This is a genomic window from Vibrio chagasii, assembly GCF_024347355.1.
Lineage (GTDB): Bacteria > Pseudomonadota > Gammaproteobacteria > Enterobacterales > Vibrionaceae > Vibrio > Vibrio chagasii.
In genome coordinates, this window is sequence record NZ_AP025465.1 from 1,960,834 (window position 1) to 2,018,504 (window position 57,671).

Annotated in this window: 39 protein-coding genes and 4 pseudogenes (2 of these 43 only partly in view); 21 read left to right on the forward strand and 22 right to left on the reverse strand. The window is 44.4% G+C overall.

What is annotated here, in order from left to right; translation table 11 throughout:
* The 8 genes and pseudogenes from OCV52_RS09060 to OCV52_RS09095 form a co-directional block, all read right to left on the reverse strand.
* Positions 1-9,399 carry the 5' portion of a retention module-containing protein gene (locus OCV52_RS09060; RefSeq protein WP_137408029.1) on the reverse strand. It extends 8,154 nt beyond the left edge of the window, so only the first 9,399 of its 17,553 coding nucleotides appear in the window; it begins with the start codon at positions 9,397-9,399; the stop codon falls past the left edge of the window.
* A 658-nt stretch (positions 9,400-10,057) separates the two neighbouring features.
* Positions 10,058-10,363, reverse strand: a pseudogene (locus OCV52_RS09065) (arginase family protein); the annotation flags it as partial.
* An 88-nt stretch (positions 10,364-10,451) separates the two neighbouring features.
* On the reverse strand, positions 10,452-12,248 hold the full coding sequence (locus tag OCV52_RS09070; RefSeq protein ID WP_137408030.1) for a HEAT repeat domain-containing protein: 1,797 nt from the start codon (positions 12,246-12,248) through the stop codon (positions 10,452-10,454).
* 19 nt (positions 12,249-12,267) lie between these two features.
* Positions 12,268-14,661 (reverse strand): hypothetical protein, encoded by a 2,394-nt coding sequence (locus OCV52_RS09075; RefSeq protein WP_137408031.1) that lies wholly within the window; start codon positions 14,659-14,661, stop codon positions 12,268-12,270.
* Entirely contained in the window at positions 14,658-15,791 is a 1,134-nt protein-coding gene (locus tag OCV52_RS09080) for a hypothetical protein (RefSeq protein ID WP_137408032.1), read from the reverse strand. Before OCV52_RS09080 ends, OCV52_RS09075 begins: the two co-directional genes overlap by 4 nt.
* A 74-nt stretch (positions 15,792-15,865) precedes the next feature.
* On the reverse strand, positions 15,866-17,437 hold the full coding sequence (locus OCV52_RS09085; RefSeq protein WP_137408033.1) for a hypothetical protein: 1,572 nt from the start codon (positions 17,435-17,437) through the stop codon (positions 15,866-15,868).
* Positions 17,438-17,445: 8 nt separating this feature from the next.
* On the reverse strand, positions 17,446-17,757 hold the full coding sequence (locus OCV52_RS09090; protein WP_137408034.1) for a hypothetical protein: 312 nt from the start codon (positions 17,755-17,757) through the stop codon (positions 17,446-17,448).
* A 9-nt stretch (positions 17,758-17,766) separates the two neighbouring features.
* On the reverse strand, positions 17,767-18,105 hold the full coding sequence (locus tag OCV52_RS09095) for a hypothetical protein (protein WP_137408035.1): 339 nt from the start codon (positions 18,103-18,105) through the stop codon (positions 17,767-17,769).
* A gap of 1,810 nt (positions 18,106-19,915) precedes the next feature.
* Between OCV52_RS09095 and OCV52_RS09100 the strand changes: the two genes are divergently transcribed.
* The 6 genes and pseudogenes from OCV52_RS09100 to OCV52_RS09130 all read left to right on the forward strand — a co-directional run bounded on the left by OCV52_RS09100 (position 19,916) and on the right by OCV52_RS09130 (position 27,166).
* The gene (locus OCV52_RS09100) at positions 19,916-20,122 is read left to right on the forward strand and encodes a DUF3560 domain-containing protein (RefSeq protein ID WP_137408036.1); all 207 of its coding nucleotides are present in this window, start codon (positions 19,916-19,918) and stop codon (positions 20,120-20,122) included.
* A gap of 745 nt (positions 20,123-20,867) precedes the next feature.
* Positions 20,868-21,491 (forward strand): annotated as a pseudogene (locus OCV52_RS09110) (class I SAM-dependent methyltransferase); the annotation flags it as partial.
* A 233-nt stretch (positions 21,492-21,724) separates the two neighbouring features.
* Positions 21,725-23,161, forward strand: coding sequence for a coniferyl aldehyde dehydrogenase (locus tag OCV52_RS09115; protein ID WP_137408037.1), 1,437 nt, complete (start codon positions 21,725-21,727; stop codon positions 23,159-23,161).
* Positions 23,158-23,745: a TetR/AcrR family transcriptional regulator gene (locus OCV52_RS09120; protein ID WP_137408038.1), complete on the forward strand. Its 588-nt coding sequence runs from the start codon at positions 23,158-23,160 to the stop codon at positions 23,743-23,745. Before OCV52_RS09115 ends, OCV52_RS09120 begins: the two co-directional genes overlap by 4 nt.
* Positions 23,746-24,237: 492 nt before the next feature.
* Positions 24,238-25,812: an ATP-binding cassette domain-containing protein gene (locus OCV52_RS09125; RefSeq protein ID WP_137408039.1), complete on the forward strand. Its 1,575-nt coding sequence runs from the start codon at positions 24,238-24,240 to the stop codon at positions 25,810-25,812.
* Between the two features lie 115 nt (positions 25,813-25,927).
* Complete coding sequence (locus OCV52_RS09130) at positions 25,928-27,166, forward strand: leucine-rich repeat-containing protein kinase family protein (RefSeq protein ID WP_137408040.1); 1,239 nt, start codon at positions 25,928-25,930, stop codon at positions 27,164-27,166.
* Between the two features lie 152 nt (positions 27,167-27,318).
* Here OCV52_RS09130 and OCV52_RS09135 read toward each other — a convergent pair.
* From OCV52_RS09135 to OCV52_RS09170, 8 genes and pseudogenes are all read right to left on the reverse strand, one after another.
* Positions 27,319-27,767: pseudogene (locus OCV52_RS09135) on the reverse strand (hypothetical protein).
* A gap of 49 nt (positions 27,768-27,816) precedes the next feature.
* A complete protein-coding gene (gene yqfB / locus OCV52_RS09140) occupies positions 27,817-28,131 on the reverse strand; it encodes a N(4)-acetylcytidine aminohydrolase (RefSeq protein WP_008224694.1) in 315 nt (104 codons plus the stop codon).
* A gap of 209 nt (positions 28,132-28,340) precedes the next feature.
* Positions 28,341-28,694 carry a 50S ribosomal protein L20 gene (gene rplT / locus OCV52_RS09145; RefSeq protein WP_004733517.1) on the reverse strand — a complete coding sequence of 118 codons (354 nt, stop codon included), beginning with the start codon at positions 28,692-28,694 and terminating at the stop codon, positions 28,341-28,343.
* A gap of 42 nt (positions 28,695-28,736) precedes the next feature.
* Positions 28,737-28,931 (reverse strand): 50S ribosomal protein L35, encoded by a 195-nt coding sequence (gene rpmI, locus OCV52_RS09150; RefSeq protein WP_004738430.1) that lies wholly within the window; start codon positions 28,929-28,931, stop codon positions 28,737-28,739.
* Positions 28,932-29,035: 104 nt separating this feature from the next.
* Positions 29,036-29,506 carry a translation initiation factor IF-3 gene (infC, locus tag OCV52_RS09155; protein WP_008224693.1) on the reverse strand — a complete coding sequence of 157 codons (471 nt, stop codon included), beginning with the start codon at positions 29,504-29,506 and terminating at the stop codon, positions 29,036-29,038.
* An 83-nt stretch (positions 29,507-29,589) separates the two neighbouring features.
* Entirely contained in the window at positions 29,590-31,518 is a 1,929-nt protein-coding gene (gene thrS / locus OCV52_RS09160; RefSeq protein ID WP_032549211.1) for a threonine--tRNA ligase, read from the reverse strand.
* A 315-nt stretch (positions 31,519-31,833) separates the two neighbouring features.
* Positions 31,834-32,754, reverse strand: a complete 921-nt coding sequence (locus OCV52_RS09165; protein WP_096995464.1) for an IS5 family transposase — start codon at positions 32,752-32,754, stop codon at positions 31,834-31,836.
* Positions 32,755-33,091: 337 nt separating this feature from the next.
* Entirely contained in the window at positions 33,092-33,535 is a 444-nt protein-coding gene (locus OCV52_RS09170; protein WP_137408578.1) for a hypothetical protein, read from the reverse strand.
* A gap of 154 nt (positions 33,536-33,689) precedes the next feature.
* On the opposite strand from OCV52_RS09170, the pseudogene OCV52_RS09175 reads away from it, so the two are divergent.
* Positions 33,690-33,823, forward strand: a pseudogene (locus OCV52_RS09175) (DUF3187 family protein); the annotation flags it as partial.
* Between the two features lie 109 nt (positions 33,824-33,932).
* On the opposite strand, the gene OCV52_RS09180 reads toward OCV52_RS09175, so the two are convergent.
* Entirely contained in the window at positions 33,933-34,676 is a 744-nt protein-coding gene (locus OCV52_RS09180) for a sporulation protein (protein WP_137408579.1), read from the reverse strand.
* A 181-nt stretch (positions 34,677-34,857) separates the two neighbouring features.
* On the opposite strand from OCV52_RS09180, the gene hutC reads away from it, so the two are divergent.
* From hutC to OCV52_RS09210, 6 genes are all read left to right on the forward strand, one after another.
* Positions 34,858-35,571: a histidine utilization repressor gene (gene hutC / locus OCV52_RS09185; protein WP_137408580.1), complete on the forward strand. Its 714-nt coding sequence runs from the start codon at positions 34,858-34,860 to the stop codon at positions 35,569-35,571.
* A gap of 113 nt (positions 35,572-35,684) precedes the next feature.
* The gene (gene hutI / locus OCV52_RS09190) at positions 35,685-36,929 is read left to right on the forward strand and encodes an imidazolonepropionase (RefSeq protein ID WP_137408581.1); all 1,245 of its coding nucleotides are present in this window, start codon (positions 35,685-35,687) and stop codon (positions 36,927-36,929) included.
* Positions 36,916-37,941, forward strand: a complete 1,026-nt coding sequence (gene hutG / locus OCV52_RS09195) for a formimidoylglutamase (protein WP_137408582.1) — start codon at positions 36,916-36,918, stop codon at positions 37,939-37,941. The genes hutI and hutG overlap by 14 nt, the downstream gene beginning before the upstream one ends.
* Before the next feature lie 60 nt (positions 37,942-38,001).
* Positions 38,002-39,696, forward strand: coding sequence for a urocanate hydratase (hutU, locus tag OCV52_RS09200; protein WP_137408583.1), 1,695 nt, complete (start codon positions 38,002-38,004; stop codon positions 39,694-39,696).
* Between the two features lie 14 nt (positions 39,697-39,710).
* On the forward strand, positions 39,711-41,243 hold the full coding sequence (gene hutH / locus OCV52_RS09205) for a histidine ammonia-lyase (RefSeq protein ID WP_102424010.1): 1,533 nt from the start codon (positions 39,711-39,713) through the stop codon (positions 41,241-41,243).
* Between the two features lie 208 nt (positions 41,244-41,451).
* Positions 41,452-42,177: a DUF3581 domain-containing protein gene (locus OCV52_RS09210; RefSeq protein WP_137408584.1), complete on the forward strand. Its 726-nt coding sequence runs from the start codon at positions 41,452-41,454 to the stop codon at positions 42,175-42,177.
* Between the two features lie 94 nt (positions 42,178-42,271).
* Here the strand turns inward: OCV52_RS09210 and OCV52_RS09215 are convergent, their stop codons facing one another.
* The 3 genes from OCV52_RS09215 to ydiJ all read right to left on the reverse strand — a co-directional run bounded on the left by OCV52_RS09215 (position 42,272) and on the right by ydiJ (position 47,637).
* A complete protein-coding gene (locus tag OCV52_RS09215) occupies positions 42,272-43,927 on the reverse strand; it encodes a trypsin-like serine protease (protein WP_137408585.1) in 1,656 nt (551 codons plus the stop codon).
* A 145-nt stretch (positions 43,928-44,072) separates the two neighbouring features.
* Complete coding sequence (locus OCV52_RS09220) at positions 44,073-44,534, reverse strand: methyltransferase family protein (RefSeq protein WP_063522195.1); 462 nt, start codon at positions 44,532-44,534, stop codon at positions 44,073-44,075.
* 67 nt (positions 44,535-44,601) lie between these two features.
* On the reverse strand, positions 44,602-47,637 hold the full coding sequence (ydiJ, locus tag OCV52_RS09225; RefSeq protein WP_137408586.1) for a D-2-hydroxyglutarate dehydrogenase YdiJ: 3,036 nt from the start codon (positions 47,635-47,637) through the stop codon (positions 44,602-44,604).
* 222 nt (positions 47,638-47,859) lie between these two features.
* On the opposite strand from ydiJ, the gene OCV52_RS09230 reads away from it, so the two are divergent.
* The 7 genes from OCV52_RS09230 to OCV52_RS09260 all read left to right on the forward strand — a co-directional run bounded on the left by OCV52_RS09230 (position 47,860) and on the right by OCV52_RS09260 (position 53,907).
* On the forward strand, positions 47,860-48,543 hold the full coding sequence (locus OCV52_RS09230) for a DUF3334 family protein (RefSeq protein ID WP_008223007.1): 684 nt from the start codon (positions 47,860-47,862) through the stop codon (positions 48,541-48,543).
* Positions 48,544-48,752: 209 nt separating this feature from the next.
* Positions 48,753-49,442 carry a DUF2786 domain-containing protein gene (locus OCV52_RS09235; protein WP_061032746.1) on the forward strand — a complete coding sequence of 230 codons (690 nt, stop codon included), beginning with the start codon at positions 48,753-48,755 and terminating at the stop codon, positions 49,440-49,442.
* Positions 49,443-49,558: 116 nt separating this feature from the next.
* On the forward strand, positions 49,559-50,224 hold the full coding sequence (locus tag OCV52_RS09240; RefSeq protein ID WP_137408587.1) for an OmpA family protein: 666 nt from the start codon (positions 49,559-49,561) through the stop codon (positions 50,222-50,224).
* Positions 50,225-50,378: 154 nt separating this feature from the next.
* A complete protein-coding gene (locus OCV52_RS09245) occupies positions 50,379-51,467 on the forward strand; it encodes a J domain-containing protein (RefSeq protein WP_137408588.1) in 1,089 nt (362 codons plus the stop codon).
* A 165-nt stretch (positions 51,468-51,632) separates the two neighbouring features.
* The gene (locus OCV52_RS09250) at positions 51,633-51,821 is read left to right on the forward strand and encodes a hypothetical protein (RefSeq protein WP_004738475.1); all 189 of its coding nucleotides are present in this window, start codon (positions 51,633-51,635) and stop codon (positions 51,819-51,821) included.
* Between the two features lie 337 nt (positions 51,822-52,158).
* Positions 52,159-52,566 carry a SulA-like leucine-rich domain-containing protein gene (locus OCV52_RS09255; protein WP_061032749.1) on the forward strand — a complete coding sequence of 136 codons (408 nt, stop codon included), beginning with the start codon at positions 52,159-52,161 and terminating at the stop codon, positions 52,564-52,566.
* Between the two features lie 237 nt (positions 52,567-52,803).
* Entirely contained in the window at positions 52,804-53,907 is a 1,104-nt protein-coding gene (locus OCV52_RS09260; RefSeq protein ID WP_137408589.1) for a phosphoribosylaminoimidazolesuccinocarboxamide synthase, read from the forward strand.
* A 110-nt stretch (positions 53,908-54,017) separates the two neighbouring features.
* On the opposite strand, the gene OCV52_RS09265 is transcribed toward OCV52_RS09260, so the two are convergent.
* Both OCV52_RS09265 and OCV52_RS09270 read right to left on the reverse strand, forming a co-directional pair.
* On the reverse strand, positions 54,018-54,395 hold the full coding sequence (locus tag OCV52_RS09265) for a hypothetical protein (RefSeq protein WP_004738481.1): 378 nt from the start codon (positions 54,393-54,395) through the stop codon (positions 54,018-54,020).
* Between the two features lie 203 nt (positions 54,396-54,598).
* A complete protein-coding gene (locus OCV52_RS09270) occupies positions 54,599-56,995 on the reverse strand; it encodes a helicase-related protein (RefSeq protein ID WP_137408590.1) in 2,397 nt (798 codons plus the stop codon).
* Between the two features lie 184 nt (positions 56,996-57,179).
* On the opposite strand from OCV52_RS09270, the gene OCV52_RS09275 reads away from it, so the two are divergent.
* Positions 57,180-57,671: the 5' portion of an NAD-dependent malic enzyme gene (locus tag OCV52_RS09275; protein WP_061032752.1), read on the forward strand. The gene runs 1,197 nt beyond the window's last position; the window shows 492 of its 1,689 coding nt (coding positions 1-492); it begins with the start codon at positions 57,180-57,182; its stop codon lies off the right edge, out of view.

A 57,671-nucleotide genomic window follows, 5' to 3' on the forward strand; every position in this document is an offset into this window, starting at 1 on the left:
TTCAAGAGCAGAGATATTACGCAGTTCGTAAACCTCTACTTGGTCAGCACCTTCTGTGGTAACAAATGCACCTGTTGCTTGAGACACCACAGATCCAAGATCATCTTCATCAACCACAAATGTGCTGGTCACTGTCGTGTCGGTAATGACAGGTACATCATCGGTGATAGTAACGGTCAAAGGTTTCATCACAGAATCGGTATTGTCTTGGTCGACCGCGATCACTGGCAGAGTGAAGACTTGATCGTTGTTGCCTTGTACAGGCAGATGATCGAGCTCTTCCAACAAAGTGAAGGTGTATTCGCCTAGCACCACACTACTAAAAGTGATGGTAAAGATATCGGTTTGAACACCTCCACTTTCAACGAAGCCAATATAGGTTCCGCTGTTGGCAGGTTCTTCTTTAAGCTGAACTACTAAGCCATCCGATTTCAAATCACCAGACGTGTTGAACTGAGTGGTATCAATACGGAAATAACTCACATCATCACTTCCCGCTGTGAAAGTAATGGTTTCAGTTTGGCTCACAGGTAAGCTCGGAGATGAGCCATCCACGAGGTTCGCTTCTTCCAATGCAACCGTTGGTACCGTATCAATTACTGGTGGAGCACCATCTGAAATCGTCAGTGTCACTGTCGAAGTAACAATATCACCGTCTTTATCTTCTGATGTGAAGGTAATCGTCTTAACGATGTCGCCACCAGAATGATTCAGATTTCGATTAGGCTCAAAGCGCACATCGCCTTCAAGCGTGATAAACAACGAACCTTCTGTAAATACGAACTCTTGCTCACCAGTATTGGTTTGCACTAGAGATTCTTCAGGCTGACTACCATAAGTAAATTTGGTTATGGTGGCGCCATCAGCACTTTGTGCAGGCATCACATCAAATGTCGTTGTGGTAGGCGTACCCGTGCTTGGCTCAGTGATGCTAAGAGCACCAGATTGCATCAACTGAACGTCATCACTGATGGTCACAGAAAGCGGTTTAGACGGTGAAATATCGCCATCGGTATCTTGCGCATATACCGGCAAGTCAAAGCTGAGGTCGTTGTTTCCTAATCCGTCGACATGGTCCAAACGCTCTAACAAAGTAAACGTGTATTCACTCGGGTTAGTGTTATCAAATTCTAGGGTGAAGATAACTTTCTCAACACCGGAACCATCCGTTGTGAATGCTATGTAGTCACCGGAACCCGCCGGCTCTTCACGCAAGTTCAACTCAAGGCCATCAGACTTCAATACACCACTGGTATTGAACAGCCCTACTTCGACGACAATCTTCTCGATGTCATCACTGCTCGCGAGTGAAGTAATGGTTTGAGTCACGCTGACTGGGCTGCCACTCGGTGTTGAACCATCAGCCAGTAAGCTTTCAGACAAGCTAACACTCGGCACGACATTTAACGTTGGTCCATCACCATCAACGATAGTGAGTGTGACCGTTGAAGAGGAAATATCCTTATCAAAATCAGATGAAGTAAACTCAATCAGCTTAACAATGTCGTCCGCTGAGTGGTCAAGATTACGATTTGGTTCAAACCTTACATCGCCATCCAAAGTGACAAACAGCGAACCTTCAGTGAAAACAAATTCCTGCTCACCGCTGATGTTTTGATTTAAGGTAATCGCAGACCCACCGTCATAAGTGAACTGTGTAATGGTCGCCCCATCAGCACTTTGCGTAGGTAAAACATCAACCGTCGAGGTAGTTGGTGTGCCAGTATTTGGCTCTGTGATGGTTAACGTGCCACCTTGCATCTGTTGAAGGTCATCTTGAATGGTGACAACAACATCACGCTTAACTGAGTCATCACCATCAGTATCAACCGCATAAACAGGTAAGTTGAAGTTAAGGTTGTTATTAAGTGCACCATCAAGGTGGTCGAGTGCCTCAATCAGCGTGAAGGTGAACTGACCTTTGTTAACACTATCAAAATCAATGGTGAATACATTAGTTACGTTACCAGCCCCGTCATCAGTAAAGCCGATGTAGTCGCCAGGTGAAGCAGGATCTTCTTTTAGCTGAACAACAAGACCGTTTGATTTCAGCACATCACCTGGGTTGAATTCGTTGGTCGCGATTCTGAAGTGGCTTAAGTCATCGCTGCCCACAGTGTAGGTAATGATTTGTGTTGAACTCACCGCAGAACCACTCGGCGTTGAGCCATCTGCTAGGTTCACTTCCGATAAGTTCACGCTAGGAACAACATCGATGACCGGATCAATCCCATCTTGGATCGTCAATGTGACATCCGCGGTATCAGTATCGTTATCAAAGTCGCTGGTCGTTACCACAATCGTTCTAACAATATCACCCGCTGAATGATCCAGATTTCGATTTGGCTCAAAACGAACTTCGCCTTCAATCGTGATGTACAGTAAACCATCGGTTACGGTAAACACCTGCTCTGTCGTTACATTCGGATCCAAGGTGACAGCAGTACCACCATCGTAAATAAATTGGGTGACCTTTGCACCATCAGCACTTTGAGTCGGCATAACATCAATGGTTGGCGTAGTTGGTGTGCCCGCCACGAGATCAGCCAGTGAAGGCTCAACAATATTCAATGACCCGTCTTGTACACCTTGTACATCATCGGTAATAGTCACTGTCATTGGTGACATCGCAGACTCATCACCATCGGTATCCACCGCTATCACAGGTACATCGAAGTTTAAGGTGTTGTTCTGCAAGCCATCCGCATGATCCAACGCTTCAAGCAACGTAAACGTGTATTGCCCTAAATTGGTGGTTGAGAAGCTGATCGTGAAAACGTTGGTTTCTACGTTAGCACCGTCTTTCACAAAGCCAATGTAGTTACCAGAGTTCGCTGGCTGCTCTTTAATCTCAACCTCTAAGCCATTCGACTTCAAAGCCCCCGAAGTATTGAACTGAGCAGGGTCAATTCTGAAATAACTAACATCATCACTGCCTTCGGTATAGGTAATCACTTGAGTCATCGATACTGGATTGCCCGTTGGCGCAGAGCCATCAGCCAGATCGACTTCAGAAAGACTCACGCCAGGGATGACGTTGATGATTGGTAGATCGCCATCGGTAATAGTTAGCGTGACTGTCGAAGTCACCACATCACTATCAGAGTCACTTGAACTGACGACTATCGACTTAACGATGTCCCCGCCCGAGTGATTAAGATCGCGGTTTGGTTCAAAGCGTACATCGCCTTGCAGCGTGATATAAAGTGAGCCTTCAGCAACCACAAACTTTTGCTCACCCGCATCAATCTGGTCAAGCGTAAACACTGTGCCATCGTAATTGATTTGGGTAATAGTTGTGCCATCAGCCCCTTCTTGATCAAGAACATTGACGGTCGTTGTTGTCGGCGTACCCGCGGCTAAGTCAGCCACTGTTGGCTCTTCAATGCTGAGAGCACCATCCACCATGACTTGAATATCATCGGTAATCGTTACAGCCAGAGGCGACATCAGAGAGTCATCGCCATCACTATCGACCGCGTACACAGGCAAGTTGAACGTTAAGTCGTTATTCCCTTGAATCGGTGTATGGTCAATCGCTTCTAAAAGCGTAAAGGTGTATTCACCTAAAGTCGTACTGCTAAATGCAAGTGTGAAGACTGTGGTTTCTACATTTGAAATATCCGTAGTGAAGCCGATGTAGTTACCTGAGCCAGCAGGCTCTTCTCGAATCTCAATCACTAAGCCATCAGACTTCAGAGTACCGCCAGTATTAAACTCACTCGGCTCTAAGCGAAATTTTACAACATCATCACTTTGGTTAGTAAAAGTGATGGTTTCTGTTTGGCTAACCGCACTACCACTTGGTAATGAGCCATCAGCCAGATCCGCTTCTTCAAGAGCAACACTCGGTACCGCATCGATAGTCGGGTTATCGCCATCGGTTATGGTCAAAGTAACGGTTGCAGTGACCAGATCGTTATCAAAGTCATTGGATGTCACGATTATCGACTTAACAATGTCTTCGCTCGCGGAATGGTCTAAGTTACGGTTGGGCTCAAAGCGCATCTCACCTTGAAGGGTGATGTACAACTCACCTTCTGTGAAACTGAATTGCTGTTCGCCTGCGATACTCTGATCCAACGTTTTAACGATGCCACCAAAAGAAAACTCAGTAACCGTCGCACCATCAGCACTTTGGTTTGGCATTACATCAAGGGTATTAGTTGTTACCGTGCCATCAGCCAGATTTGGCTCAACGATATCTAGCGTGCCATCTTGCATGATTTGGATATCATCACCGATGGTTACATTCAGTTGAGACACTAAAGAATCATCGCCATCGCTGTCTACCGCATAAACTGGAAGATCAAAGCTCAGATCATTGTTCGCTAGGCCATCTGCATGGTCTAACGCTTCCAATAAAGTAAAGGTGTATTCACCGAGAGTCGTGGTCGAGAAGCTAACCGTGAATACTGGGATTTCAGTATTTGAGCCATCAGTAATAAAGCCGATATAAGTACCCGGATTCGCTGAATCTTCTTTTATCTCGACCGCAAAACCATTCGATTTCAGTGCACCACCAACATTGAACTCGGTAGGTTCAATACAGAAATGGGTCACATCATCACTTTGATTAGTAAAAGTGATCGTCTCAGTTTGACTTACAGCACCGCCACTTGGTGCTGAGCCATCAGCAAGGTTGGTTTCAGAAAGAGTAACGCTTGGCACCGTATTAATGGTCGGGATATCACCATCGGTAATCGTCAGGATGACTGTCGAGGTCACGGTGTCCTTATCGAAATCGCTTGAGGTGACCTCGATCTGTTTCACGATATCTCCACCAGTATGGTCGAGATTACGGTTCGGCTCGAAGCGAACATCACCTTGGATAGTGATATACAGTGAACCTTCAGCAACTACGAACTTCTGCTCGCCAGTATTATTCTGGTCAAGCGTTAATACAACCCCGCCATCATAAGTAAATTGCGTGATGGTCGCGCCGTCTGCCCCTTCTTGATCAAATACATTAACGGTAGTTGTCGTGGGCGTGCCCGCAGCCAAATCGGCAACTGTTGGCTCGACAATATTTAGAGATCCATCTTGCATGATTTGAACATCATCACCGATGGTCACATTCAACTGTGACACCAATGAATCATCGCCGTCGGTGTCTACCGCATAAACAGGAAGATCAAAGCTAAGATCGTTGTTCGCTAAACCATCCACATGGTCTAACGCTTCTAATAACGTGAAAGTGTATTGGCCGAGGGTAGTACTAGAGAAACTGATCGTGAACACGTTGGTTTCGACGTTCGACCCATCAGTCACAAAACCGATGTAACCACCTGGTGTGCTTGGGTCTGCTTTTAGCTCAACCACCAGCCCATTTGATTTGAGCGCTCCACCTACATTGAATTCTGTCGGTTCAATACGGAAACTCGCGACATCATCACTTTGATTGGTAAAGGTAATCGTCTCTGTTTGACTTACTGCAGAACCGCTTGGCGTAGAACCATCACTCAAATTAGTTTCAGATAAAGTAACACTCGGTACATTGTCGATCGTAGGAATATCACCATCAGTAATAGTCAACGTGATTGTAGAAGTAACAACATCACTATCTGAGTCGGTTGAAGTCACTACTATCGACTTAACGATGTCTCCACTTGTGTGGTCGAGGTTACGATTTGGTTCAAAGCGCACATCACCTTGCAGCGTGACATAAAGCGAACCTTCAGCAACCACAAACTTCTGCTCTCCCGTATTGTTCTGGTCAAGCGTAAACACCGTGCCGTTGTCATAATTGATTTGGGTGATGGTCGTGCCGTCAGCCCCTTCTTGATCAAGAACATTCACAGTCGTAGTTGTCGGCGCACCCGCAGCTAAATCAGCGACAGTCGGCTCTTCAATCGTAAACGCGCCATCTACCATGACTTGGATATCATCGGTAATCGTCACAGCAAGTGGCGACATGAGAGAATCATCGCCATCACTATCGACAGCGTACACAGGCAAGTTGAATGTTAGGTCGTTATTACCTTGAATTGGTGTGTGATCAATCGCTTCTATAAGCGTGAAGGTGTATTCACCTAAAGTCGTGCTGCTGAATGCAAGTGTGAAGACAGTAGTCTCGACATTTGAAGTGTCTGTGGTGAAGCCTATGTAGTTACCCGAACCCGCAGGCTCTTCTCGAATCTCAATCACCAAGCCATCAGACTTAAGAGTACCGCCAATGTTAAACTCACTCGGCTCCAAACGGAACTTTTCAACATCATCACTTTGGTTGGTAAAAGTGATGGTTTCTGTTTGGCTAACCGCACTACCACTTGGTGATGAGCCATCAGCGAGATCTGCTTCTTTCAGTGATACGCTCGGTATCGCATCGATAGTTGGGTTATCACCGTCGGTGATAGTCAGAGTAACCGTTGATGTTACTGGGTCTTTATCGAAATCACTTGAGGTAACCTCTATCAACTTCACGATGTCTTCACTCAAGGAGTGGTCTAGGTTGCGGTTTGGTTCAAATCGCACCTCACCTTGCAGCGTGATAAATAACTCACCCTCTGTGAAGCTGAATTGCTGCTCACCCGTGTCATTTTGGTCAAGCGTTCGAAGTTGACCGTCATAGGTGAACTGAGTAATCGTCGCGCCATCAGCACTTTGGTTTGGCATCACATCAATAGTGTTGGTGGTCACCGTACCGTCAGCAAGATTAGGCTCGACGATATCTAATGTGCCATCTTGCATGATTTGAACATCATCACCGATAGTCACATTCAGTTGAGACACAACAGAATCATCGCCATCGTTGTCTACCGCATATACTGGAAGATCAAAGTTCAGATCATTGTTCGCTAGGCCATCCACATGGTCTAGCGCTTCAAGTAAAGTAAAGGTGTATTCACCTAACGTAGAAGCAGAGAAGCTAATGGTGAACACAGGGATTTCAGAGCCCGAACCGTTAGTAATAAAACCGATATAAGTACCCGGATTAGAAGAATCTTCTTTTATCTCGACTGCAAGCCCTTGGGACGTCAGTGCCCCACCGACATTGAACTCAGTAGGCTCAATGCGGAAATTCGCCACATCATCACTACCAGCAGTAAAGGTGATCGTATCGGTTGCGCTTACTGCACTTCCACTTGGTGCAGAGCCATCAGCTAGATTGGTTTCAGATAAAGTAACAGGTGGAATCAGATTGATTGCCGGGTTTTGACCATCGGTAATACTTAACTCAAGCGTTGATGTATCAGTGTCGCCATCACCGTCTTCGGCTAAAAATGAAAACTGTTTGATGATAGTTTCGCTACTTGAATGATCGATATCACGAGCAACTTCAAAACTGAAATCACCGTTTAACGAGATAGTGACCACACCCTCTGTAAAACTGAAGGTTTGAGGCGCATCAGGTAGTAAGCTTTGATCTAATGAATAATCAACGCCGTCGTAGTTGAATGATTGAATAGTCGAACCATCCGCACCTTCGAAATTAAACAGGTTATATGAGACAACGGTATCGCCCGCCAAAGTCGGCTCAATGACCGACTCAACTTTATCAACAATATCAACGACATCATCTTTAACATTGATGAGAATTTCAGCGGCTTCTGGTGTGTTCGAACCGCCAGATAGTGCTGAACGGTCTCCATCCGCGTCAACGGCATAAATAGGCAGAGCAAAGGTTAACTGTGCATCTTCAGCGCCTTGATGTGACAGTTCTTCATAGAGGTTAAATTCATAGCTACCCAAGGATGGGCTATCAATTTTCACATCAAAGACCGTAATTCTAGAGCCATTGACTTCAACATAGCCTTCGTAAGTTCTTACACCGTTAGTTTCATCAATAAGCTCAAGCAATACGGCTTCGCCATTAGACGTTAAATAACCACCAGTATTAAACTCCGTAGGTTCAAGCTCGTAATGATCGATGATGTCGCTTTCAAAAATATCGGCAGTGATGCTTCCGCTACCCGCTACGGGCGCGGTTCCCTCTTGAGATCCACCAACAATACCAGCTTCATCAACATCAATACTGTCAACATTGGTCACAACCGGGCTATCGCCATCAGTAATCTCAATGTTAATGGTATTAGTTACAACATCTTGGTCAAAGTCCGTAACCGTGATCGGCAGCGAAAAAGAGAGTGAGTCAGTGCCGATCTGTTCGATCGGATTAAACTGCTCAAATTTAAAAGTGCCATCGGTATCAAGTGAGATAGTAAGGACCACCTCGCCACGACCTTGGATTGCCAGAGTGATCGTCGTGCCATCATCAGAAAGTCTGGCCAGCGTGTTCTGATTATCACTGAGTACGCCATCAAACTGTTCTAATGCACTTGCATCGAAGACTGCTGATTGAAGGTTATCACTACCAATATTTGAAAACGTGCCTTCAATTGCAGCACTGCTTGTTTCAACGTTACTGATATTCACACTTTCAGCAGACGGATCTACCCCGTCAAAGACGGTCACTTGCGCATTGATCGGTGTGACAAGCTCATTACCTGCGGTGTCTTGACCTTGTATGTCGAAGGCGATGTTGATTTGGTCGCCCGTAAAGGAAACCTGACCGCCACCAATTGACGGGACATGATCTATCGGTTGGGAAACAGTTGTGGTCAGCGATAATTCAACGTCATTTCCAACACTCACGGCATCAATATCGATGCGCAGTACTTCATCTGTACCTTGAACACCAATAATCGAATTGGAGGCTGAATCAAACGTAAAAGTTACCGGTTGACCACTAGAGGTAATGTCGCTATTAAGTTCACTAAGGAGCGAGGCGAGAGAAAGTGTTTCTGGAGCAAAAGAATCTGGGTCAAGCGCTAAACTACCCGCAACAACGGTATCAGTAACCGTCACAGATTGAGGGTAAGTATTGCCTGAAATGGAACCTTCGGTAAGTGCTTCAGCGATGGATTGACCACCCGATGAGAGCGTGATCGATCTAAGCTCTTCTCTGTCTTCATCAACAGATTGCACTTCTAGACCAGAAGTTTCAAAGAAGGTCGAAGGATGAGTTTCTATGTAGGTGTAATCTATAGTAACAAAGCCTGCGTTTGCAGAACCTAGACCACCACCAGCAGCGGTAGCTTCTAAAATTTGAGTTGGATCGGCACCACCTAAAATGGCTTCTTGGATGGCTGCAAGGTCATCATCAGTAAATGAATCATCAGCAGCTTGCGCCAAATCGATATTCACCTCTCCGGCGATAGGCGCATCTGCCCAAGCCAAGTCTTGATCGACACACCCAACACAATTGCCCTCAACCTCAACAGGGCCGCTAGGCAAACCTATTAGGAGTTCAGCATCATGCGCGGTAATAACAATCTCATTTTCACGGATGATATCGCCAACCGAAACTTTTCTGGCACTGCCTTCAGGCTTAACTACAACCACATCTCCACTGGTAGCTTCAACTACCACAGTCTGACGCGAAACTTCGATATCCATATATCCCCCGATGTCACAAGTCGCTGCTTAAGAGCGGTGAACATTGTTTGTAAAAGCAATCTCAGATTTTCATTAACTTATATCTCACTCTTCGGAACACATTCAAACGGTTCATCGAAGAGGTACAAAAAGAGAATAAAATTCACCTGTTTTTTTTATAATTTACTTACCTTTAAGCCTAGTCTTCCGCATAAAAAATGCCATATCTGCGTGAGTAGACCTCTTCATGCAAATTTGTCTATTTTCCAAGAGTTTCCAGAACATGAGTTAAAAGTTAGTAGGGTGCTGATTTATATGCAAATAAACTCACAGATATACACACCTCTCAATTTCATAAATTTATACCGCAATAAAGTTAACAAATCATTAGCGAAAATAAGGCATTAATTGAAGTGAGCTATGTATCAACAACTAAACTGCAACTATTCCCATCTTTGAGACAACACGCAGGCTATCGCCTCTAGGAAACCACAAAAACACAATAAAATAAGTTGCATAATAGATATTTAGCAGAAGATTACCCAACCTATACCGCAAGCGTTGTCACCTTTGCGATAGCTTAGTCAATCAAGCTGCTGTAAAAACAAAAAAGCCCACCAAGTAAAACCTGGTAGGCTTTTAAATCAGATAGCAACGCTATGTTTATAACAACGACATTTTATGATCTAGCTAGACGATTCGCCGTCCAAACATAAAGCAGCTCAAGCGCAATCGTAGCACCCGCTAACGCTGTGATGTCACTTTGGTCGTACGCTGGAGACACTTCTACAACGTCCATACCAACCATGTTGATACCCTGCAAACCACGGATGATTTTCAGAACTTTATCTGAGTTCAAACCACCACACACTGGCGTGCCAGTACCCGGTGCAAAAGCAGGATCAAGACAGTCGATATCAAACGTCAGATACACTGGCTTATCACCAACAATACCTTTCACTTGATCCACACTCATGTCATTGGCCACAAATCTATAAATATGGCAAAGTCACACTTAAACCATAAAAAAAGAAGCCAAAGGCTTCTGTTTTAAAGGGGAATACAAGTTGATGTTAGATTCGGGATTGTTCCAGCACATTTTCTGCATAGTTTTTAAGGCTTGTGATCCCTATAGTTGGGATATACTCCTCAAGCGCATCAATCGCTTCTGGGTACTGAATCGCCATGCTCCCAAGCAAATCAATCAGCTGCTTAATCACTTGCTGGTTAGTTTCAGCAAATAGACGTTCTCTGTATACCTGAACAAACTCAGATTGCGGCGTGGTGAAACTCAGGCCTGCTGATGCGATTTCTCGAACGCGTTCATCTTCAGCTTCCAATAAGCCAAGCAACACAGATTGAGCTTCTGGTGTATTCACGAATCGGAGTGAATTGACGGCCGCATGGCGCACGGATTTATTCTCATGGCTTAAGAATGGCGTAACCTTATCTATTTGGTTAGGTGAACCAATGTTACCAAGCACACTTAGTGAATCAGCGATATCGCTCGCGTCTGAAGCCTGACTCAATTCAAGCTCAAACTGTTGATAAAGCTTATTGCCCCTGTCTTCATCTCTGTCCAGTAAATTATTCGCCATGCTACCTAACACCAATTTTGCCTGTACTTGATCTTCATGTTTAAAGAGCGTTTGAGACATTGTCTGAACCGTATCAACGCTTGCTTGAGTCGGCTCTTTTAGGAATGCAAGCTTTAACATGATTGCCTGCTGCTTCGATACCGACGAAGTATTGAGTACATCCAATAAAATTTGCTGGGCCCCCGGTGAGCCAACATTAACCAAAAGTGCACTCAGCATTTGAAATGACGGGTGGCTGGCGTTGTACATTCGCATCCACTCTTCTATCTGAGCCAGTTTAGAGGGGTCCAACGTAACCCAGGCACGAAGCTCAAAGAACAACTGAGAGCGCTCTTTATTGCCATAAGACGGCGTTGCGCGCAGACGACCTTTAAAGGTATCAGGGTCAGCATTAGACAAGGTATTTTCATACATTTGAGTCTTCAACAGCGCTTTCTGATACGATCCATCTAAAGTATCTTGTACAACTAACCCAACCAAAGCAGTTCTGGAGTCTGCTATTTTTGACTGAAAAAGATAGTTCAGGCTAAGAGACATACTCTCTCTAGCCATCAAACGGTTAGCGGAAAAGGTACTTCGCTCTCTGTTGGTTTGAATCTGCTCGATACGTTTAAAGAACCTACTGATCACCACATTCGTGAATTGACTTATGCGGACTTGCGGGTTAAGAGCAATGTACTCTTTTAAGATCGTAGTATCCAACGTTGGAGAAGAACCTTCCTGCAAGCGGTAACTCACATCGTAATCTGAGGTAAAGTCGCCTTCTACAGTCTGCCAGCTGGCTTTACCGTCGTTGGTAAGCGAAACCTGAAACTGCCCTATCCACTCCTTTAATACAGGAGAGAACTCTGCGAAGTAACGTTCCTGAAACTCTAAGCCGGATAGATGACCATTTTTATTCAGGATGCCCGTTACAACGATGTCTTTCGGCCATACCCAATTCACTTCTTCGTTGATGCTGGCTTTAAAAGTGTCTGCATCAAACGAAAACTCCAATTGATAGCCTAATGCATTTTCCTCAATAACATGGATATGCATCTTACCTTTGAAGGCATAGTCCACGTCTATTGAAGAGCCAATAAGGTTGGCAGATCCGGTATACCCCGAAGCATAACCAGATGCATCACTGGTGTACTCTAACCCGTAAGTATATGTATTACCGGGCTCGAAACGGATCAAGTACTTTTGCTCCGTTCCTTTGACATACCCAATCAAAATCATAGCAACAACCCCTGCCATTGTAGCCAAGTACAGCGTTACCTTTGTTGTCATTCTTTACCAACCTAATTTTTTAGTGTAGGAACCCGTGCAGGCTTCTTAGCACATTTGCGTTATCAATTTTTTCTTGTTCAATGACCGAAGTCGATGAGGTACCACCAAGCGAACTTACAGGCACGGAATCACCGAAGTTCAGGGCTTCCATATGCCAGTCAGCGGAGTTTCTAACCATCACTCTCTGAGCACGCGATTGAGCCGAATTATGATCAATCGTCGCCGCAAGCCAGGACTCATACTGCTCCAGATTTTGCTTAGCCGATTGGTTGCTCAACTGAAACTCTGCTCGTTTTTGAGGAAGTAGGGTAACGGATGGACTTTCAAGTTCCTCTTTCAACTTCTTAAAGGTATTTTGAATTCGAACCTGAGTTTTAGAACTATACTCAGTCAAAGCAACGTGCCTCTGATACAAATTCACTTTGCCCCTTAACGCATCTGCTTCACGTCGGTCGGTCTGGTCTATCAGAGAACCATTCATCTGAACCCCCTGATAACCATAAACTAGTTGCCAGTTCATGATAGGCTTTGACCACGCATAGCCACCGTAGCTATATAGATTCTTTGATTTACGCTTAGATCTGATGCACGGATATGGAATCTTAATGAATCCAACCTTTTTTTTACATATCTTTATCCAAGGATACTCAACATATGCGCTGATACCACCATTCATTGCCCGAAGTACTGCGTCAGAAGTCAGACCGAGTTTGAGGTATGGTTCACCAGACTGAGCGAAGAACACACCAGCTTTACCACGAAGTGGAACAGACAAATTCAATACGTCAATATTACCTCTTACACCTGCCGAAAGGACTTTTTTGATACCTACAGCCCCTTCACCAAATGCTGCTGCTTTCGCAATTGGTTGAATTTCCGCATACACTTGAGTCATGTATAAACCCCAGTTTAGACGAGCATTTGAGCTCGCGTACGCCCCAACACTGATATAAACTGGTATAGGGCCTATCGCGAATTGCTGAGTGTATTCATAAGAATAGCTGTATCCATCACCCCTCCCCAGAAGCTCTATGCTGTCCTTAATGATACCTTCGTTTTTCAGCCAGTGACGCTTATAAAGCTGATGACCTAGGACTTGAATATCAACATTACCTTCCAGCTTCTGTGGACCAACTTCAGCTTGCGCATAAGCCCCGATGGCATTGTTTTTTTTATTGAAGATGTAAACATCCGCTCGGCCCACTGCGATCGCCCATTGAACCTCTTCTGAGCCACGAATCTCGTAGTATGCAGACGCTGTAGTACCAGCAATGCTTCGCTTGCCAAGATCAAAGCCCGTCCAGTCTTTACGCTTCTTAAGTACCAAATCTGCTCGAGTTGGCGGTTCAAAAGATTCATTAAAGCTGATGCTAGGCACATCAGGGATATCCCAGTTAGTCGGAATGGCAAGCCCCAACTCTTCGATAGTTTGCTTAATGAACTCAGGAGACGGCATGGTTAACTTGATCTTTAGCCCGTCCAGTTCTAAAAATTCCGAACTCCACTCCATTGCTTTAACTAATGGAGACCAAGTCAGAATACTATCGATAGCTGGCAAGTCAAAACCCATTCCGGCCAATGCACTATTGAGATTATCTTCAATGTAAGAGATTACGGCCTGGGCAGTATTGCCTTCACTTCCGCCGCCAACGATTTGGACTAAACGATCAACATCTACCTCAGTTACACCATTTGAGGTTTTCATTGGCAGATTCATGGCTTCGTAAACGCTATAGCCAAGTGCACACAAGATCTTATTGGTGTTGTTTGCTGCTCGAATGTACTGATCGAATTTCGCCAGGTCACCAGATTTAAGTCGATACGGTTCATCAAGGAATTCCTTTAATTGCTCATCAGCATGGCCCGCGATGTGCCCATTGACCTTTTCCACCAGTCTATCGACATTTATTTGCGGGCAGCTTCCTGGATCAATAGCGTCCAAACGGCGCATTAATTCTTCGCGAGCATAAAGCTCTAACGCATCCAACAAACGCTTTTGTAACAATTCCGGATCGTTAAATAGCTCATAGATATCCACTGGCAACTGTTCAAAGGAATCATCACGCATACTATAGCCGTAAGGTGTGATCTGTGATTCCAGTTGGTTAGCTAAACCAATGTACTCGTTGATCTCAATACGCTCTGGCTGAGTTTCCGAAGTTACCCGAAGCAACAAGTAAGTTTTGCCAGATTGAACATCCAGTTCCAGATCGTCATTCGGGTATTTATTTGCCAACTCTCGAATTTCACTGTCTGTAAACGGGACAAACTCTTTTGGTGTTCTGTCTCCAAGTACGAGTTTGATAATTTCTTCCCCTGCTGATGCACCTGCATTTTGTGCAAACACGAAAGGCACATCAAAGAAAGTGAATAGAGAAAATAGACAAAACATTTTCTTCAATGTAGACATCATTGTATCACCTCCGAGAAAGGTGCTTGAGGAACACGAGATAACTGAGCATGCAGATAACGCTGCTGATCAAGCGTCATTTTTTGAATAGCGGTACGATCCAACCCAATCAAACTTTTCAGTAACGCGCAGTTATATTTCTGGTGGTTTGCCGAAATTTTACATTGCGGTGCATACGTTGACAGAGTCCTCCGATAAACATCATAAAGGGTAATGTATGCCCTTCTTTGAGCCACAATAAGAGCATGTTTTGCATCGTTGTACTTTCTGTCCATAAAATTCAGACTCGGCTGCTTCAAAGAGGCTTCTAAAGGGCTGCTAATGATTCGTACTCTGTCTTTTTGATAACTGGCTTCAAAGACTCTGAAATGTGCGTCAGCAAGGAACCAGTCTCGGCGTGCTCGTGACATGACAAACGATGCCGCTTTAGATGCATCATCAACAGGTTTGGACACTAGTGACTCAACCGCAAAAAGTTGCTTTAAGTTCTCTAGCGACTCAGTTAACTCAGGGTATTGAAGCCTTGAAAGGTTGATGATTGACGCCAATACTTCACTGGTTAGCAACAGAGCACTCTCTAAACGAGACATCTGCTCAACTGTGAATGTTTTGCTGATATCGTCAAAAGCACCATAAGTTGTGGTGACATTTGTATTCAAAGCAGGAATTGTTGTGCTGAACTCCTGGATGTAATCCGTCGGATACTGAGGTATGTCATTCAGAACCGCCATGCCTCGGACAGCCTGCTTACGGATTTGAGAAGATTCATCAATTGCTGTGTAGAGTTCATTGAGTAGCAGAGACGTTTCACTTTTAAATGCACCTGCATCCGATTTCGCTAAGGTTTGATGATCACTTAAACGACGCCTTAAATCGTTCATTTTATTCATCCAGACATTATGTTCGTCATACCATTTCGATACTTTGTCTGATACACCATTTTGTCCTAAGTAGTGCTCGTCTCTTGCCAATCTGTACTGACTCAATGATTGTAATATTTGATCAATTCGATAATTGAGTTGATTGAGTGACTTTTGCTGGTTGTCCAACTGTTCAGAGGTCACGTTCGCTGCGATTGCATTTCCCTGAAATAGCGCCAATAGCAAAGCCGCTCCAACTAGCCTAACTTTCATGTTATACCCAGTAGAAATAAATATAAGAGAATAAAAATGCCACTTAAGCGAATTAACTTAAGTGGCTTGATTGATTAAAGTTCAGCTAACTTATCTTGAAGTGCTTCAAGTTTTTCTCGATCGAGACTACGGGCGTTTCTTGCCACCGCTAACGTGTGCTCAATAACATTCTCAAGCGCCAAAATTTTTCGGCTATTTATCGTTTTCATGCTTTCAATGATAGAACGCAGATCTGAACTATTGGTATCAGAATAGGATATATCGCCAGTTAACTGCGCTAGAGAAATTAAGAATTCCCAATGCGCATAATGGACAGTCTCGTATTTCTTATAACCGGACTCATCGTAAAGATAATCAAAGTCAAAATTGAACAAGTTCTCTATACCACCAACACTAGTTTGTTGAGACAACTGGTTTAACTTTTCAAAATTTGGCCTTGAATTTACTGGGTCATGTAAGGACGTTTCCATGACCAGCGTCCATTCCATACTTAGGGCATCAAATTCTAAAGGAATATAACCCGCAGTGAAGAAATCAGGCACAAATACCGTCGTGGCAATCCTGTCCCATATGGTCGCCATTTCTTGCGTAATCTGATGTTTCATGTCGTTGCTTGAACGAAGTAAGTTCTCCAGAGACTGTCTTTCCACAATCAAAGAATTCGCTTCAGCAACAAGAACATCAGCCAGTCTTTCTAGCTCAGTAATGTATTCCGTTCCACCCGTAACATCCAGGTTCACACGCCAGTGCGGTTCGCTCAGGTCTTGACTGTTAACAACAGCAAACTTGACAGGGCTAGTACCACATCGTATCAAAAAGGTTTTCAACGCGTTAGGCTCAAATCCTCCGATACCAGAATCAGATGCGACGCCAATTTTTGATAGGTTGGAACCTTTATAGTAGAGCGGCACGTTAACTGAAGGCACAGTGGTGTTATCCACACAGCTCAATTCATAATATGCAGATGGCAAAACTTCAGATTTGAAGCTCCCAGACCACTTTGAAGTCACGTTTGTTGGCATCGGAGTCAAATTCGTCACTTCTGCTGATATAAAGGTCGTAATGTCACCAACTATGATTGGTACTAAGCCAAGGTTTTTAGAGATTCGGTTCTTCTTAACAATCTCTTTCAGTTCCCCACTGTAGTCTGCTCTCGGTACTTTGTAGGTAAGATCAGCCTGCACAGGCGTCACCATTAAGTTGTTGCTTACACAGGTTTCAATATTCCCGGACACACTACAGTGAGAACCACGGTGATAGTATGTAGATTTATCAAATTGATATGGCCCACTTCCACAACTGATAACATTTGCGAACTTGCCCGTATTAGTGTTGAACGCTTCATATACTGCTGCACAATTTTGGAGTTTTCTACTCACTGAAAACTCAGGATGACTCTGTCTGACACTTAATTCGCCCGCTAAATCTAAGCTTTCCGGATAAAGAACGATTGAAGTTTGGCTCGGCGACAAGGTTTTACGTTTGGTAGGTAAGGTATGCTCACTGACCCAATCGTCCAAACTGCAAGACCACTGAGCATGAGCAGGGTATTCATTGGAGCTAAGCGTACAGGTACTAGCAGCACTGGTGAACGTGACACCAGACAACACTACACCTATGGTTAGGTATAAGTTAGATAGTTTCATAGAGCTAATCATTCCTTAATCATTTGATAACTCTGAACAACAGGACTGCCCTGCTCACACGCTTCAGATATATGGAATTTCACTTTAGTTTTCGTGAACATTGCAGACGCTAGTACCGAAATAGTTTGCTGTTCAGAGGTAGAAACCAGTACTTGATTCCCTGCGCAGTCACTTGTAATGTTGAGTACATTCGGTAACACAATTTCGCAATACTCGCTGTCCATAGCACACTGTATATTACTGATTTCACTGTCATAAGTACCAGCGGCATTCACTCCAACTGAAAACAAAGCAAGACTGAGAAAAGTTTTGAATCTCATACTTCCTCCTTAATTAACGCTTTTGCGCGCAACTACATTGAAAGAGGCCAGTTCAGGCAGTGTGTTGTAACAAGTGTTGGAAAGTTCGAGCTCAACCTGATGGTGTGTCATCATGGCAGATGAAAGAAGCGCTACAGCTAACTTTCCTTGCTCGCTATCAGATTCCCAGGTGATTTTGTTTGCAGTACATTCAGCCGGACCCATCTGCTCTAAATTTAAGGTCAAAAAACAACGGTTTGTTGCCTGATCACACCCTAGGCTTTGAATAGATGCAGTTGGAAGTCTCTGAGCCATCGCGACCGTTCCAAACAAGGACAACCCCAAAGTGATAAATAACTTATGTTTCATTTCTAAACCTATGTACGTTATTAATGAATTTCAATGAACTTCGAATTTGAGCTCGTGCTTAAAACCATCTGCCGAGCTTCTTTCGAAATGTTCATGGATTTTTTAATTGGTAGGTACAGGCTAATTAATTGATATTTAAATTAATATACATATCAACCAAAACATTACTATAACTTATAACTCCTGGTAGATATATGGGCACCGAACAGTGATAAATAGGATCATGATGCATATCACTGTTTTGAATACTCTATTTTCAGCTTATAAATATTCTTTCTGCAATTTAAGTATAAGAAATTGATTAAAGATAAGAAATTGTTAACGGGATGTTGAAAAAATGAAGAAAACCAATGTTACGCTGACTTCTGTGTTCAAACCGTTTTACAACTAACTGGCTCGGTTAAACTCAGCCATATAATGTGGGCACCCGGAGAGTTGACCGACTTCGGCTGAAGCTGCGTTCGCCACAATTCGCGTTTGACGATAAAGGCTTTCGCTCCCATGAGTGTTGAATGATTATTTACCGGTAACAGGTAACCTTATCGTTACCACACAAGTAAGTTCTGTCTCGCCAATAACAAAATCCATTGCCGTATCCCTCACCTAAATTCGCTCGGCCATCAGACCAATCATCTCCAACGTAAATATAATAGTTTTGAGTTGAAGCGTTCGAGCGTACTCAACAATTTCTGCTATATCATCTAAATCTTCGTAGACCTCTGACTATAAACAAATTCCCCAACCTCCAATGCTTACCATGGTCTTTCGGAAAAGTGATGAAAACTCCATAGGAATTCATTTTTGATTAAGTAGTCTTAATAGACGTTGTCGAATTGAAGTCTACACAAATCGAGGGGCTTTGGCGTATCTTCAATCATGCCAGTCATTCCACCTAAACGATGAGTGGTAACACGACAAATTTCTTTAGAGTCAGCCATAATGAGAGCGTGCATAAGCCGACGACACTTTTTAGACGAATATAGATCTGGTTGTAATTTTGCAGAATATATGCATCTATTATACTATGTCTGATAATCCTATCTCCCAAATCAGTTTCGATAAGCTTTTACCTTTCGTGGCTATGGTAAGTCCAGCCCCCTTGTCGTGCTCCGCACAAGGTTCGTTTTACATCTTCACTCTTTACAGAAAAGAACATCGTACATTCATCCACACTACCAGCATATACCCCATGCATGCCTAAATAATCGTTAACGTGACTTGGTATGAGTTTTTTCCATACCAGTATAGGTAGACATTCCCAAACCTGTGCGTTAGTGAATTCTTTAATACACTAAGCTTGATAGCCCCCTCGGGGTTAGGAGTTATCTCCTTAGAAGTATCACTACCACCATGTTTGGCAAGACTTGGTTTCCGAATTTCAGACTCATTATCCCGACTACCGAGATATAAACACACTTTTGTTTCCGCCCTTTGTTCTCTCGAAATACCGACTCACAACACTGCTAATTGGTAAAGCCTTGAGAACCATTGGGCATTGACGCGTATTCGATGAGACGGTTGTTGGTAAACCTCGGCCTACAACTACTTTTCCTAAAGATGAATGGCTAAAGCTTGGTTCTAACCAAGTAATATCAACTGGTAGCTGATGCAGATTTACAAACGTTTCTAGTTGAGCTCAATGTCGAAGCGACAAATTACCAGCTTCTGTGTTCTCTGCTTGAGTGTCTGAATGACAGATTAAATATCTCGTTGGAATTTCGAATCCCATCTCTTCTAGCTCTAGTAATACCAGAATGAAACAAAACAATAACGTTCTAAGGTCCTTACCGAAAGAGACGCCAATTGATGAATGAGACCCCAAAATCATTTGATTCTTGATACCGTCAACGGCTTTGTTGGCCGTCATTCAAAAGCGAAGTGCCATCGCCAGGCGGAAAGCAGCAATACCAACATCCGAAAAAGCGTAGAGGCACAAGATAAGACCGAATATTTGAGCCGTCGCGCTAATAGTGTAGTAGCTGTTGGCATCGCTTCAGATGCCCCAGGCGTACTGTAAAAGTTAAACCAAAAGCTCGAAGGACTAGAGCAAAAACAAGCGCTACTGAAAGCCGTTAGTAAGGTTGTGCGCTCCAGTCATATGACAGAGTAAGACAAGGTCGAATACTTAATGAATGCGTAAAAGCAAACGCGAAAGCCTTGATAGTAAATGATTTCGCGAGCTACTCACTGCAAAATAGTAACGCGAGAAAAACGCTTGGAAGAGTTACAGGCTCTGCACAATCAAGAACCATTGCAGGGAAACGACGAAGCAATGGGGGAATTGTACGAAGAGGAGGGGCACAGTAGATTTTAATTTAACGGCATCAATGTCAATGCAGTACGCCAAAAGCTAAAAAGCAGCGCTTTGAGTGGTTCCGGTACGCCAAAGCATGGGGCAAAAACTGTCGCCCAACACGGTCTATGTACCAAAAAGACTCGTTAAGATATTAGACCAAAACTAAATCGTATGCCTCTTATCCTAGAGGAGCTTTTTCTTTTTTGCTTTCTCGGGTTCTAACGAAAACTGTGATAAAGACGTCGCAGAGCCATTATCCAGACACAATGATCTTGCGAGTATAGAAAATGCTCAGAGGCTGTCTGGCCCTCAGAATCTATCTGATCTTATCTAGACACCGTCCACACCTCACGCTCATGCAAACTGGCCAAAGCTCCTTTCGTTACAATCGAACTTAGCGCTTGATGTGCTTTCTGCTTCACCCAACGGTGACTCTGCCCAACGATATTGTTCAGGTACTTAATGTCCAAAACCTCTAGCCGTACTAGACGATGTTAAAGGGCTCGATATTGTCGACCTTGGTTGCGGATCAGGTATATACGCACAATGGTATATCGACCAAGGTGCCAACAAAGTCACCTATACCGACCTGTCTCAAGATATGGTTGACCTAGTGAACGGAAAACAAATCCCCAATGTGACCGCATACGCGCAAGATGCAGCTCTTGGTTTACCCAAAGAAGCCGATAACAGCGCTGATGTCATTGTGTGCCCGTTGGTGCTGCATTACATTGAAGATCTAAAACCTGTCTTTGATGACGTGTATCGCGTTTTGAAACCAGGTGGCTACATCGTGTTTTCCACTCACCACCTATTTGCGGATTTCGAGTGCACCCTCTCAGGTAAATACTTTGAGCGCGAATTTATTCAAGAAGAGTGGAACACGGTCGGCACACCCGTTCAGGTAAGCTTCTACCGCCGTTCATTAACAGAGCTTTGCCAAGCGGTCAGCCAATCTGGCTTGCTGATTTCACAAATCACTGAAGGCACAATCGACGAGAAAGCCAAAGCCATCTCTGAAGAAACGTACGGGCGTCTATCAAAAAACGTTAACTTCATCTTCATGCGTTGCGAGAAAGTTTCAGCCTAACCCGCAAGCAAATCGCGTGTGCCTTTAACTACCCCAAAGGCACACTGTCACTTCTTGCAAACCTATCACTTCCTCCTTAATACCAGCTTTTCCGTTATTGGGCTCACTTAACTAAATTGCCAGTTAATTGCACAAAAAATAAACTTTTCCCGTCTATATCTTGTATTCGGTCCTAACTTCTTGTAATTTTAACTGACCAACCAATCGGTCAGCCTTCGAATTTAGGGGATAATATGAGCCATAATCTAGACCTTGAACCAAACACGTCGAGCACCAACGACATGGATCAAATATTCAACCGACAACAAGATCACTACCGTAACAACGTTAATCCAACACTTGAGCAGAGACGAAATGATCTCTCAGTCTTGAAAAAACTATTAATGCGTTATCAAGAGCAGTTAATTGAAGCGGTATCTGAAGATTATGGCCATCGAGCAAAGCACGACAGCTTAATTGCTGACATCACACCTTCTCTACACCAGATTAATTACAGTGATAAAAATCTTAAGAAGTGGTTGAAGCCTTCACGTCGTAAAGCCGGCTTGATGCTAACACCAGCCAAAATTACTGTGCATTATCAGCCAGTAGGTGTAGTTGGCATCATCGTGCCTTGGAACTTCCCTGTTATGCTCTCTTTGGGTCCTCTCATCACAGCATTGGCTGCAGGTAACACTGCAATGCTCAAGATGTCTGAGTTTACCCCTGCAACCAACCGTGTTTTGAAAACGATGTTGGCCGAAGGTTTCAGTGAAGAACAAGTGGCGATCATCGAAGGTGAAGCCGAAGTTTCTGCTAAGTTTAGCCAGCTGCCGTTTGACCATATCCTATTCACAGGCTCAACCTCTGTTGGTAAGCACGTAATGAAAGCCGCAGCTGCTAACCTAACGCCAGTGACACTTGAACTTGGCGGGAAATCTCCAACCATCATCGCACCAGATTTCGATGTCGCAGACGCGGTTGAACGTATCCTGTTTGCCAAGAGCCTAAACGCAGGTCAAATCTGTGTCGCACCAGATTACATCTTGCTGCCACGAGAGAAAGTCGATGCATTTATCACCGCTTACAAACGTTACTTCAAGAAGCTCTATAAAGCAGGAATTGAGAGCAAAGACTTAACCTCAGTGGTTAACATGCGCCAGTACAATCGATTAAAAGGTGTAGTTGAAGATGCGAAGTCAAAAGGTGCTGTAATACACACCGTTACCGAGCAGGCACAAGACGATGTGAACCACAGAATGACACCGCACCTTCTCACCGAAGTGAATGATGACATGGTGGCAATGCAAGAAGAGTTGTTTGGCCCTGTTCTCCCAATCGTGCCTTATGATTCGATTGACGAGGCAATAAGCTACATCACAACAAGAGAACGTCCACTTGCGCTGTACCTAATGAGTCACGACAAGAAAACCCAAGACCGATTCCTATCGGATACACACTCTGGCGGTGTTTGTATCAATGACTCTTTGGTGCATGTGGCAGCGGAAGACGCACCGTTTGGTGGTATTGGCCCTTCAGGCATGGGACACTACCACGGCATTGAAGGCTTCAAGACCTTTAGCCATGCAAAAACCGTGTTGACTCGAGGCAAGATCAACTTCACTAAGTTGATGCACCCTCCATACAACAACCCAATCAAGAAAATGATGTTCAAAGTACTGAATCGATGATGACAAAAAGGCAAAAAATCCTAGATGCTGCGCTCCTACTCTTCTCCCAACAAGGGTTAGAGGGCACATCTACAGGGCAAATAGCGAAGACCGCTGGTGTAGCAAAAGCGACACTGTTTCATCACTTTGAGAACAAATCTCTACTGATTGATGAGCTGTTTCGTGAGTTGAAAGTAGAGCTATTTTCTACTCTGACTCAACACACAGAAATCGCTGAACAAAATCGCTATCAAGCCTTTAAATTCATGTGGATGACCGGAATTGAGTGGGCACTGGAAAACCCAGTCGCCATGAAATTCTTCACCAATGTGCACTTTGACCCAACGACTCAAACTCGTGAAGTCATTGTCTCGCAGATGTTTGCGTCACTCGATGACATCATTTTGAAAGGACAGCAAGCCGAAGAATTGATGGTGTTAGACATTAATCTCGTTAGACACTTCATCCATAGCCACTTTTTGATCTGTGCGAACTGGCTTGTTGATCAGCAAGAGCCGCAGGCAGAGCAGTCAGAAAAGTATATCAACGACAGTTTTGATATGTGCTGGCGTGCTATTGGTGGTCAAGCGCAGCCGTCCTGTTAGCTAGACTATCAGCGGGCTATAAGCTAAATACCCTGCCATTAAGTAGTGTCAGGTTTCATCGAATCAATAAAAGCGTCTCATCGGCGCTTTTATTATTTGGGTACATTTTAATCACTTTACCCTGTTGACTTTTTAAGCCCTCATTCAGTACCATTCCACCATCATTTCAAAAGAGAATAACGCCATAATGAAGTACTAACATCCTGACATCCGATTTATTTTTTAAAAATCATTTGGACACTCGGGGTTAGTGGGCGTTACTTCGTCATCTATTTTCGCGACATATTAAGCTCTTAAAGATCCGCCGATTAACGGCCAAGATCTTCCAGAGCACACCTAAAAGACAGAAATCATCTCAATACCGCTTTCTCTCTTTTATTGGTCACCCATCTAAGTAACGCCTATGGCGATCTGTTGTTAGCATCCAGCAGGATCTTGCACGAAAAGCGCCTCGCCCCTTTTACTCGTTGATACGTAAAGGGAGGTATTTTTATGCCTACTATCTTAGCCAATAATCTCTCATTCCAGCTCGATACTGGTGAGTGGCTATTTAAAGACATCACCTTCAATTTGAACTCGCGACTGACTGGCTTGGTTGGAAGAAACGGAGCCGGAAAGTCGTTGTTACTTTCATTACTCAAAGGGCAAACACAGCCGACATCTGGGAGTGTGTCTAGACAAGGCTCGATTGGTTTCTACTCACAATTGCCCTCAGAACTTTTGGATAGCACGATCAGCATTGCTGATTTCTTAGGTATCACAAATAAAATCAATGCCTTGCATGCTATTGAACAAGGCAGCTGCGAGCTTCAACATTTTGACATCGTTGGTGACGATTGGGATTTGCAAGAAAACACTCAGAGGCTGTTAGCCAATCTGAAAATAACCAGCGAGTTGGCCACGCCATGCAACACATTAAGCGGTGGGCAACTTGCCCTTTTACAGCTTCATCAACTGTTTACGTCAGACCACAACATACTGATTCTCGATGAGCCGTCGAATCATTTAGACAGTGACGGGCGCAGCTGGTTAATAGAACAGTGCCAACAGTTTGAAGGAAAAATACTGATGGTTAGCCATGACCGAAGCCTGTTGAGACACATGGAAGGGATCTACCACCTCAACAGTTTGGGGTTACGTTTCTATAAAGGAAACTACGATGACTACTTCAAACAAATGTCGAATCAGGCCGATGCACTAGATAAACAGATTGCTCATCACCAATCAGAAAAGAGACGACTGGAGCGACAAGCTCAAGCCAATAAAGAAAAAGCACAACAACGAGAGGCGCAAGGAAACCGACTGCGAAAATCCGGCAGTCAGCCAAAGATCTTAATGGATGCGATGAAAGACAAAGCCGGACGAACACAAACAGCATCAGCCACTAGCCAAAATAACTTAAAGGAACAAAATCAAGATAAGCTTCAATCTCTTAAAGAACAAAAAGAGCAACTGAAACCGCAGGCCTTGTATCTACAACAGAGCAATAGCAAAAAAAAGAATTCGCTGTTAACTGTAGAAGATTGCCGACTTGAATATGGGTCTGGTAATCCTATCCACTTTTCTCTGTCACAAGGTGAACAATGTTATCTCAGCGGTGCAAACGGCTGTGGTAAATCGACACTGTTGAAAGCGATTCACAACGAGCACTCGAACTACACTGGCACCATCAAACGCTTAGGATCTACGGTATACCTTGATCAACACTTTGGTTTATTGGATACCCATAACACCATGTTCGATAGCCTCATGACGCATAGTGATGGGCTCACAGAGAGTGATGCTCGGACATTGTTGGCAGGCATCGGCTTTAGGCGTGATTCCGTATACCGCAAAGTCGCTCACCTTAGTGGCGGAGAGAAAATGAAACTGGCGATGTTGATTGTCAGCCATAAGCAAGACTCCCCATTACTGCTGCTTGATGAGCCAGACAACCATTTAGATATCGAATCTAAGCAGATATTAGCGTCAGCTTTGCGTGAATACCGAGGCGCTTTTATCTTAGTCAGTCATGACGTGGATTTTGTTGAGGAGGTCGGCGTTAGCCCAAATCGCATTCAGCTTTAACCTTGATACTAACTACCACTGAGCTTAGATAGGCGAGTATTGTTGCGGATACTCGCCTTTCTCGATTGAGACAAGTACACTACGCGCCTCGAACATCTAATCATAAGGCTAAGGTTTGCATACTCTAGAACAATTAAAATCAGGGCAACTTAAAGGTATTAAGCGCTTAAAGCTATCAGAAGGTCTCACTGAGTTTCCATTAGAAATCTTGGATCTTGCCGATTCACTAGAGATTCTCGATCTTTCGGGGAACCAGCTATCAGACTTACCTGAAGAGTTATCACAGCTTACTCACCTGCGTATTATCTTTGCGTCGAATAACCTGTTCACGCACCTTCCTGATGTTCTTGGGTCACTTCCTAAGCTTGAAATGATCGGTTTTAAGACCAACCAAATCAAAACCGTAAGCGAAGCGTCTCTGCCACCTCAATTGCGCTGGTTGATCCTAACCGACAACGCCATCGAAGTTCTACCGAATTCACTGGGTGAAAGACCACGACTGCAAAAGCTGGCACTCGCAGGCAACCAGATTCGCGTTTTACCTGAGAGTATGGAAAACCTGTCCAACCTCGAACTGGTCCGCTTGTCTGCAAACCAACTGACTGAATTCCCAGAGTTCCTTATCAAGCTACCAAAACTGGCTTGGCTAGCGTTTGCGGGCAACCCGTTTTGCAAACACCCTAGCAGCTTAGATAGCGTGCCTGCGGTTAGCTCTCAAAGCTACTCGCTAAATCAAGTTCTTGGCCAAGGCGCGTCTGGCGTGATCTCTCATGCAAGCTGGCTAAACAGCGACTTTGATTTCCCACAAGAAGTGGCGGTTAAAGTGTTTAAAGGCGAAGTCACCAGCGATGGTTACCCACATGATGAACTGGAAGCGTGCCTGCAAGCTGGTCACCATAACAATTTGGTTAAATCTATCGCCCAAGTAGAAGAACAAGATTACCTAGCTTTGGTGATGGAACTCATTCCAAGCAGCTACTACAACCTAGGGCTACCACCAACACTCGAGACTTGCACGCGTGATACTTTCCCTGAAGGTTTCGAACTTCCAATCTCGCAAATCGACAACATCGTGACTCAGATGATCGATGTATTTAATCATCTGCATGACAACAAGGTTTGTCACGGTGATTTGTACGCGCATAACACCCTAGTCAATGAGCAGGGCCAAATGATCTTTGGTGATTTTGGAGCGGCGACCATCTACGGTTACCTGACTGAAGAGCAGCAACAAGGCATTCGACGTATCGAAGCTCGCGCTCTCAAGTACTTTATTGATGACCTACTAACGGTTTGTGTCAAGCAAGATGTTGGAAGTGAACTGCACTCACGCCTAACAACCTTTGAAGCGTAAACGCCTTAGATAAAAAGAACTTAAAGAATGCTAACGCTTAGTTAGCTTCGCCAGAAACAACAAAGCCAACATCACTGTTGGCTTTTTGCTTTTTGCTTTTTGCTTTTTGCTTTTTACAGGCTCGCTCGCTTAATCAAGCTCGATGAAAAGAGTTAACGCTCAGCTTGCACCAACTTCAGATACGAATGCAGCTCGCCGTTCTTATATTCCACCGCAGAGTGGATATTAAGGTCTGCTCGCGCTACAACCGCAAATTCATATCGGTTATCGCCTTTAGTAATCTCAGCGTTCAGTAAGCCGTCTTTTAACTGCCACCGCCCTACAGTTTTAAAGCGGTCAAACAAACGGTACTCCGTTAGAGTGCCATCGGCTTTAAAATGCACTTCAGTAATGTAGCCAGCCGGGCAGCTTTTCACCCAAACACGATTTTCAATATCACGGACAACAAAATCTCGCTGGTTTCTCGCCAAGCTAAAAACGTTTCGCTGTCGTAAATATCGGTGTCGAGATCACCTCGAGGAATTAACGACTGTTCCGTTTGCTCGCGACAATAAAGCTGAAGCAAAATTTGCTGCGTCGTGTCACTCGATAACTCAGTCATTAATCCTTCCTATCCATCCAGAACTACACTAAAGGTGCGTTGTTAGCGATTAAACCAGCTCGTAAGAGACAACGTAAAGCTGAGAAATGCCTGGGTAGATATCTTGAATCACATCTTTCAGCACTTGCAGCGTCATGTTCTCTTGTTGTGCATGGAACTCACCCAGTTCATCGAACAGAATCGGTTCTACGCTGATGATTTTAAGATTACAGAATACGCGCCCCTCTTCTAACGTTGATACTTCAACAACGCTACCCGGTTGGTAATCACGCTCTGATTCATCGCGAATGGTGATGGTCTTTTTGCCAGAAAGGATGTCAGCTTCAAAACGTTCAAAGAACGTCATAGTGGTTGGTGCGGTCATTTATTCAGTCGCTTAGCATTATAAGGTTAGGTAGATGTTTATATACCAGAATGCCTGCTCAAGCGAATAAAAATTAGATGCGGAAGTTTATCTCGTCATTCCCAAGACTGACGGAGGAAGGAGTTGGGAATCTCTAGAGGATAAATTACAGGCAATAAAAAAGGAAAACCGAAGTTCTCCTTTTCTTAAACCTTAAAGCTAACTCTAAATTATAGAGATGCTTTCGCTTTTTCAACTAGAACAGCGAATGCTGCTTTGTCGAATACTGCGATGTCAGCAAGAATCTTACGATCGATCTCGATAGATGCTTTCTTAAGACCGTTGATGAAACGGCTGTAAGATAGACCATTTTGACGAGATGCCGCGTTGATACGTGCAATCCAAAGTTGACGGAATTGACGTTTCTTGTTACGACGGTCACGGTAAGCGTATTGACCAGCTTTGGTAACTGCTTGGAAAGCTACGCGGTAAACACGTGAACGTGCTCCGTAGTAACCTTTAGCTTGTTTTAGAACTTTCTTATGACGTGCACGAGCTTGTACACCACGTTTTACGCGAGGCATTATGCTTCTCCTAAACTAAACGAATTTATAAACTAAAAAGAATTAAGCGTATGGCATCATACGTAGAACTTGAGCAACTTCACACTTAGGAAGGATCGAGTTCGGACGTAGCTGACGCTTGTTCTTAGTAGTACGCTTAGTCAGGATGTGACGTTTACCAGCGTGCTTAAACTTAATACCACCAGCAGTTTTCTGGAAACGCTTAGCAGCACCTTTGTTGGTTTTCATCTTAGGCATGATGAATAACTCCGCATTGTTGAGTTGTTAATAACATAGTAATTAGGGCGAATAAAACCCCGCAACCTGAGGCTGCAGGGTTCAATTACTTGCAAAGCCGTTAATTACTTCTTTTTAGGGGCCAATACCATGATCATCTGGCGACCTTCAATTCTCGTTGGGAAAGATTCGACTACTGCAAATTCTTCAGTATCCGCTTTCAAACGATTAAGAACGTCAACACCGATGTCTTGGTGAGCCATTTCGCGGCCACGGAAGCGAATTGTTACCTTCACTTTGTTGCCGTCTTCAAGGAAACCAGTCAGGTTGCGTAGTTTTACCTGATAGTCTCCAATATCAGTTCCAGGACGGAATTTAACTTCCTTAATCTGAACCTGCTTTTGCTTTTTCTTCTGCTCTTTCGCAGCTTTGCTCTTCTCGAAGAGGAACTTACCGTAGTCCATCACACGACAAACTGGCGGCTCGGCGTTAGGGCTGATCTCTACTAGATCCATACCAGCTTCATTTGCAGCTTCCATCGCTTCTGCGATTGATACTACACCAACAGCTTCGCCGTCTGCGCCAGTTAGACGCACTTCACGAACGCCACGAATGTCACCGTTTAAACGGTGCTGGTTTTGTTTGGCCGGTTGTTGGCCACGTCTTCCGCCTTTAATAGCTATTCCTCCAGATTGAGCTTACGGCTTGAAACCTCAGCTTGGATGTATGAAATAAAGTCATCCACTTTAAACTTGCCAAGGTCTTTACCTTTACGTGTACGTACTGCAATTTCGCCGGCTTCCATTTCTTGGTCGCCACACACAAGCATGAACGGTACACGTTTCAAAGTATGTTCGCGAATTTTAAAGCCAATCTTCTCATTTCTCAAGTCTGCTTTGACTCTAAATCCACTTTTTTGCAGTTTTTTCGTAATTTCTTGTACATATTCAGACTGTTTGTCTGTAATACCCATTACAACCGCTTGTTCTGGCGCCAACCACGTTGGGAAGAAGCCAGCGTATTCTTCAATAAGAATACCGATGAAACGCTCTAGTGAACCTAAAATCGCGCGGTGGATCATAACTGGCGTGTGACGCTCGTTATCTTCACCTACGTAAGTGGCACCTAAACGCTCTGGTAATGCAAAATCGAGCTGCACTGTACCACATTGCCATGCACGGTCCAAACAATCATGCAAAGTAAATTCAATCTTAGGTCCGTAGAACGCACCCTCGCCTTCTTGAATCTCGTATGCAATCTCCATTGACTCTAGTGCAAGCTTAAGGTCAGCCTCAGCACGGTCCCACATTTCGTCAGAACCTACACGTTGCTCTGGACGAGTAGACAGCTTAACAACGATGTTTTCGAAACCGAAAGTTGTGTAAGTGTCGTAAACCATTTCAATACAAGCTTTTACTTCTTGTTGAACTTGGTCTTCAGTACAGAATACGTGAGCATCATCTTGAGTAAAGCCACGAACACGCATGATGCCGTGAAGTGCGCCAGACGGCTCGTTACGGTGACATGAGCCGAACTCAGCCATACGTAGCGGTAGATCACGGTAAGATTTAAGACCTTGGTTGAAGATCTGTACGTGACCCGGGCAGTTCATTGGCTTGATAGCGTATTCACGGTTCTCTGAAGACGTTGTGAACATCGCTTCTGCGTATTTGTCCCAGTGACCAGAACGTTCCCAAAGTACGCGGTCCATCATTAATGGGCCTTTTACTTCTTGGTAATCGTACTCAGTCAGTTTTTGACGTACGAATACTTCTAGTTCACGGAAAATAGTCCAACCGTTGTGGTGCCAGAACACCATGCCTGGTGCTTCTTGCTGCATGTGGAATAGATCCAATGCTTTACCAATCTTACGGTGGTCACGCTTAGCCGCTTCTTCTAAACGAACTAGGTGAGCTTTAAGCGCTTTTTTGTCATGGAATGCAGTACCGTAGATACGTTGAAGCATCTTGTTGTCACTGTTACCACGCCAGTAAGCACCAGCTACGTTTAGTAGTGTGAAGTGCTGACAGAAACCCATATGTGGTACGTGTGGACCACGACACATATCGATGTATTCTTCATGGTGGTATAGGCCTGGACGGTCGTCTTTAGAAACGTTCTCGTCTAGGATTTCCATTTTGTATGTTTCGCCGCGAGCTTCGAAAGCATCACGCGCTTCCTGCCAGCTAACTTTCTTCTTAACAACCTGGTACTTGGTCTTCGCTAGCTCTTTCATGCGCTTTTCGATCTTTTCTAGATCTTCTTGCGTTAGAGAGTGCTCAAGGTCGATATCGTAGTAGAAACCGTTATCGATGGTAGGACCGATCGCCATTTTCGCTTCTGGGAAAAGCTGCTTAACCGCGTGGCCTAATAGGTGAGCACAAGAGTGACGAACGATCTCAAGGCCATCAACTTCATCTTTAGCTGTGATGATTTCTAGGCTTGCATCGTTTTCGATAAGATCACAAGCATCAACACGCTCACCATCAACACGACCAGCAATGGTTGCTTTCGCAAGACCAGGACCGATTGATAGGGCAACATCTAGAGTTGATACAGGGTTGTCAAATTGACGCTGACTACCGTCAGGAAGAGTAATAATTGGCATTATTTGTCCTTTACAGTGGTGTTACACACCAAGCAACACATGAAAGTTATTTAATATATTTAATTCAACAAGTTAGGAAACTTGGTGGGGATATATGTAAGAATTGGTACAAATTCAGGTACAAATACAGATGCACTTTCATTTATTCCAAGCACATTGTAACGAATTAACATGAAATGACAATAATGTCCTAGATGAAAGGTCGAGGAAAACTGTCATCTCTAAATGACAGTTTATTTTATGCTCACTGGTCAAATGCATAGGCTTTGTTGCTTAATTCAGAGCGAAGACATGCCTGTCCCATGTGCTTGACTCTTAAACAATATACTGAGTTTCAGGCATACCTAACCCCGTAAGCTTATTCAGCGCTTTGATCATAGCGTAAGTCTCGCCAACTTGAGCGTTGTAGTTTCTCAGGCTTAATTTCCCACCTAGCAACTGTTTCACTCGATACATTGCTGTCTCTGATAGCGACCGCTTGTGATAGCCATACCGCTTTTTCCACTTATTGTTGGAGCCATAAAGCTTCTGACAACCAACTGCTAAATTGCGAGGGTGTCCTTGCTCCCAGAAGGCAGCCCCTTCGCGTGGCGGGATTAGCGGAACCGCTCGCTTTATACGTATTGCATCATGGCAATGTCTTGTGTCATAAGCACCATCACCTGATACCTCAATGATTTTACGACGTGTCTGCTTAAGTAGGTTGGGAAGCACTTCGCCATCGGTAACGTTAGATAAACTCAGCTCTGCTGCGACTATTTCGTGACTGCTAGTATCAACGGCTAAATGTAGCTTACGCCAGACTCTGCGCTTCCCATCAGTACCATGCTTTTTGACCTTCCATTCACCTTCGCCATAAACCTTGAGGCCAGTGGCATCAATTGCCAGATGTTGTATTGCTCCTCTGGTTTTGGGTTTAAATGAAACCTCAACTTCCTTAGCTCGGCGGCTTATACAGGTGTAGTGTGGGCAAACAAGTGGGATGTTAGCCAGCTTAAATACGGAGTCTAGAAATCCTTGCAGCGCTCTCAATGGCATAGAGAACACGCGTTTCACCATCAATGCAGTAGTAATGGCTAAGTCGCTGAACCGGCGAGGTCTACCACGCTTGCCTTGTTTGTTTTGCTTCCACTCGGCTATCGCTTCCTCATCAATCCAAAAGGTCAGAGAACCACGATTGGTTAAGGCTTGATTGTACTGCTTCCAGTTAGTTGTTTTGTAACGAGGTTTAGGCATGAGGCTACGACGATTAAAAGGTGTAGCTGATCAGATCGTAGCTTCTTGATTTGGTTCCATCGATTTACGCAACAAAGCCAATAAGGAATGAAAAATATGATAGTTCTTCAGACTTAAATACAATCATTATTTAGAAGCGTAATACCTTGCTAATTATCATTTCAAATGAATAAGGCTCGGAAAAAATCTATATAAGTAGGCGTTTTTTCCTAAATCATTTGGACCTTTTTCAACTCATGCGATCTAAAACTTTATGATATTTAGAACTGTAGTGGGATGGGGAAATGAATCAGTAACGACTCTAAAGCATAGGATAATAGCGGAATGAAAAATACCATCAGGTAATATCTACGGCTCTATATTTAAAGAGGCTTTGTATCGATGTAAAGAATAACGATGAATCGGAATAAGGCTTGAAAGCAAAAGCACATCTCAACTTATCTGCTAGTGCTTCACTACAAACAAGACATGTAGTATCCAGCATAAAGACGGAGCCGCTGAAATCATAAACGCTTAAACCACCTCCGCTACCATTGCCACTCGCTTCACCACTACCAACCTCACTACCCTCTGTTGGATTGAGAGACCTAATATTCTCATTCGACGAGCTTGCAGGTTCATATTTTACAGCTTTAGTCAGCCTATTTTTTTTAGTTATCAGTTCAATAAAACCATCTTGATCATTATCAAGAGTAAAGGTTAGTTCACAGCGCTCAAAAGTGTCTACGTCTTTGTTATAGTTTGAATTTGCAGCAATAGTGATATTGCTACTGATATTCAAGCTACTATCATCCAAAAGGTGTACAGACTCAGGGGTTAAAGCTGAAAAATATGGGTACTTTCCTTCTTCTATATTCTCACCGTTAGTGATTTTCAGGTCACCGCTAGCGCAAACTGAGTGTAGACATGATGGTGGTTAGCTCAAAGCACCCAAAGCCAATGAAATTATATTTGGCTACCGCTATCTGATGCAACGCGCGGCACTTGAGCTCTCCAATATCGTGAATATCTTCAATATAGACAACTCGACCGATGTGGCCTTTCAATTGGCTAACGGCACCAGTGGTAAATCTAATTCAACAGAAGGTGATGGAATAAAAAAAGCCGAACAGTTAAGTTCGGCTTTGAAATCGTATTATCACTATTAATAGACAGAGCGACGACTAACAGAGAGGCAATTACGCACTAATGATTCTTGCGACTGCATTACGAATGTCAGAGTCAGCCGCGTTTGCTGGCAGGCTGAATGAGATGTATTGGTCACCGCGGAAGCTCAGTGAACGGTCAATTTCGACTAAGCAGTGCACCATAGAGCCATCTACAATAAACGACAGTTCGATTTCTTTATTATTCACGAAGCCGCCGCTACGAAATTCAATCTCTTGGTAACAACCCGAACGTGAAGCGAAGGTATTCCCTTTCAAGTAGCCCTTCTCTACGTCTGCTTTCACCATTGTCATGCCCGAAGCTTCAACACCTTGAATGATTTTCGCGACTGTTGGCAATGGGTGAACGGAGATAAAATCACGGTCTTTAGGATCAATTGCGAAGCCGATATCTAAGTTGGTTTCTACCCAAACATGGCACTGATTCATTTTTGCGTTCAATGCCGTCACTGGCGTTTCATCGTTCAGTTTAAGGTGAAATGGCACCAACTTAGTTTCACCGGGTTGAATCACAAACGGCTCTACAGCTTGAATACAACCGAGTGAAAAGGTTTCGTAGCTAGTGCTGTCTTCTGTTTCCACCTTCACTTCTGTGTTGAGAACCAAGTTAATCATGTCGATTTGTTGCTCAACATCACCACCAATGATGTGAACGTTGCCAGACAACTCGCCACCTTGGAAAACGTCAATATTATCTAAGACGGTATCGACCTTAGCTGCACCTATGCCTAGCGAGGCCTTTAATTTCTTAAACATATTCTTTCCCTTTGTAATTATCTGATTTACGAATAGTTATTGCGTGACAATTTGCGACACTTGCCCCACAGAATCAAGACATTTGCGCTATCTATGTTGAACAAGCTCACATCCTCTGAGGAAATGTTGAAATCGTGAAAAAATCCGTTACTCTATTTGTATAGTCAAATAAGGTTTCATTATGTCGAAAGCGCCGCTCTACCTGCAAATAAAACAGTTCATAGACGATAAGATCAGCAATGGTCATTGGCCGGTTGGCTATCAAATCACCACGGAACTCGAACTCACAGAGCAGTTCAACGTGAGTAGAATGACGGTGAATAAAGCCATTCGAGATCTTGTATCTGAAGGCAAGCTAATTCGGAAACCAAGACTGGGCACTTTTGTATGTGAGCCAGAGGAAAAAGCGCAATCTCCCCTACTTGATATCAACAACATCGCACAAGAGATCAAAGACCGTGGCCAAACGTACACAAGCCAAGTGATCAAGCACAATAGTATCAAGGCAGATGAGAGCACCGCTACACGGTTAGGTGTGATGATCAATGCGGAAGTCTTCTATAGTGAAATCATCCACTTTGCCGATAACACACCTATACAACTAGAAGCTCGCTGGGTAAACTCGCAAGCAGCTCCCCAATACTTAGAACAAGACTTTTCAACCTCAACACCGAATGAATACCTTTCCAAAAGTTGCCCGTTGAGTGCGATTGAGCACACAGTCGAAGCCATCGTTCCAGACTCCAACATCCGCCAAGCACTAAAGCTAACGGAATCAGAACCTTGCTTGCTTCTTAATAGAAGAACATGGAGCAAGGAGCGCCTTATCAGCTTTGCATTACTCTACCACCCAGGCTCTAAGTACAAATTAAGCTCTAAGATCGTTTTAGATTAAAGAATATCATCCTGATCGCCGATCACATTTTTGCAACATCAACTTGATTCGGGTCAGTATTTAGCCTATTTATTTGTATATACATTTATTGTTTAGCAAAGATCTAGGTGATTATGAATTTGATCCTCAAAAATGCACGAGTGGTCTCGATGAGCTTGGGAGCCGACGGTTATCAACCTTCTTCCCCGCAAGATATCGTTATCGAAAACGGTAAGATCGTATCCCTGTCTCACTCAAGCGATGAGTCACTTCATTGTGACACCGCGAGTGCTAGCCGCTCTGTTGATCACATCATCTACGACTGTAAAAACAAGCTCGTTACCCCAGGTTTGATTGATTGCCACACACATCTAGTGTTTGCAGGTAATCGTGCCAATGAGTTTGAACAACGCTTAAATGGTGTCTCCTACACCGACATCGCAAAGCAAGGCGGTGGTATTTTAGCGACAGTAACGGCGACACGAGCTGCACAAGAAGCCGAACTGGTTGAGATGGCGCTGCCTAGATTAGACGGCCTGCTAAGAAGTGGTGTCACCAGCGTTGAAGTAAAGTCTGGCTATGGTTTAACGCTTGATGATGAACTCAAGATGTTACGTGCTGCTAAAGCCTTAGAAAACCACCGTCGTATTAAAATAACCACCACACTCCTTGCAGCACATGCTGTACCTCCAGAATATAAAGAACAGCCAGATCGTTACGTTGATCTGGTATGCCAAGAGATCATCCCTAAAGCCGCAGAGCAAAGACTAGCTGACGCAGTCGACGTATTCTGTGAATCGATCGGCTTCAACCTAGAACAAACTGAGCGTGTATTTGCGGCAGCTAAAGAACATGGGCTAGCGATCAAAGGCCACACAGAGCAGCTTTCTAACATGGGCGGCAGTGCGCTTGCCGCGAAATACGGTGCTCTGTCTGTTGATCATGTTGAGTACCTAGATGAAACCGGAGTAAAAGCACTGGCGGAATCAGGTACTGTCACTACCTTATTACCGGGCGCTTTCTACTTTTTGAAAGAGACTCAACAGCCACCTATTGCCCTACTTCGCGAGCACAACATCCCAATGGCAATCGCGACCGACTTAAACCCCGGCACTTCCCCCTTTGCGGACTTAACGCTGATGATGAACATGAGCTGCACCCTATTTGGTACAACCCCAGAAGAAGCATTACGTGGGGTAACTTGCCATGCAGCTGCTGCCATTGGCGAGTCACAAAACAGAGGCAAAATTGAAGTGGGTTACTCTGCTGATTTGGCTATCTGGAATATCGAGCACCCTGCCGACTTAAGCTATCAAGTTGGTGTTCCTCACCTGCATAAGCGCATTGTTAATGGCGAGGTCTGTCATGACTCAATCTAAATCCAGCTGCACTAATACAGTATCCACCACTCACAACTTTGTGTGGACGGGGCGTAATGACCTTGAAGATGGTGAGCTCGGTACTCGTGTTCATCACATTACCACGCAAGTACAAAGTAATGTTTTAAATGAAGGGCTTACTGACAACGCTGTTGCCTTGGTTGGCTTTGCTAGCGATGCCGGAGTGGCAAGAAATAAAGGACGTGTTGGCGCAAAACAAGCACCTAATTTGATTCGCCAAGCATTAGCCAATATGGCTTGGCACAGTGATACACGCATTAATGATCTTGGCGATATCGAATGTAGCGATGATCAATTAGAACTCAGCCAAAAGCAGTGCGCTACTGTGATTGCCAATGCGCTATCCACCAGCAAAGTGATTACCCTTGGCGGTGGTCACGAAGTCGCTTGGGCTTCTTTCCAAGGCCTAGCTGAGCATCTTCACAGAACTCAATCAGATCACAAACCTAAGATAGGCATCGTTAACTTTGATGCTCACTTTGACCTTCGTGAATTTGAAAGCGACATCGCTGACGTCAAACCAAGCTCAGGCACACCCTTTAATCAGATTAGCGAATACTGCCACACACATCAGTGGCCATTTCATTACGCGTGTCTCGGTGTAAGTGCCGCCAGCAATACCAAAGCGCTGTTCAACAAAGCCGACCAACTTGGTGTGTGGTACGAACATGATCGCGATATCACCCAAGTAAACCAAATTGCTCAACTAGTTAAGTTGCAAAAATTCATCGCTGAGTGTGATTACCTCTATCTCACTATTGATCTCGATGTCTTCCCAGCGGCGACTGCGCCGGGTGTTAGTGCCCCAGCAGCAATAGGCGTTAGCTATGAAGCGCTCGCGCCTTTCCTAGAACAGATTTTTAAACACAGTGAGAAACTCATTATCGCGGACATTGCGGAATATAACCCAGACTACGACGTCGACGGTCAAACGGCTCGATTGGCGGCACGTTTGTGTTGGGATATTGCCCGTGCAATGACCAGTGAATAAGCCAGCTATATAGATAAATACAACTACAACGATATAACGTGAAACAGAAGGAATTTCAAAATGACGGAACACCACAACAGTGACCCTCGTCTCGACACGACTCGCGAAATTCGCGCACCTCATGGCACCACTTTGCGCGCAAAATCTTGGTTAACAGAAGCACCCCTTCGTATGCTAATGAACAACCTAGATCCTGATGTGGCAGAACACCCACATGCACTGGTTGTGTATGGCGGTATTGGTCGTGCAGCACGTGATTGGAAATGTTACGACAAGATTGTTGAAGTATTAGAGCGTTTAGAAGACGACCAAACATTACTTGTTCAGTCTGGTAAACCTGTAGGCGTGTTCCCGACTCATAAAAACGCACCTCGCGTGTTAATCGCTAACTCGAACCTTGTTCCACACTGGGCAAACTGGGAACATTTCAACGAGCTCGATAAAGAAGGCTTGATGATGTACGGCCAAATGACCGCAGGTAGCTGGATCTACATCGGTTCACAAGGCATCGTTCAAGGTACTTACGAAACCTTTGTCGCTATCGCGAAGAAACACTTCCAAGGCGAAGCAAAAGGCAAATGGGTACTCACCGGTGGCCTTGGCGGCATGGGTGGCGCTCAACCTCTTGCAGCTACCATGGCTGGCTTCTCAATGATTGCGGTTGAATGCGATGAATCACGAATTGATTACCGCCTGCGTACTGGTTATGTAGACAAGAAAGCCACCAGCCTAGACGAAGCGATGGCTATTATTAAAGAGTCTGACACACCTATTTCTGTTGGCCTGCTAGGTAACGCTGCGGATGTTTTCCCTGAGTTAGTAGAGCGAAACATCACACCAGATGTCGTTACTGACCAAACCTCTGCCCATGACCCTCTGAACGGCTATTTGCCACAAGGTTGGACGATGGAGAAAGCCGCACAAGAGCGCACTATTGATGAAGCTAAGGTCGTTAAGGCAGCTAAACAATCGATGGCGATTCAAGTTCAAGCGATGCTAGACCTGCAATATCGCGGCGCTGCGACCGTAGATTACGGTAACAACATTCGCCAAATGGCACTGGAAAAAGGCGTAGAAAACGCGTTTGATTTCCCGGGTTTCGTTCCTGCTTATATTCGTCCACTGTTTTGCGAAGGCATCGGTCCATTCCGTTGGGCAGCCCTTTCAGGCGACCCAGAAGACATCTACAAAACAGACCAAAAAGTAAAAGAACTGATTCCAGACAACCCTCACCTGCATAACTGGCTAGATATGGCGCGTGAACGCATTCAGTTCCAAGGTCTACCTGCACGTATCTGTTGGGTAGGTTTGAAAGATCGTGAACGTTTAGGCCAAGCATTCAATGAAATGGTTAAAAATGGTGAGCTAAAAGCACCGGTTGTTATCGGTCGTGACCACCTAGATTCAGGTTCGGTTGCCAGCCCGAACCGTGAAACAGAAGGCATGATGGATGGTTCAGATGCCGTATCAGATTGGCCTCTACTGAATGCACTGCTAAACACAGCAGGAGGCGCAACTTGGGTTTCTTTACACCATGGTGGCGGCGTTGGCATGGGCTTCTCGCAACACTCAGGTATGGTGATTTGTTGTGACGGCAGTGAAGATGCATCACAGCGTATTGCTCGCGTACTTCACAATGATCCAGCAACAGGCGTTATGCGTCATGCGGATGCGGGTTACGACATTGCTAAGCAGTGTGCGAAAGAACAGAAACTTGATTTACCTATGCTAAACGAAGAACTTCGTCGCCTTTAATGTCTGGAGAAAACATGTTGAATTTATTACTTAAACCAGGACATCTAGGTCTATCTGAACTGCGTAAAATCAGCCGTAGCCCGGTGAATTTGTCACTCGACCCTGCTGCAATCCCAGATATTGAAGCGAGCATGCAGGTTGTCGAACAAGTGATTGCTGAAGACCGAACTGTTTATGGTATCAACACGGGCTTTGGCTTACTGGCGAACACCAAGATCGCCCCAGAAGATCTCGAAGTTCTGCAGAAAAGTATCGTGCTGTCTCACGCAGCAGGCATCGGCAAGTTCATGTCTGACGAAACCGTGCGCTTGATGATGGTACTCAAGATTAACAGCTTGTCTCGTGGCTACTCAGGTATTCGACTCAAGGTGATCAATGCCCTGATCGATCTAGTGAACGCGCAGGTTTACCCTTGTGTGCCACAAAAAGGCTCAGTAGGTGCATCTGGCGACCTCGCTCCCCTAGCCCACATGAGTACCGTTCTACTTGGTGAAGGCCAAGCTCGTCACAACGGTAAAATCATTACTGGTTTGGAAGCAATGAAGATCGCAGGGCTAGAGCCAATCACACTCGCTCCTAAAGAAGGTTTAGCGCTACTCAACGGTACGCAAGCATCCACCGCATTCGCCTTAGAAGGCCTATTCGCAGCAGAAGACTTGTTCGCGTCTGCGACAGTATGTGGCGCTATGTCAGTTGAAGCTGCGCTAGGTAGCCGCCGCCCATTTGATCCTCGTATTCACCGCGTTCGTGGTCACCGTGGACAAATGGACGCTGCGCTTGCTTACCGTCATCTGCTTGACCAGAAGAGTGAAATTGGTGAGTCACACACGTGTTGTGAAAAGGTTCAAGACCCTTACTCACTGCGTTGTCAGCCTCAAGTGATGGGCGCGTGTCTACAGCAGATCCGCAACTCAGCAGAAACACTGATGGTTGAAGCGAATTCCGTATCGGACAACCCACTGGTCTTTGCGGACGATGGTGACATCATTTCGGGTGGTAACTTCCACGCAGAACCCGTTGCTATGGCCGCAGATAATCTAGCCTTAGCCATTGCTGAAATCGGTAGTTTGTCAGAGCGTCGAATGGCACTGCTGATTGATAGCGCGCTAAGTAAACTTCCACCGTTCTTAGTCGACAATGGCGGAGTTAACTCTGGCTTTATGATTGCTCAGGTTACCTCAGCAGCTTTAGCTAGTGAGAACAAAACACTGGCTCATCCAGCTTCTGTAGACAGCTTGCCAACGTCCGCTAACCAAGAAGATCATGTGTCTATGGCAACCTTTGCTGGTCGTCGTCTCCGTGACATGGCAGAGAACACTCGTGGAATCTTGGCAGTTGAGTATTTAGCGGCAGCGCAAGGCTTGGATTTTAGAGCACCGAATCTATCTTCACCTCGAGTAGAAGAAGCGAAACAGATCCTGCGTGAAAAAGTCAGCTTCTACGACAAAGACCGCTACTTCGCACCGGACATCGAGCAAGCTAACTTATTGCTCAAATTGTCTGTGCACAACCACTTAATGCCTGAAGGTATTTTGTGTAGCTTTTAAGTCGTGAAATAACACGTCATATAAACAAGGGCTATCGATTAGCCCTTGTTGCATTGAGCCAGTCACCATATCCCCTGTAAAACTGCCACATACCATCCAACGTATCTATCTAATTGACTGATATATAAGCAAAGTTAACTGGATAGACCATTAGAACGAAGTTAGTTAGCTATAATCCACCCCAGATTTGATGACTAATAGCGATACTATGTTTCTGACACCTTACTTTTCTACTGAAGACAATCAATTTCAATTCACTCGTGAACAAGCAAGCCACTTTGCTAAAAAAGTAGCTGGCGATTTCAACCCAATTCACGATGAAGACAACAAGCGCTTCTGTGTTCCTGGCGATCTTTTATTTGCGGTTCTTCTGCAAAAAGAAGGCATCAGCCAAAAAATGCGTTTTGATTTTTCAGGTATGGTAGGTAACGGTATTGCGTTAAGCGTTGATAACAAGTGTGAAAAAGAGAGCTCACTTATCGATGCAAATGGTAAAGAGTACCTACACATGTCTTGTGAAGGTGAGAAGAGCCACGATCAAGCATTCATCGAGCACGTAGTAACGAACTACGTTAAGTTCTCAGGTATGAACTTCCCTCACATCATGGTTCCTCTTATGGAAGAGCAACAAATGATGATCAACTGCCAACGTCCTCTTGTGATTTACGAGAGCATGGAAGTTGAGTTTACTCGCCTAGACCTTTCTCACCCAGAAGTTGAATTCTCTGGTGCGACTTTTGACGTTGAAGGCAAGCGTGGCACCGTGACCCTGAACTTCGATTTCAAAGAAGATGGCGAAGTAGTCGGTAAAGGCGTGAAGCGCATGGTAGCAAGCGGCCTTAAGCCATACGACCAAGCTTCTGTAGACGACCTAGTAAACCGCTTCAACGAGCGCAAAGAGATGTTTCTAGCTCAGTTCGCAGCTGCCGCTTAAGTAAGCCAACACAGAATTAAAAAGCCCAGCTTGATATCCTCAAGCTGGGCTTTTTTCATTCTAAACAATAGATATTGGTTTAAGTCACAGCTATTTACTGAGTACCTTTCCTCTTCAATGACAAAAGTAACTTACGCATCATCGCGCCACCTAACAGCATCGCCAGCCAATACCAACCCATTGAACCACCTGTCTTTTTGATGGTTGGATCTTCCACCAAGCTTAACTCTTTAATTTCATTACTATAAGCAAAGTTCTTAATGGTCACTCTGTCATGCCCTGCAGAACCCACCTCATCTTTGCTGTACGCAATCATGAAGCTATTGTCTTTAGCTCTCGCCATTGGCAATTCAACAGTCCCAGATAATAGCCCCGCAAACGCGCTGACTTCAAAGCCGTTAATGTAGATCTCCATATAGTCATGCTTTTCTTCAGAAAATACGCTGAGATCCAAAGACACGGTACCAGCGGGGATCCCGTCGACAATGAATGCCGTGGACTTGTTATTAGCAATATCTGGTGAAGCTATCGTATTCCCTTCTACATCCCAAGCTTCTGTGCTGTAGACAGCATTCTTAGGTATCGTGACGAGTGCATTCACCGTATCAGAAACCTCATTAGCGCCAATAGCATGTGCCTTTGATGTCACTACACCCGCTAGTGAGTCGGTTGACACCTTGATACCAAAATCATGTTTACCCACTGAGTCTATGTTGTAGCTTACAACCACATCACACCCTTCATTCGGTGATAACGTCGCACAACTATTGCTCTTTATAATCGCACTACCATTGTAGGTTATAGGATCGTTTGTACCAGCAGCCAAAGATACGTTGGTTACGTTAATCTCTTGATCAGATTTGTTCGTAAATTCAAACTTGTGTTCAATCGGTCCCAAAGGTCGAGCGCCTAGCATCACCTTAGTTTGGTAGCTAAAGCCTGCCGTCTTCTTACCTATCCAGTCAGCAAAGTGGCTTATGTTGGTGTAGACACCGTATGCCTCTGGCTGAGCGCAACCTTCTCCCCAACTCACAAGACCTAACTGTTCGTAGTGACCATTGGTAGATATCATGATTGGGCCACCGCTATCCCCGCTACATGAATCGCGGCCGCCTTCTTTGTAACCGGCACAAAAAGCATCAGCGCCAATATCTGAATATCCATCTCCTTGACCAAGGTTACAGTCTCTCTGACTAACTAACGGAACATTCACTTGATGCAACTGGCTCGTAGATGAGTATTGCTCTTCTGATGAATTCTGATCACCCCAACCTATGACGGTTAACATCTGACCTGCATTCAAGTTATCACGAACATAACCATCGACAAGACTGACGGTAGGTTCCGCAGGTTTTTCGCTAAGCTCAATAATGGCGATGTCATTACTCGCAGGCTCTTGAGTATAACTTTCATGAGCATATATTTGCTCAACAGAATAGCGGTGCTGCTCTACGTCGGGCGAAGAAAGATCAGAGACACCAATGACAACCTCAAAATCTTGGTTGCTGCTTGCTTCGATACAGTGCGCTGCTGTGAGTACATATCGCTCACCAATGAAACTTGCACCGCAGAACTGCCCTTCGTAGGCATCCACATTTTTTGAAACAAGCGCGACCATAAATGGCCAGCTACCTTTTGCTGCTTCGTTACCATTGATAATTTGAGGAGAAATATCTGCCAACACTGGCATTGAGGAGAGGCCAACCGCATAAATACTTAATGGCAGCCATTTTGTCTGGATAACTTTCATTACCTAACCTTTCATTTGTTTTAACAATGACGGGCAGGTTATTTGATAAAAAATAAATATAAACGGTAAGCACATCAAAATATGGCTTACCTTGAAAACGTAACGGATATTATTGGTGGCTAACTCATCACCGCCACAAAATTAATCAGACCCAACGTCTAACCTTTTGTTTGTAATCAACATATTCGGCACCGAATAATTGCTCTAGCGCTCGCTCTTCTGGTTTGATTTGGAACTGATTCATGTAGATAACAAAAGCAAAACTCAGCAAGACGCTGAAAATATTCTGGAAGAAATAACCAAAGCAGAACAGTAAAATGAAAAGGCCTAAATACATTGGGTTTCTCGTGTATCCAAAAACCCCGCTATCAACGACGGTAGAGGCGGTTTCGACTTTAATTGGATTAACGGTCGTTTTCTGTTTTCGAAACTCCCAAACACCAGCTAATCCAATAACGCCGCTCAAAACGATTCCGACACCAAGAATGATGAACTTAAACGGCATCCCGATCGCGCCTGTACTCAACTGTTGCGCACTGAAATAAGAGGCGACTAAAACCAATATAAACAGAGCAACTGGTGGGACTTTCAACTCAAGAAATTTCATAGCTTTCCTTATTAACAATTCCATTGTTAGTTTAGAAAAAAGCCCAGCAATTGCTGGGCTAAATAGTTTAAAGAATTTGTGCGAGTGCCTGTAATGGGTGGGCGAGCTTCTCACCTTCAAAACGCTTAACTTGGCTACGGCAAGAGTATCCGGTAGCTAAACAGCGCTCTTTTGGTAAGTCTTGCATCCTTGGCTTCCAACTTAAACCGTAGATGTCTTTCGACATTTGTAACTTATCGACTTCATGTCCGAACGTCCCCGCCATGCCACAACAGCCTACAGGTACGCTAGTAAGGGCTGCTCCAAAGTGTTGGAAGATAGCGCCCCACTCTTTTTCAGCATTTGGCATCTTGGTTTTCTCGGTACAGTGAGAAAATAAATACCACATCTCTTCACTTGCAGAGCGCGCTTCATAGTCACCGAGCGATGGTAATAACCATTCATGAACAGTGAGCACATCAAAGTCACCACGCTTATCCGCTAAGATCTCGACATATTCGTCGCGATAGCAAAGTACCAAAGCTGGATCCACACCCACGAGTGGAATACCAATATCTGCGACCATCGACAAGAAATCAGAAGTGGATTTCGCCTCGCGCGCAAAACGACTTAAGAAGCCCTTGATGTGCAGCGCCTTACCATTTGGTTTAAACGGCAGTAGCACTGGTGTTTTGCCAAGCTTTTGAGCCAGAGTGACGAAGTCTTCAACCACCTCTGCATCATAGAAGCTGGTAAACGGGTCTTGAACGATCAACACGTGCTGTTTCTTCTCTTCCGAAGAGAGCCCTTCTAAGTATTGAATATCAAAAAGTTGCAGCTCTTTGCTTGCCAGACGATTTTTGAGCGTAGGCACCGACATCAGTGGTGCATCGACATAACCGACTGTTTTCGCTGTTGCAGATTGAACCCACTTTTGCCCCAATGCAGCATTAACGACCTTTGGCGCTTTCGCCATTAGTGGCAGCATGGTTTCAATGTTAGCCACCAAGTAATCTTTCGCTGGTCGTTGATAGCGTGAGTAATAGATATTTAAGAATCGTGAGCGGAAACTTGGTACATCAACTTTGATTGGACATTGGCTCGCACACGCTTTACATGCAAGACAACCATTCATCGCTTCATGTACTTCGTGCGAGAAATCGTACTCGTGGCGTTTGTTCATGGTGTTACGAACGCGCTCAACCATAGTTTTGACCGGAGTATCATCTTTAAGCGCTTCTTGCTCTAAATCGAGAATATCCACGCCTTGCTCAGTTAGCTGACGTAACCACTCTCTGACTAAACCAGCACGACCTTTTGGTGAATGGCGACGGTCAGCAGTGACTTTCATAGAAGGACACATTGGTGAGCTCGTGTCGTAGTTAAAGCATAAGCCGTTGCCGTTACACTCCATCGCTTGCTTAAAGCTGTCGCGCACTTGAACATCTATCTGGCGATCATAAAAGCCACGTTTAGTGCCGGTCACTTTCACCAACTCAGCGTCACTTTCTAAAGGCGTACAGATCTTGCCTGGGTTCATCTTGTTGTGTGGGTCGAATGCTGCTTTCACACGTCTTAATTCGGTAAACAGTTCTTCACCGAAGAAATCAGGACCGTACTCAGAACGGAAGCCTTTACCATGCTCGCCCCACATTAAGCCGCCATATTTCGCCACCAGCTTAACTACTTCATCAGATACTTCGTGCATCAAGGCTTCTTGCATAGGGTCACATAGATCAAGTGCCGGACGAACGTGTAGAACACCCGCATCAACGTGACCAAACATGCCATAATTTAGATCTTTCGAATCAAGCAGCACTCTAAATTCAGCGATGAAGTCAGCCAAGTTTTCAGGTGGTACACAAGTGTCTTCAGCGAAAGCGACCGGCTTAGCACGACCTTTCGCCGCACCTAATAAGCCTACTGCTTTTTTACGCATGTTGTAGATTCGACCAATACTCGCCAAATCACTGCACACTTGGAAGCCAATCACACCCGCTTCTTCGCTTTCAACCATGGTTTCAAGTTTTGCGGTCAGCGCTTGAACTTGCTGTTCAACTTCCGCTTCATCTTGGCCTGCAAACTCAACCATATTGATGCCAAGCATCTCTTTGTTAGGAACATCCGTCAGTAGGTCACTCACGGTGTGCCAAACAATATCTTGCTTCGCTAAGTTCAATACTCTTGAATCCACCGTCTCTACAGAAAGAGCCTTGGCTTCAACCATGAACGGCGCGTTACGCAGCGCAGAATCAAATGTGTTGTATTTCACGTTAACCAAAGTGCGCGCTTTCGGGATTGGGGTTAGATTTAGCTTTGCTTCAGTAATGAAGGCTAAAGAGCCTTCTGCGCCACATAACACGCGAGTAAGGTCAAAACTGTCATCGTCATCATTGATAGCATTCTTGAGATCGTAGCCCGTCAAGAAGCGGTTCAATGGTGGGAATTTATCGAGGATTTGAGCGCGTTTTTCACGACATACCGCTTCGGTTACCGCAAGCGCATGATGCGCAAACTCGCCCTCTTCCGGTAAACCATGTGATAAATCAGATTCTAAGCACGAACCATCGGCGAATACCGCTTGCAAAGACAACACGTGATCAGACGTTTTACCGTACTTCAATGACCCTTGGCCTGATGCATCAGTATTGATCATGCCACCCAGTGTTGCTCGGTTACTTGTTGAAAGATCTGGAGAGAAAAAGTAACCGTAAGGGCGAACCGCATCGTTCAATTGGTCTTTAACGATGCCCGACTGAACTCGTACCCAACCTTCCTTCTCATTAATTTCCAGAACCTGATTCATGTAGCGTGATAAATCAACCACAACCCCTTTAGTTAAGGATTGTCCATTGGTTCCGGTACCGCCACCACGAGGAGAAAAAGTTACGCGTTCATAAGCAGATTTAGAACCCACTTTACCGATAAGCACAACGTCGTGTGTTGTTTTGGGAAGAATGACAGCTTGGGGCAATTGCTGATAGACACTGTTATCAGTCGCGACCGCCAAACGGCTAGAATATTGAGATTCAATGTCGCCAGTAAAGCCCGCTGTTTTTAGTTCATCTAAAAAGCGTACAACAACTGGATCGACATCAGCATTGAGTTGAAGTCTTGGTAACATTTGCTTCCTGCCCCTACTTCGCTGATCCTATCAGCATTGGGTTATCTGAGATTTTTAATAATTTTCTTTGAATTTCGTCACTTTACTACTATTAAGATCATATAAAAAGGTGATCAAATCAGAATCTCAGTGCAAGAATGGAGAAATAGTCACTTTCGTCTTAATTCAGTAACAATATATTGAATAACATTTTGTTTAAGACATCTCCACGAGCACATCAAAATGAAAAAAAATAAAACAGTCACCACTGAAGATATTCTTCTTAAGCTATGCCAATCAGTCTCAAGCGTACTTACATCAGCAACGGCTTCTCAGGTGTCCTATTCAGCCATGGTTCAAAAGATCAATAAGACAAGCCTAAAGCCAGATTTTGGCTGCTTCGTTCTATTTGACGGCGGCTTTTCTGGTCTTGTTGTTATCAATTTTACGTCCAAAGCCGCATTAGAGATCTACACCAATTACATGCGTAACATGGGCATGCCGGAAAATGAACTGGCTGTGCTACATACATCTGATGAAGTGGGTGACGTACTAGGTGAATTAATGAACCAGCTAGTTGGTGACTTCACTAATAAGATCCGCAAAGAGCTGCAAACCAACATCACTCAAAACCAACCGAAAATGCTGGCACTGAACAAGCAAGTAAACCTTTCTGTTGATACCAATCTCGATCGTCCACAAGCGCGTCGTGTGACCTTCTCAACTGAAAACAACAATATCTTCTACCTTGAGTTGGCTATGGACAAAACAGAGTTCATCCAATTAGAAGAATTTGAGATTGCAGAAGACGAGTGTCCAGACAGCATTCTTGAAGCAACTCAGAAAAAGATGCAGGAAGGTAATAAGCCAACACAAAGCTCAGGCAATGATTCAGCAGCCGATCTGCTTGATGAACTGGGTATCTAGTTTGCGAATCCTCTAGTCATTACCAAAAACCCTGTCACTAACGCCATCTATCTTCTTGATGGCGTTTTTGTTTATGCTCCAAAGTCCGTTTTGCTTAATTAATTGTTACGAACCCAACTCGCCCACTGAGTGAGTTTTGCTTTCTGTTACCCGCCAAAACATGTAAAATGTCGGACTTTTCAAAATTTGCGGTAATGATTAAGTAGTCGATGGATAAGAAAAAAGCCCTAAAGAAAATAGCTAAGTGTCTTGAGCTTGGTAATTCTGCTAACGTCAATGAAGCTGCCAATGCAATCAAAATGGCGCATAACTTGATGCTGAAATATGGTCTCGAAAAAGACGATATTGAATTTATCAAGATGGGCAAGACTCAATCCACGCACCTATTACCCGCAAATATCAGCTCAACACTGCTGCGTGTTATTCGTGGTATCAACACTAAATTTGGCGTAGAAGCTGTACTGCTGAACCATAAAGGTCTCAAGCGTGTAGAGTTCATCGGTGAAGCCGATCGTGCCATCTTTGCAGCCTTTGCTTTCGATATCATCTATCGTGAACTGAATGAACATACTGGCCAATTCCGCAACAGCTTTGCGGGGTCTGGTACGGGTACATTAGAAGTAACCCGTCGCGTGAATTCCTTTGTATCAGGTTGGGTTGAAGGTGCGCTTGAAAAACTACCGACGATCACACCAGACGACGAGTCGAACAACAAAATCAATAACTACATCGATAAAGAGTTCAAAAATATCGACCGCGAAACCTTCAAACAACAACTTAAAGAGGCGATGAAAAATCTCACCGCTGATTACGAAGTTGGCTTGAAGAAAGGCCGTAAATTGTCTGTTAATCGACCAGTTGCTGGGGCACAGGCACCTAAAAAGATATCTAAATCATAGAGCCGCTTTACATTGCTTCAGCGTATTGATAAAAACCATCAATAGGACCTACAGGACTATATGTTTGTCATTCGTAATCCATACGTTTGACAGAAGTACATGATGGAGAAAATACGTTGAAAAAAATCACACTAGCCCTAGCGATTACTGTCGCACTTACGGGTTGTCAGGCAACTCAACGCCAAAACGCTACTACTGGCGAATCTGAGACTAACTCTGCAACTCAAGGCGCTCTAATTGGTGCAATCGCTGGTGCCGTTGCTGGTGCTGCTACCGGTGACTCTAAAGACCGTGGTAAACGTGCTCTTATTGGTGCTGCCGGCGGTGCTGCTGTTGGCGGTGGTATTGGTTACTACTTTGACCGACAAGAAGCGGCACTTCGTGAAGAACTGATGAACTCAGGTGTTCAGGTAGAGCGTGTTGGCGAAAACCAACTTCTACTTCGCCTTGAAAACGGCATTGGTTTCGATTCTGGTTCTTACGCGCTTGAATCAAGCATTCACAACACACTTCGTGGTGTTGCACGTATCCTAGTTGAATACCCAGACACTAGCCTAGTAATCGAAGGTCACACTGACAGTACTGGCAGTGAGTCGACGAACCAAATCCTTTCTGAGCGCCGTGCTGAATCTGTTCGTGCATTTTTGATCTCTCAAGACGTAGCGGCAGGCCGTGCCATTGCTCGTGGTAACGGCGAACGTTACCCACTATGCGACAACAACACGTCTCAAGGCCGTGCTTGTAACCGCCGTGTAGAGATTCAAATCTTGCCACTTAAGTAGCACGATTAAAGCCCAGTCTCCTTTATCTATTGAAATAACCGCTATATAGTTGCTTGTCTGTGGTATGGCTGATTCAAAGCTGTACGACTTTACTATTCACTACATAGCGTCTTGATACTGATATCGGCACTGGGCTTTTTACGAGACTTATCTTTTGCTTATCCTATCCAACTTTCTAACATCATCGCCCCTGAGAACACTGCTTCTAGCCCTTGTTTTATTGCTTTCCTCCCTCGCCCACGCGGCAAATAACAGTGAAGAACGTAGCGCAGCAGATCCATCACCTAAAGACTCGGCATCACAATATCAATTAGCACAAGCGTATGAATTAGGGATAGGCGTCTCTAAAAACATCGATGACGCATTCTATTGGTATTCACAATCCGCGGAAAACGGCAATGCAGATGCACAGTTCAGATTGGCTGAGCTTTACTTGGCCGGAACGGGTGGTGAGCCCGATAACAAATTAGCCTTGGAATGGTTTATCAAAACCGCATTGCAAGGGAACAAGCGAGCGACACTAGAAATCGCCAAGCTCTACGAATCTTCCCCAGAACACGAGCTACTCAGCCCACTAGACTCCGCACAACTTTGGTATGAAGCAGCGTTGCCAAACAACCCAGACGCGGAAGATGGCTACAACCGTGTTCTTGAAGCACAGTTCAACCAACAACGTGCAAAACAGATCTCTTCAATCGAACAGCTCGACGAGGGTATCGGCTCTGAAATAGACAACAGTCAGGGAGCATCTCAGCAAATGCAATCTAACCAAGTGCAATCTAACCTCTCCAGTTCTAACCTCTTCAGCTCTAACCTAAGTGGCTCTGACTATATGATTGGTACGGCATTGGCGTTACTGATTGTTATCGTGAGTATCAGCGCGACTTTGGTGATCTCGCGAAAAAGAGAGATTCTGAAATCGAGTGACTTGGGAACGCAGAAGCAGGCACTCGAAGCGCAACTGAGCGAGAAGAACCGCGCCATTAAGCAGCAAAAACGTCAATTGCAGACCATGTTCAACGAATTGAAGAAACAAAAAGGCCAAAAAAGTTCGAACAATTTACAGTTAGCCTGTGCACTATTTGGCTACACGCCAAGCTCTCTTCCTAGTCAGAAAAGTATTAAGGTGAGATATAAACAACTATCAAAGATTTACCACCCTGATGGTCAGGGATGTGACGAAGAAATGAAACGTTTGAACAGTGCGCTAAAAACGATCTTACAAAGTGTTACAAAATCGTAAACAACTACACACCTTTATCTTTCCATCTCACAGAGATATCGATTTTATTAGTGTTGCAATCGATCACCTTCTCAAAAACGAGTAACAAACTATTAACTAATAGGTCTCTGTTGTGTCATAATTTGCGCCGAAAATACACCTGACTTAAACAGGTGAGGAGAGAATATGTTCACAATAGAAGGCGTTTGTGATTGGTGCAAAAAGCCAAGCCTAGTAAAAAAGCACGACTACCTAGATGGTAAGTGCCATCATGCATGTAAAGATTGCAATGATATCGCGACCATGGATGTTCGCCAGTTCAATATTGGTGAGATGGAAATGAGAGCAAAACTCTCCCAAGCAACACTGAGATAAGCTACACCATTGAAATATAAGAAAGCGCCTTAGGCGCTTTTTTTGTGCCCAGCGTTTATCTTCTTATCTTCTTATCTTCTTATCTTCTATACAGGTGTATACGCTGGTTTTTACAGAAAACTACTGTATACACCTGTATAAAGCTCACACTTTTTTCCATTTTTGAGAAAAACGGAAAAATCATTCAAATTTAATTTATCAATTAATTTCATAGACTTATAAGCACAAACTTCATTTCACTCTAAGAAATCGTCCAATAATCCCGCAAAAAGCGCTTGATCTTATAAGCAACAAAAACTACTGTATACACATACAGCATGTATATAAGGACAGCAAAATGATTCAAGCACACGTTAAAGCACAACACTCTAGCCCGCTAATTCACGGCGCATTTGCATCAGCTTCTCGCTCAGCTCATCATTCAACTGATGAAGCGTTATTTGCAAAAATGGCGTTGCTGTCCAATCAACATCAATGGCTACTATTTACGGCTCAAACGCCAAGACCATCCGCTAAGCAGCTGCAGAAGCATAACGTATGCTGCGACCGCGTTATTCACATGAAAGCTTCTCACCAAATGACCGAAGCTGAAACAGTAGAGAAAGCGATCCGCTCTAAGAATGCGAGTGCGATCGTTGCTAGCGCATCAATTGATCAATTTAGCCAACAGTACTTAAGAACATTAGGTATGCGCTTCCAGTGTGAGGTTTTCTTCATGGATGCCAACTCAGAGCGCATTCACTAAACAACATAGCGCTACTAGATAGCTCTGTAATATAGTCCAAATATACTGCCTTCCCCTGCCCTACATTTCGCCTTAAATTTGGTGGATAGTTAGGCAGGGGTTTTTATTTGATTAGCAGATTTAGCAAACGTTTGCTTTTTCTCTGGAAGCAAACGTTAGATTGGGTATAATGCCCGTCTAATCATGTGCACATTGCACTTCTCTGTATGACGTTTGATAAAAGATAGGAATGTCTAAATGAGCCTCGCTGATCAAGTTCTTGCCGTAAATGATGACCTCCCAATCCGCACTGATAAACCTGTCCACAGTGGCAAGGTTCGTTCGGTTTACTGGTTAACTGAAGAAGATAGCCAACGACTAATTAAAGAGAAAGGCTACGACGTAGCACCTGATGCTCCGTTAGCTATCATGGTGATCAGTGACCGTATCTCTGCATTTGATTGTATCTGGCGTGGTGAAGGCAACCTGAAAGGTGTTCCTGGTAAAGGCGCTGCGCTTAATGCTATATCTAACCATTGGTTCAAGCTTTTTAAAGACAACGGTCTTGCTGACAGCCATATTCTTGATATCCCTCACCCATTCGTATGGATTGTACAAAAAGCTCGCCCAGTAATGATTGAGGCGATTTGTCGTCAGTACATCACAGGTTCTATGTGGCGTGCGTACGCACATGGTGAGCGTGAATTCTGTGGTATCGAAATGCCTGAAGGTCTAGAGAAAGACAAGAAACTACCAGAGCTTCTTATCACTCCTTCAACTAAAGGTATTTTGAAAGGCATTCCTGGTGTACCAGAAGCGGACGATGTAAACATCACGCGTCAGAACATCCAAGATAACTTTGCAGCATTTAACTTCTCACAAGAGAGCGATATCGCGCACTACGAGAAGCTATTGAAAGAAGGCTTTAACGTCATCAGTGACGCGTTAGAGAAAGTAGACCAAACCTTCGTTGATACCAAGTTTGAGTTTGGTTACGTGAACGATGCACAAGGCAAAGAGAAGCTTATCTACATGGACGAAGTAGGCACACCTGACTCATCTCGTATCTGGGATACAGAGCAATACAACAATGGCAACATCGTTGAAAACTCAAAAGAAGGTTTCCGTCAGTTCCTACTTAACTACTTCCCTGATGCCGATATTCTGCTGAATAAAGAGCGTATGCCAGAGCGTGAAGCGCTAGCGCGTGACAATGAATTGCCATTGGATGCCCTGATGTCTCTTTCGCGCACTTACCTTGATATCGCAGCAAAGATTACTGGCGCTGAGATTGTACTGAGCGAAAACCCTAAACAAGAGATCATCGACGTATTGCGTGCTGACTACGGGCTAATCGATTAATCATCTTGTTGATTTAAACACCGTTACGATACAAAAAGGGCCTCAATATTGAGGCCCTTTTTACATATAATTTCAGTCTTGTTTGAGCATCGCTCTCACTGGTACAAGGCTTACAGTCGAATAGTAAATTCTTCTCCAGTATTACCTGCAATCACTAAATGACTACGCGATTCGATGTATTCGATCTGCTCTTCTTCAAGAGAATATGGCATCACTACTTTGAGCTCATTGATGCCTTCTAATTTGGCAAGCTTAAGCAAAGTAACGATGTTCGATTCATCACTCTTACGTGTAGACATCGATTTTAGTGCCATTTGCCATAAGCGATCTTCTGGGCTTGCTAGCTCTTTGATGCTGTCTCGCCAAACGGTACTGAACACTGGAGCGATAGTGGTAAGTGCTTCCAGAAAAGTCCATTTTTTACTGCACGAGGCGCCAAGAAAAGTTGTGTAATCAAACTCTACACGCGTCTCTTTCTGATTATCCATGATGTCCCCCGACACTTTGGCAACACAATATACTCAATATCTATCAACTCTTTCTTTATAGCAATAGGATATAGAAGAATGGTCTTTTATGACCTTTTGATTGGTTAAAATGGCATATAAAAATCAAATTTGTAACATAATCACCACTGAAAAATCATATATGCGCCTATTTGATTAATATTTTGAAGATAAAACTTATCTATCTATTTTATATCAATAATTCGGCTCGCCTTTTTGTACTGAATACGCCAGCCAGACCAAGTCGGTAATTCCCATCTTTTCGGCGGTGATTTTCTACTACCCGACTGATAATGAACGTAAATCAGCTTTCTTCCAACAAGGTACTCAACCTCCAAGTTCAAGTCAGCAAGAGTGAGCGAAAACGGGTACTTTTCAGCGAACTGTGTATATAGCCAACTAGGGATACCTTCAAAAGGAATGTCCGATGCGTCAAACATTTCGAGTTCACTGACATCGGTAACTCCTAGCACTTCAAGCTGCTCAATAAACCACGATTCAAAACTCAGTTGCTCGATATCGGAGGTAAACTTGGTTTGCTCATCCAGCCCAAGTTTGACGTACAGCTGCCAATGCTTGATCTCTCGAGTGCGAGCCTCAGCAAAACCAGGAAGCTGAGTACCACTTACCACCAGATCCACGATAGGTTTTAAAGACAACTGACCTTCTGCAGCAACCAGTTTTGTCGTGATTGTGCGACCTGCGTACACCAAATCCATCTCGGTAAACACACCATCATCATTGACCATAGTTTCACCCTGTTGCCATTCGCCAAGTTCCGCCTCGACCATCAGATCGAGCGTAAGCGGTGCTGTGGTCGTTGCGAGAGTCAGTGTCTGCTTAACCCCTCGCCCAGGAAGGCTGTGAGTATCCAACACCAACATAGCCTGCGCGTTATCAGGAAAACGATGCTGACGACCAAGTACTACCTCTAGTGACCCGTTAGCAAACGCCTCTCTTCTTTTTAAACGGCGCACAAACACCAATTCAGGATGCAGCTTAATGATGGTTTCAAGTAGAGCGGTACGTTGATAACGAGAGGCAACTTCCAACTGAGGAAGCTCAAACACTTCACGCATTTGCTCGGCAAGCCCTTGTGCTTCCGCCAAAGCTTGTTGGTCGATTTCTAGGTGTGGATAATCACAACCACGCACAATCTGAATCAACAAGGTTAAATCACAGCCCTCTTTTTCTTGCTGAGCGAGCGCTTCCAAATGTTCAGCATTATTGGGTAACTGATATAAACGAGCAGGCACAGACAATGCGGCGGTGAGATCGACCATCGCCTCTTTCAATGCTTTGGTTTTAATACGGGTAACAATATCGGCATACAAGGCATCAATCGGCAGTGGGTATAGCTTTTTGCCGTGCTCGGTAATTTGATGGTCGTGGTCAATCGCTTCCATCGTCAGCAAAGTTTGTGTTGCGCTGTGTAACGACTTTTCTGGAATGGGATCGAGGAAAGACAAACTCTCCAAAGTGAAGCCACTGCATGCCGCTGCCAACATCGGCTCAGTCAGCTCTTCACGCTGCAATTCTGGTGGCGTGACTAATTCTAATGCCGCATGCTCACCGTAAAAACGAACACAAACACCGTCCATTACCCTACCCGCACGCCCGGCACGTTGCTTGGCACTCGCGCGTGATATGGATTTCAGCATCAAGGTAGTTCTGCCATTACGTTGAACCGTTCTTCTTTCCAATCCAAAATCGATCACCACACCAATATCGGGAATGGTTAGCGAGGTTTCAGCCACGTTGGTTGCGAGAATGACCTTTCGCAAGCCTCTGCCATCGTTTCTATTACCACTTTCGTTACCCGTATTGCGACCAGATAACGCGAGGTCTCGCTCCTTGTCACTCACCGAGGCATGCAATTTAACAACTTGCAGATCCGGATGTTTTGCCAACGCTTGCTCACACTGCACAATCTCTTTCTTGCCGGGAAGGAAAACCAAGATATCGCCGTGCGATGCAATAAGTTGATGATTCACCTCTTCAGCGATGCGTTGCTCTAGATGCCGACTATCTGGCAAAGCCCTAGATTCATTTGCTCTGTGCTCGATATCAACCTGATAAGTTCGTCCCTCACAACTGATCCTGTTCGCTTGCAGATAACCAGCGAGGCGCTCCCCTTCGATGGTTGCCGATGTGATGACCAAACGGTGGCTCGCCTTCTGCTTGAGGATCGCCACCAGCAAGTCGATGTCCCAACGCCTTTCGTGAAATTCATCCACCACAATTACATCAAAACTCGCTAACCCATCTTCCGCTAACCAACGCAAGGCAATCCCGGGCGTAACGAACACTACATCAGTCTGCTCATTGTATTGTGCTTCAAGCTTGATGGCGTAACCCACTTTGCTGCCCAGCTTCTCACCCGACTCTTTCGCTAGAAACTTAGCTAACGATGTACAAGCGATTCTTCTTGGCTCAACCACCAGCACACGCCCATGTTGAGATGCCCAAATTGGCAAACGCGTTGATTTACCCGAACCGGTTTCAGCTTCTACAACAAGGTGAGAATCGGCGATCTGTTGATGGAAAGTACTTTGATAGCTATCGATGGGAAGTTGAGACATAAAAAGAGAGAGCCGCGAAAAAATGTGAGCAAAGTATAACGAATTATGACGTTAGAATTCGATAACTGTGGGATAGGAGAAAGAATATCATTTTGTTTGCCAAGATCGGGGAGAAACTATTTACAATTGAATAACTAAACCGTTATCATTTTTCAGTTACCATTTCTCCCATATTAGGCATCCAATGAACAACGATAAACGCCCTCTATATATCCCTTATGCTGGTCCTGCTCTACTAAGTACACCCCTTCTAAACAAAGGCAGCGCATTCACTGCTGAAGAGCGTAGCTCTTTTAACCTTGAAGGTTTGTTACCGGAAACAACGGAAACAATCCAAGAGCAAGTTGGACGTGCATATAAACAATATTGTAACTTCGAAAGTGATATGGATAAGCATATCTACCTTCGTAACATCCAAGACACTAATGAAACGCTTTTTTATCGTTTAGTTCAAAACCACATCTCTGAAATGATGCCTATCATTTACACGCCAACGGTTGGCGCAGCATGTGAGAACTTCTCAAATATCTACCGTCGTGGTCGTGGTCTGTTTATCTCTTACCCGAACCGCGATCGTATCGATGATCTACTGAATAATGCGACAAACCACAATGTTAAAGTTATCGTGGTTACGGACGGTGAGCGCATTCTTGGTTTGGGAGACCAAGGTATCGGT

Excerpts from the sequence above, each read along its gene's own strand:
- OCV52_RS09115 (WP_137408037.1), top strand. The coding sequence starts at position 21,725 with ATGAGCCATAATCTAGACCTTGAACCAAACACGTCGAGCACCAACGAC.
- OCV52_RS09120 (WP_137408038.1), top strand. The coding sequence starts at position 23,158 with ATGATGACAAAAAGGCAAAAAATCCTAGATGCTGCGCTCCTACTCTTC.
- OCV52_RS09235 (WP_061032746.1), top strand. The coding sequence starts at position 48,753 with ATGGATAAGAAAAAAGCCCTAAAGAAAATAGCTAAGTGTCTTGAGCTT.
- OCV52_RS09085 (WP_137408033.1), bottom strand. The coding sequence starts at position 17,437 with ATGAAACTATCTAACTTATACCTAACCATAGGTGTAGTGTTGTCTGGT.
- OCV52_RS09100 (WP_137408036.1), top strand. The coding sequence starts at position 19,916 with ATGAGACCCCAAAATCATTTGATTCTTGATACCGTCAACGGCTTTGTT.
- OCV52_RS09210 (WP_137408584.1), top strand. The coding sequence starts at position 41,452 with ATGTTTCTGACACCTTACTTTTCTACTGAAGACAATCAATTTCAATTC.
- OCV52_RS09215 (WP_137408585.1), bottom strand. The coding sequence starts at position 43,927 with ATGAAAGTTATCCAGACAAAATGGCTGCCATTAAGTATTTATGCGGTT.
- thrS (WP_032549211.1), bottom strand. The coding sequence starts at position 31,518 with ATGCCAATTATTACTCTTCCTGACGGTAGTCAGCGTCAATTTGACAAC.
- hutU (WP_137408583.1), top strand. The coding sequence starts at position 38,002 with ATGACGGAACACCACAACAGTGACCCTCGTCTCGACACGACTCGCGAA.
- OCV52_RS09095 (WP_137408035.1), bottom strand. The coding sequence starts at position 18,105 with ATGAAACATAAGTTATTTATCACTTTGGGGTTGTCCTTGTTTGGAACG.
- OCV52_RS09230 (WP_008223007.1), top strand. The coding sequence starts at position 47,860 with ATGAAAAAAAATAAAACAGTCACCACTGAAGATATTCTTCTTAAGCTA.
- OCV52_RS09165 (WP_096995464.1), bottom strand. The coding sequence starts at position 32,754 with ATGCCTAAACCTCGTTACAAAACAACTAACTGGAAGCAGTACAATCAA.
- OCV52_RS09250 (WP_004738475.1), top strand. The coding sequence starts at position 51,633 with ATGTTCACAATAGAAGGCGTTTGTGATTGGTGCAAAAAGCCAAGCCTA.
- ydiJ (WP_137408586.1), bottom strand. The coding sequence starts at position 47,637 with ATGTTACCAAGACTTCAACTCAATGCTGATGTCGATCCAGTTGTTGTA.
- yqfB (WP_008224694.1), bottom strand. The coding sequence starts at position 28,131 with ATGACCGCACCAACCACTATGACGTTCTTTGAACGTTTTGAAGCTGAC.
- OCV52_RS09125 (WP_137408039.1), top strand. The coding sequence starts at position 24,238 with ATGCCTACTATCTTAGCCAATAATCTCTCATTCCAGCTCGATACTGGT.
- hutC (WP_137408580.1), top strand. The coding sequence starts at position 34,858 with ATGTCGAAAGCGCCGCTCTACCTGCAAATAAAACAGTTCATAGACGAT.
- OCV52_RS09075 (WP_137408031.1), bottom strand. The coding sequence starts at position 14,661 with ATGATGTCTACATTGAAGAAAATGTTTTGTCTATTTTCTCTATTCACT.
- OCV52_RS09260 (WP_137408589.1), top strand. The coding sequence starts at position 52,804 with ATGAGCCTCGCTGATCAAGTTCTTGCCGTAAATGATGACCTCCCAATC.
- OCV52_RS09255 (WP_061032749.1), top strand. The coding sequence starts at position 52,159 with ATGATTCAAGCACACGTTAAAGCACAACACTCTAGCCCGCTAATTCAC.
- OCV52_RS09070 (WP_137408030.1), bottom strand. The coding sequence starts at position 12,248 with ATGACAACAAAGGTAACGCTGTACTTGGCTACAATGGCAGGGGTTGTT.
- OCV52_RS09270 (WP_137408590.1), bottom strand. The coding sequence starts at position 56,995 with ATGTCTCAACTTCCCATCGATAGCTATCAAAGTACTTTCCATCAACAG.
- hutH (WP_102424010.1), top strand. The coding sequence starts at position 39,711 with ATGTTGAATTTATTACTTAAACCAGGACATCTAGGTCTATCTGAACTG.
- hutI (WP_137408581.1), top strand. The coding sequence starts at position 35,685 with ATGAATTTGATCCTCAAAAATGCACGAGTGGTCTCGATGAGCTTGGGA.
- OCV52_RS09090 (WP_137408034.1), bottom strand. The coding sequence starts at position 17,757 with ATGAGATTCAAAACTTTTCTCAGTCTTGCTTTGTTTTCAGTTGGAGTG.
- OCV52_RS09265 (WP_004738481.1), bottom strand. The coding sequence starts at position 54,395 with ATGGATAATCAGAAAGAGACGCGTGTAGAGTTTGATTACACAACTTTT.
- rpmI (WP_004738430.1), bottom strand. The coding sequence starts at position 28,931 with ATGCCTAAGATGAAAACCAACAAAGGTGCTGCTAAGCGTTTCCAGAAA.
- rplT (WP_004733517.1), bottom strand. The coding sequence starts at position 28,694 with ATGCCTCGCGTAAAACGTGGTGTACAAGCTCGTGCACGTCATAAGAAA.
- OCV52_RS09080 (WP_137408032.1), bottom strand. The coding sequence starts at position 15,791 with ATGAAAGTTAGGCTAGTTGGAGCGGCTTTGCTATTGGCGCTATTTCAG.
- hutG (WP_137408582.1), top strand. The coding sequence starts at position 36,916 with ATGACTCAATCTAAATCCAGCTGCACTAATACAGTATCCACCACTCAC.
- OCV52_RS09220 (WP_063522195.1), bottom strand. The coding sequence starts at position 44,534 with ATGAAATTTCTTGAGTTGAAAGTCCCACCAGTTGCTCTGTTTATATTG.
- OCV52_RS09180 (WP_137408579.1), bottom strand. The coding sequence starts at position 34,676 with ATGTTTAAGAAATTAAAGGCCTCGCTAGGCATAGGTGCAGCTAAGGTC.